This is a genomic window from Lysobacter capsici (genome assembly GCF_018732085.1).
Taxonomy (GTDB): domain Bacteria; phylum Pseudomonadota; class Gammaproteobacteria; order Xanthomonadales; family Xanthomonadaceae; genus Lysobacter; species Lysobacter capsici_A.
Genome location: NZ_CP076103.1, coordinates 5,106,964 through 5,162,264, shown reverse-complemented (window position 1 = coordinate 5,162,264; position 55,301 = coordinate 5,106,964). Strand labels below are relative to the sequence as shown.

The following is a 55,301-nucleotide window of genomic DNA, read 5'->3' as shown; positions in this document are numbered from 1 at the left end:
TCCGCCTGGACGTGAGCGTCAGCATGAGCATGGACCTGCGGCAGATGGTCGAAGCCGACGAACTCGACCTCGCGGTGATCATCGCCTTGCCGGGTAGCGGCGCCGGCACCGTGCTGCGACGCACGCGCTGGGTCTGGGTCGCGGCCGATTACTTCGACGTCCCCGCCAACACCTCGTTGCCGTTTGCCTTCTTCCCGCCGCCGTGCATCAACCGGCAAGTCGGCATCTCGGCCTTGGATGGCACCGCGGTCGAATGGCATGTCGTGTTCACCTCGCCGAGCCAGCAGGGCCTGCACGCGGCGATCCTCGCTGGCCTTGCGATCACGGTGATGGCCGAGGACGACGTCGAACCGGGCATGCGCATCGTCGACGGCGAATACGGCCTGCCGACCTTGCCCGACGCCGAGTTCGTATTGATCTGGAACTCGCTGGAAGCCGCACCGGCCGTATGCGAATTCGGCAAACTGATCCGCGACCTGCCGGCGACCGCGCCGAACCCTGCGCCGAATCCGATGCGCATGCGCGGCGTTTGATTCGTCGCAACGCTCATCTCGCAACGCCCGCGTCCATTCCCCAACCCCGTGCTGTTCTCCCCTTTGAAAAAAAGGGGGGGATTTGCTTTTCGTTTCAGACCAAACGCAAAAGCAAATCCCCCGCGCCAGCCACTACAACCCAACCTCACGCATCGCAGGGCGCAGCCCCCTTTTTCAAAGTGGGCGAATCGACTCGCACGCTCACACCTACAAGCCGACGCACGACCACACCCCGTGCTTTTCCCCCCTTTGAAAAAGGGGGCAGGGGGGATTTGCTCTTAGCCCGTCCCCCCACACCCGCCCCATCCACAAACAAACCCCCACCCCCCTCATCCCTCAGCCAAAGCCCGATAGACCCTTCACCCCCACCTAGCTACCATCGGCCGACCTACCGAGGGCCTCCCCAATGAAGTTGCCAATCGCCACGCCCCTGGCGGTGCTCTGCGCCGCCGTCCTGTCGCTGCCGGCCCACGCCGCCAAGCCCGCCAAAGCCCCGAAGGCGCCCAAAGCCCCGACCTTCGACACCAAGCGCCTGTCCGACGAGGTCAAGACCCTGTCCTCCGACGAGTTCGAAGGCCGCGGCCCGGCCACCGCCGGCGAGACCAAGACCATCGACTACGTGGTCGCCCAGATGAAGGCGGCCGGCATCCAGCCCGGCGGCGACCTCAAGGACGGCAAGCGCCTGTGGACCCAGGCCGTGCCGCTGCTGCGCACCGAAATCGCCGGCACCCCGACCCTGTCGGTGTCGGTCAAGAAGAAGGCCCGCGCCCTCACCCAGGGCAACGAGATCGCCGTGCGCGCCGCGCTCGACGGTTCCAAGAGCGTCAGCTTCAAGAACGCCCCGCTGGTGTTCGCCGGCTACGGCGTCGCCGCGCCCGAGCGCCAGTGGGACGACTTCAAGGGCGTCGACCTGAAAGGCAAGATCGCGATCGTGCTGATCAACGACCCCGACTTCGAAACCGGCAACGGCGACTTCGGCGGCAAGGCCATGACCTACTACGGCCGCTGGACCTACAAGTTCGAAGAAGCCGCCCGCCGCGGCGCGCTCGGCCTGCTGATCGTCCACGAAACCGAACCGGCGTCCTACGGCTGGGCCACGGTCAAGAACTCCAACACCAACACCATGTTCGACGTGGTGCGCGACAAGCCCAGCGCCACCCACCCGACCATGGAAGGCTGGATCCAGCGCGACCTCGCCGTCAGCCTGTTCAAGAGCGCCGGCCTGGACTTCGAAAAACTCAAGAAGCAGGCGCAGACCCGCGAGTTCAAGCCGGTCGTGCTCAAGAACGTGACCCTGTCGGCCAACTACGCCGTCGACAGCCAGGTCATCACCTCGCAGAACATCGTCGGGCGCATCGACGGCAGCAAGAAGCCCGACGAAACCGTCATCTACAGCGCGCACTGGGATCACCTGGGCGTCGGCCAGCCCGATGCGAAGGGCGACAAGATCTACAACGGCGCCGTCGACAACGCCACCGGCACCGCCGCGCTGATCGAAATCGGCCGCGCCTTCGCCAAGGGCAAAAAGCCCCTGCGTTCGGTCGTGCTGCTCAACGTCACCGCCGAGGAAAAGGGCCTGCTGGGCTCGGAGTACTACTCCGCGCGACCGCTGTACCCGCTGGCCAAGACCGTCGCCGTCATCAACATGGACGCCCTCGACCCGACCGGCCCCTCGCGCGACTTCACCACCTCCGGCAGCGCCAAGCAGGACCTGCTGACCGACCTGATCAGCACCGCCCAGCGCTGGAACCTGAGCTACGTCGACGACCCGAAGCCCGAAGCCGGCCACTTCTTCCGCTCCGATCACTTCCCCTTCGCCAAGCGCGGCGTCCCGGCGATCTCGTTCGGCTCGGGCGAAGACAAGGTCGACGGCGGCATCGCGGCCGGCAAGGCCGAGAGCGAAGCCTACAACCGCGACCGCTACCACCAGCCCGCCGACCAGTGGGAGCCCACCTGGACCTTCGCCGGCATGGCCCGCGACATGCAGATCCTCTACACCCTGGGCAACGAACTGGCCAACTCCAACAAGTGGCCGAACTGGAGCGAAGACTCCGAGTTCCGCGCCGCGCGCGACGAGACGGCGGATCAGCGTCCGAGCAAGTAAACCTGCAACCGCGCCGGGCCCACCCCGGCGCTGAAAACCAACGGCCGCGTCGGAGCGCACATCGCTCCCCGCGGTCGTTTCGTTTCTGACAGCAGGTCGCCTGTTCCATCCAAGGCGCATCACCCGCCCCCCAATCGCGACGCCAGCCTCGTCCACCCCCTGTAGGAGCGGCGCAAGCCGCGACCGCGCAACCTCACCTTCCGCGACCATTCCAATCAAGATTGGTAAACCCAATCCCGTCGAATAAAGTCGATGCCTAGCTTCCCCCGCCGGCCCATTCCACCGAACACCTAAGCCGCCGCGAAACATTCGATCCCTCGCTCCGACCGCACCCAAGAGCAACCCCCATGACCGACCCCTCCGACCACAACCCCGCAGGCCCCCGGTCTTTCGCATTGCGCGGCGAAGGCGCGGATAAGGATTTCAACGAGGACGTAGTCGACGCCATGCGCGCCGCGGCAAGAGCCGGTGAAAACGTGGCTGCAATCGTCGCGCGGGCCTACGCGGTCGAGCCGGACTTACGCGGCAGCAAAATCTGGTTGATGCGCTATTTCCGACTGTCGTTCGGCCTCGCGATCCACACAGTCATGCGCCTGGAAGGCGCGCACTGCGTAGACGGCGGCCCGATCAGCGACGATCAGCTCGACGAGATACTGCTAGCCAAGATTCGCGAGGCCCTGCCGCACATCCCGCCGGATTGATCATTGCGATCACGTCGGCAGATTGCGCGTCCCGTCCAGCCCCGTTCCCGACTGTAGGAGCGGCGCAAGCCGCGACCGCGAACCATCGGCCCCGTCGCTTCCTGTTCTACCGACTACAGTCCGCACAACCACGTAAAACCCTACCCACTGATTCCGTGCGAAGCCCCTCATGCGCGCTGCGACATACACGTTCTACTTCGACCGCGAACCCGTGGGCTATTTCGATCGCGTGCCGGACGCCCCCGGACCCTACCCATACGAAGCCTTCCGCGGACCAGGGCACTACCACCTGCACCTCGCCCTGGAGTCCGACGGCACAGCCCATTGCCTGGGCCGCATCAACCCACACCAGTGAATCGAGTTCGACATAGTGGGCAAATCGGACGACGGCGAACTGCTGCTAGCAAACATCACAGCGATACCACTGCCGCAAGCCGAATAAAGCCACGCAAGCCGCAGCCTCATTCAAAGCCAAACCCCTCACCTCCGGGTTTGCAGCCCACCACGACGATCCCACCGATCGGACCGACCCATGAGCCACGAAGCCCTGCTGCTGACCTACCTGCGCGAGCAATGGCCATTGCTGGACCAGCTTCGCCTGGGCGTATGGGTGGCCCTGCACGAGCCCCTGACCGAAGACGACGACCAGGCGATCACGCCCGTGCGCAAGGCATGGCTGCTCGACCACCGCCAGGCGCATCCGTGCAGCGCGGTGTCGTACAAGATTTTCAGCGAAGCGCAGACCAACCCGGGTGCGGGCGGACGCTTCGAACGCGGATCGGCGCGACTGGCGCCGTATCCCACCGAGGGGCACTACTACCTGGATTACCAGGCCGGCCCCTTGTTCGGCGAAGCTTGGCGCGTGCGCATCGACGAAGGCCACGTCGTGCGCGTGCGTGGCCTATGGAAGTCCTGACGCCGACGCCACCGCCGCGCCCCGGCCCGGCTCCGCGAGCACACTGAGACCCAGCCCACGCGATCAGGTCGGCAGGTTATGCCCGATCCGCCACAACACCCCGCTCGGATCGAACAGCGTGAAATCGCGCATCGCCCAGGGCTGATCCTCGGGCTCGCTGATCGCCACGCCGAAGGTGTCGGCGATCTTCTGCTCGTCCAGATGCCGCCACCAATCGTCCGCGTTCTCGACCAGCAGATGCATCTGGAAATTCTGCGCGTGCTCGGGGACGTAGAACTTCTGCAACAGGAAGCTGCAATTACCGTGGTGGACGTAGGCGAGGGTGTCGTCGGACCAGGGGATGGTGAAGCCTAAAGCCTGGTAGAAGCGCTTCGACAAATCGAAATTGCGCGCCGGAACAAAGGCTTTGGCTTCGATGGATTGCAAATTAAGTTCAGTCATAAACGATTCGGAGAGAGGGCGTTGTGCGATTATTGTGAGGCGTTAGGGGGCGGAGCGTAGTATCTATAACTTTACTTCAGTCGGCAGGGGGGCGGATGGAACTGAACGGTTGCGCTAAAATATTTTATACAGGCGGCGGGCTGGCCTGGGCGTTTGCTGGTCTTGATGGAGTCTTGAAGGGATATGTAAATTCTGATGTGATGAGAGGGCTGGTCATAGTGGGTATTTTCTCATTGCTGATTGCATTGTCGCTTTCAATAGCGAACTTTGTGATGAAGCGGGGTACGTTTGAGGGGTCCTATAAAGCTCGGCATGTCAAAAGACGAGAGCTGAATGAGGTGCTGGATTTTTCAGCAAGCTTTGTTCCGCAAGTTCCACCTCTAGATAGATTGTTAGCGATACACGATGCGAGTAAATGTTGCATATGGTTTGTTGAGAGGGTGTCTGGTTTGCATGGCGAAAACACTTCAAGACGTGTTGGTTTTTTTTCAATTATTAGCTTAACCGAAGGCGCTGTTTCTCTATTGTCTGGCAATAATATTAATGGCCTTAGGCTAGATCGTTCGCATATTGCTGGCCCGCGTCGAAAGGTTGCGGGTCTGTATATAGGAGGTATGGGGGCGCGCGGGTTTAGAGCCCGAGGATGGCTTGTGCAGCACATTCAGGCGCGTATATCTCAATTCTTTGATGATGGCGGTCCAGTCGTTTTTACGAGGCCCGTTACTCAGGATGGTCTCCGTCTCGCAGAGAAACTAGGCTTCGTGCCAGTCCTGGCGAGCGAACCTGGGATTGGCGCCGTTTATCGTCTGGATGGCGAATAAATTTAGGGGGCGGGCTAGTTTTCGATTTTATCTGATGCATCAGCGATTTTTGTTGGATTGGAGTGGCCATGATTCCACTAAATGGGCGCTGACTTATCTCGATGACTCATGCACTTGGGTGGACTTGGTAACTCAAGTGTGATTCGGCTAACCCGAAATGGGTTATTTTGACTTGGGCTTTAATCTTCTTGGGTGCCTACAGTCCTCAACAAGCCCGAGTACCTGCGCCTACGCCAGTTGTTGGTAGAGGCCCGTGAACGCGCTGGTCTGACTCAGACCCAGGTAGCCGAGAAGCTGCACCGCGCACAATCGTTCGTCTCCAAGTACGAACTGGGCGAGCGCCGATTGGATGTCATCGACTTCATGCACGTGTGCGCCTGTCTCGATGTTGATCCGGGCGATGTTATCCGGCAGGTCGCTAAGTCCCGCAATTAACCATCTGTATGCTCGCGCCGCGCCTTTATTGTGGATCGCGGGCTTTTCTTTGCATTGCATACCCCAAAACGGGTTGAAATTACCCCAAAACGGGATATAAAGGCGTTGATGATCTTTGCATCGGTCATCACGAATAGCCGCAGCAATGTTCGGAAGGAGTCGCGCATGCCAGTCCCTACATCACAAGCATCTCTTGCTACCTCGCTTCAGCGTCACGAAGCCGTCTTAGGCGAAGCCAATCTAGCGATGGCTCGAAACTGGGCCGACTGTCTCGGTGTCCCATTGGCCTACCTCTACGCCGACAACGCCGACCTGGCCGAAGTGATCCTCGCCTTCGGACTGCTGTCCGAACCAGAGCAACGTCGCCTCGCGGTAGAGCTGAAGGCGCGCGTCAGCCCACAGGCCGCGCGTACCCGCCCAGTCCGCAAGGCGCGGACGACGCAGCGCACGCGCTGAGCCGGGTCTTGCCGCGCGGTTGCCGGAGTGAAGCCGCTGACGCCGGCACGGTGAAGAGCGACTCCAGATGTTGAGAGGGTTTCGTCCGGCCCGACATGCACCATCGATATGTATTTTTTCCATTCCGTAATCCAAAAAAGCCTCATCGATAGGCCGGCGAGTGATTCCGGAATCCGAAAAAGCTCCATGCGAATAGCGGATAGCTGCTTCGGAATCCGAAATGGCTGCATGCGAGCAGCAAATCGGTACTCCCGAGTGCGAAAGCGTCATTCGCGAGTCCGAAATCGAGACTGCGGAGTCCGAAATAGCTTCACGCGAGTCCCGGATCGGGACTGCGGAGTACGAAAACGTCCTTCGCGAGCAGCAGATTTGGACTACGCAGTCCGAAAGAGCTTCACGAGAACACCGAATCGGTATTCCGGAATGCCAAATTGGCTTTCGCGAATGTCTCGCCCGTTCTACGGAATCCGAAATAGCTTCATGCGACCACCTCGCTGGCCTTCCCGAAGGCCGGTCGGGCCTTCGCAACCGCATCGCCCCTGTTCGCAAGTGCTGCCCGGGGTCTGCGATGCAGCCTCATGGCGCAACTGAACGCTGCCGGGCGCGTCGCGCGCAGCCCCTTGGTACGCGGTGGGTGCAAGTAACAGGCAAAAGCGCGGGCGCTGGCAGGCCGAAAAGTGCGTGACGCTGGAGCCGCCGGCCGCGTAAGGTTGTCCACGCGTAACAGGAGAAAACGCATGGTCTGTCGACAGGGACGTTCGCCGCGATCCAAGCCAGTCGCGCGCCGGAGAGGGCTTCGATTAGCCAGCGCGCTCGCCGCGCTGTGTCTGTTGGGCAGTGCCGGCAGTGCGATGGGCCGTTCTGCATCGGAGGAGGGGGCGCCTGCAAACGCGTCATCGCCGATCGTCACCGAACCGGTGGGGCAATCGGTGGCCTGCCCCTCCGCCGACTTCAAGGAGTTTTTGAAGGCATTCGCCAACCGTGGCGCTGTGCAGTCGGCCTATTCGCTATGGCCGTACAAGGCCAAGTTTCCCTATTACTGGGAGCACGACACTCAGCCGGGCGATCCAAAATTCCCGCGTTGGCAGGTCGAGGAGCGCGGCGACGTACCGAGCATCCAGTATCGCTACGATGCCGCGCGCGACGTGTATGTGTACGACACGCAAGTGCTGGCGGCATCCGAGCGCTGGACGAAGCCACGCGATACCCAGCATAAGCGTCCGCCCCCGCCGCTCGCGGGGTTCAAGATCAAGCGTGTGTCTGCGACCCGATACGACGTCGTGATCGATGGGGGCGTGACCGACAGTTTCGAGAAGAAATCCGACTGCTGGTACTTCGCGCAGCATTGGGAGTCCGAGCCGCTGGCGGTTTGCAAATGGCCGGATGAGTGCCGCAAGTTGCGCGAATACGAAGGCCCGTCCAACTGACGTTGCCCGGTTTGTGGTGAGTGGGCGAAACCAGGTTGCGGGTCTGGTGGCGGGTCGGCTTCCTGTCGAGGCAAGCGCGAGAGAGAACGTACAGCCGCGCCCCGTACGTGATGACAGTACGTTGCCGCCCTGTTCCGATCCTTCGCTGCGTCAACGTCGCCACGTCATTACGGCGGTTACTGCACGGCTGCTACTGCTTGTAAATTTCAATCACCCGAAGGCATTCCTCGCCGCCGTATTCGCCGGTCAGGTCGATGCGAACCTCGGCGCTATCGAACCGATAGTCCACATGCCCCGTGACGATGTCGCTGCCGGCCGTGGCGAGCATGCGCTTGGCGCCGATCCACTCGGCCGCGCGTGCGACGGGCAGACAAGGCTTGGCTGCGAGGTCTACTCGCACATCGCGGGCGTCAGGATTGGTCACGGTTTGGACAATGACCGCGCCGTCATCGAGCGAAACCGGAGCCTTGCTGTTGACGAACGGGGACAGTGGCGTGCCTGAGGCAACGCCGTAGCGCGCTTGCAGTGCGGAAGTCACTTGATCGACACCCGCGGCGCCGCGTTGTGCGGGTACTCGAATCAGGCTTTGGGTGTCGAGCGCATCGGATGCGGATTTGGTTTTATGGGTGTTGCAGCTCACCAAAAATACAGCCAACGCGGAAATGCGAAACATGGAGTTGCGCATTGGGTGCCCTGGTCTGCTTTTCATGGTCGATCCCTCGATAACTGGCGCTAGGATAAGACGCGTCATTGCAGGTAAGTATCGCGGAGGATCGAGTCATGGATGAGAGAGGTGAGCACTGGCGCTGTGAGCGAGATGCCGATTGCCCACGAGGTAATGCCGGGTTCGGCGCTGTGAGCGGGAGCGGGAGGCGGGGAGCCACAACGATGCGTTGTGCAGCGCGATCGGCAGGCATCGGCCGTGGTGATGCGGAGGTTTTCTCGCGCTTGTTTACTGGCGAGGCAAAGCTTATTGCGAGAGGCGCTTGTAGATGGCGATGGAACGAACGCAAGCCGGGCCTTGGCGCTGCGCCTCCATTTCGATGTCGATCTGCGCGCTTTGGAAGAAATAGCTCGAATGGCCGGTGGTCATGTCATCGCCATCCACCTCGTAGCCCTTCTTCGCGCCGATCATTGCCGCAATGCGATGGGCATCCAAGCAGGGACGTTCCGCAATCCCCAGGAATACGTCCCTCGCCACGTCGTCGCTGCCGTTGATGTTGGTGACTGCCTGAGTGATGACCGTGCCGTCGGCCAGGGTAATGGGCGTCGCAGTATTGGTGAGCGGAGACAGTTCGACGTTCGAGCGTTCGCCATAGCGTGCCTGCAGGGCGCGAACCACTTGATCGAGGCCCGCGTGCCCGTTTTCGGCGGGCAATCGCACCAGCTGTTCTATCGACAAGCTTGATGCAGAAGGCGTCGTGCCGATCGATGGTGCGCTGGTGCAGCCGGCAATCACGGTCGCGAAGGCAAGCCAGCCAAAGGTCAATCGGATTGAGGTGATGTAGAGCTTGGTCGCCATGTTCCGGTCCTTCGGTGCTCGACAGGTCAAACGCAGTATAGAAGCCAAGATCGTTGATGGATCAGTTGGGGGGGGTATGACCGATGAAGAACGCAAGCGACACGAGGAAAATACACAGTTTCTGGCTCGCAATGCTGAGTTCCTCGATCTGCCCCAGGAGTTTCAGTCGCTGGTTTTGAAGTCCTCCCATGCCAGTGCCGATTTCAAGGAATTCTTCTCCAATGGCGGGCGGTTGGTGGCAGATCCTTCCGAGCCTTTAGCCGCCTATCGATCGGAACCGCATCGCGAAATTCTCGTCAACAAGAGTCAGTACGAGTTTGCGAAGACCCCTCAGGGGGCGCATCTCGTGGCGGGATTGTTTTCGCGCATGGCCCACGAGGTGGGTCACGACAAGGATCGTCATGCGGTTTTTCCCGTGAACGCAAGTGCCGACGACTACGTTCAATTTCGCAGCGAGAAGGAAGCTCGGGCGATCTTCAACGCATTTCCCATCTTTGCCGATCTGAGTAAAAGCGAGCCGTCGTTCAGGCCCAGGTGGAGCGATCTTGGCTACAGCACGCTGGGCTTGGACTGGCCACAGTTATATGACGGCTGGAAGGATGGAAGCCTGGACGATGCATCGGTGATCAAGGCGATGGCCAAGGTCGTCGTCGATCAACCGTACACGCGTGCCGATGGCCTGGAGGATCAAAATCAGGATGGTCGCCTGACCCAGCGCGATCTCTATCTTCGCGATTACCAACGCCTGCTGCGACCTTCGCCGTCGCAAACGGATGCTTCCGTTGATCCATCCGATCCGGCCGACCGGGCTTTGATTCGCCAACTGCATGACAAGTTGCCCGGCGCGTTGGCGGGCCAGAATTCGATGCCTGCCGGGCAGGCGCTGGACTGCATTGCGGCCAATCTGGCGGTGCAATGTCGGCTGGCGGGTATTCGGCACCCCGATCACGTCGTGCTGGGTAGTCCAATATCGGACGGCCGGCGCAATCTGTTTGCCGTCGAGGGCGGATTGTCCGACCCCGCGCACCTGCGGGCGCACGTACCCGCTGATCCGGCCATGCAGGCGCCAGTGCGCGAATCTGTGCAGCAGTTGGACGCGCTTAGCAAGGAGCGGGCCCAGGAACAGGCGCAGAGCCAATCGCAGGCGCCAGTTCAGCAGCAAAGCGGTTCACCCGTTATCAAGCTATAGAGACTTACGGGTCGCGCCTCACCACGTCCTTCCCCGCCCGCAACGCATCCATCACTTCATCCCAGCACCCAAACTCGTCCCTCAGCACCGGCTTCAACTGTTCGGGCACCGGATAACCGTCCAGGTCGTCGTCGTACTCCCAGTCCTCCCACGCGGCCGCGCGGGTGTCGAAGGTGTACGGGGCGTTGATGGTGGCCGCGTTGAAGAAGTGGTCGTCCCAGATCAGCAGCGGCGCGGTCGCGGTGCCGTCGATGTAGAGCTCGCCGTGGTTGGTATGGCCGAGCACGGTGTCGGTCACGTCGGCGTCGCCGCGGATGCGGATGAACGCGCCGCCGGCGATCAGGCTGCGCGCGCGCAGGTGCTCGCGTACCAGCAGGACCGGGCCGGCCCAGTGGCTGATGATCGCGCCGCCGACGTGCAGGCTGCCTTCGATGGCAACGCCGTCGATGGCTTCGTCGGGCGGGCAGCCGGCGGCGTCGCGCCAGTCGTGCCGCGGCGGGTTGGCCTTGCCGTCGGGGCGGTCCCATTCCAGTTGCAGGTCGCCGTCGACGCGCAGGTCGCCGGGGACGACGAGGATGCGCCAGTGGGCGGGCAGGTAGTCGGGGACGCGGTAGGCGTCGGCGAGTTCGGACAGGGCGACGATGCGGGGCGGGTTCGGCGTTGGGGCCATGGGGACTGTTCGACGGACGGTCGTGTTCGGGCTTGCGATCTTAACGGTGCTTACGCATATTCTTGTGACCCAGGTCGCACAAGGTTGGGGCTCATGGACAGGGCAGGCGAAGGCGAGAGCCTCCAGGCGCGGGCATCGTCGCGGCGCGGCGAGCGGCCCAATGCAGTGCGGGTGTCGGCCATCGCCGGCGCGTTGGCCTTGCATGCATGGTTGCTGCTGGCGGTGACCTTGCCGGTCAATCCATTCGAGCGGTCGGCTTACGTGCCGGCCGGCGATCCGTTGGTCATCCAGATTCCGTACCCCGAGATACCCGATCCGCCCGGTTGTGGTGGCCTGCGCTTTCCCGCTCGGCCGCCGAACCTGACGGCCATCGCGCAGCATGTGCGCGTGTCGATCGATCCCACGCCGACGCTGCCGTTGTCGGTGCCGAGCCTGCTGGACACCTTGCGACTGCCGCCGGTGCATTACCGCGCCAGTGTCGATAGGCCGCTGCAGGCCGTCGCTTCGCCCGCGCCGGTGTATCCGCGTAAGGCGTTGCGGGCCGGACTCAGCGGCTCGGTCGAGATCGAAGTCGTCGTCGGCATCGACGGCGTGCCGTTGTCGGCGAGGATCGCGCGCAGCAGTGGCCACCACGCGCTCGACGAGGCGGCGTTGGCCGCGGTGCTGAGCGGCTGGCGTTTCCAGCCGCGGATGCGCGATGGCGAGGCGGTGGAGGCGGTCGCGCGGGTGCCGATCGATTTCGTGTTGCCCGGACGCGTCGCGCGCGGTTGAACCATCGGGCATGATGCCGCGTCGGCGAGGGAGCGCGGTTTGCGTTCGCCTCGCCGAACAACGATCGAAAACCAAAAACACTCCAGGAGGGATGTGTGATTACACGTAGTTTGTTGTCGGCGCTGTTGCTGTCTTCGTTCGTGGCCATGCCTGCATTTGCGCAGGGTGCAGCCGAGCCGTCTGCGTCGCCGCCGGCCGCCGCGTCGGCACAGGCGACCGTGCCCAAGCTGCACATCGTCTGGGATTGCGGCGAGTGCGAGCACAACGACAAGGTGCCGCCGCTGATCGAGCAGGCCTATGCGGAAGAGGCGCAGAAGCATTCGGTCACGGTGTCCGAAACCGAGATCGCCGAAGTGGCGATCACCGATATCCGCCAGCGTCCGCCCGGCGTGCGGGTGATGTTCGGGGTGATGGCGGGGCGCGATCGTCTGGCGCTGCGCATCCGTTATCGCGATCGAGACCACGAGGTCAAGGACACCTCGTCCAACATCATCCAGGGGCTCAACAGCCTGTCGGCGTCGGTCGGCCGCAAGGCCTATGCGCAGTTGTCGGCGGCGCCTGCGCCGTAACGTCCTGGCCGCGCCGGGACGCCGCGAATCTGTGGTTGCAGTCGCACAATCGCGTCGTCCCCTGCCGGGCCACGATTGACGCACCGGCCACGGCGGGCGTATTGCTGACCGGCAGGCCGCCGCGGGCGCGCGTCACCGCCGCCTTGCGCCGGCGCTGCGGGGAGTTATCGCACGCATCAACACTTACGAGGGACTGTATGAAGAAGTTGATCGGAACGACCATCGTCAAGAACGCCGTCACCCTGGCCATCGCCGCGCAGCAGCAGGTCAGCCAGAACCAGGCGCCGGCACCGACGCCGGAAGAGAAGGCGATCCTGGATCTGCTCGCCAAGTAAGCGGCGGGGTACGACCGAAGCGGCACGGCTCCGGCCGGGCCGCTTCGTTTTTTGAAACCATGAGGCAAGGAGTGCGGGCATGATTCCGTTGGAACGCGAGCGATCGCTGGCGCAGGCGCAGCAGGTGATCGAAGCATTTCTCGCGCGCCAAGGGTGGAGCGCGCATATCGACAGCACCGACACGGGCCTGCAAGGCGCGGTGTGCGTGCTGCACGACGCCGATGGCGAGGCCATCGGCAGCGGCTTCGGCAAGGGCGAGCGCGAAGCAGCGCGGGTCGGCGCGCTGTACGAAGCGGTCGAGCATGTGTATGCGAATGCCAGCGCGCCGCAGGAGCGCGCCGAGTTGCGCTTGGCCTCGTCGGTGTTCCACGATTCGTCTTATGTCGGGATGCCGTTTCACGCCGAGTTCGGGCGGCAGGGCAAGCGCAGGCGCAGGCGCCAGCGCAAGCTGAGTTGTCTGTGGTATCGCTCGTTCTTCCACGACGATTACGAGCTCGCGGTGCCGGCCTTCCTGTGTCGGCCGAACGCGCTGGCGGATTTGTTGCCGGGCGACAATTTCGATTACAGCAGCGTGATCCGCTACGGTTCCAACAGCGGCACGGCGATCGGCGCGAGCCTGGAAGAGGCCGCGGTGCATGCGCTCGGCGAGTTGGTCGAGCGCGATTCGTGGTCCTTGTTTCTGGTCGCGCATTACTTGGGCGACCCCGCGAGCTTCGGCGCCTGGATCGACCCAGCCTCGATGCCCGAAGCGGTCGCGGCCGTGCATGCGGCGGCGAGCGCGCAGCTCGGGCGCGAGGTGCTGCTGATCGATGCGACCAGCGATCTGGGCGTGCCGGCCTTCATCGCCACCACCGATCGCATGGTCGAGGGCGAAGTCGTGTATCCCGGTGGGTACGGCGCGTCTTTGTACGCCGAGCATGCGGCGATCCGCGCGCTGACCGAACTGGTGCAGACCGTGGTGGTGGGACAGCGCCTGACCAGCGTCGGCGACTACAGCCGGCAGGTGCTGCTGGCCTTGTCCGAGTATCCCAAGCTGCGCGCCTGCGCGTACTTTCAGGTGGATCGCGAGCGAATGCGGCATGCGGCCTGGTCGCATCCGCAACGCGAACGCCAGCCGCCGGAGGCGTTGTTGCGCGAGTTGGTCGATACCTTGGAGATGGGAGGCGTCCCCGTGTATCACCGGGTCCATCATCGCGAAGGCGATGCGTTCTGCGTGGTCAGCTGCGTGGCGTTGGAGCTCGAACGGTTTCTTTTGGTCACCACCGGCATGGTGATGGCGCCGGGGCGGCGCGGGATGGCGTTGCTGGAGGGGACGCTGATGGGGCGGAAGCGGCAGAATTACGTGGCGTGATCCCCGGGCCGGCCCGCGGGCGTTCGTCATGCCGATCACCCCGCGCCTGCGCCTGGACCGTTGGGTCTTGATGTCTGGAATCGGCCGAATGCGCGGCGCGGGCGCCTTGATTGACTGAAAGGAACTGCTCATGAAAGCCATCGTCGTGGCGACGATCTCGACGCTCGCTTTGCTTTTTGCAGCGTGCTCCCAGTTCGCCAACGCGCGGGCCGCCGGCATGGACGGCGAGCGGCGGCAACCGATGCCGCACGACACCAGGACACCGGCCGACCCGGCGCGGATTCAGGCATTGGCGAGCGACCGGTTTCCGGACACGTTCGGCGGCTTGTACATCGAACAGCGGCCGCGTTATCGGGTGGTCGTCAATTTCAGTCGCGACGCGCAGGCGAGCTTGCGTCAGTTGACGGATGACGCAAGCTTCGAGGCTGTCGCCGTGACCCATTCGCTGCGTGACCTGGAGCGGATCGGCGAGACCGTCAACCAGGTAGTGCGGGCGAAGGGGCTGGACTGCACGCTGTCCGTCGATCCGAAGCGGCCGAGTCTGAAGGTCTGGTTACGTGATCCAGACGTGGCGCCGGCTCGGGCGGCGTTGGACGAAGCGGGGCTGGCGCGGCCGTTCGTGGTCGTGGTGGCTTACGAGCGCGTGGAGCCGACGGGTGTTGGGCGGCGTTGAGCGCGGTGGTCGGTTCGCTTCGACAGGCACCGATGGCGGGGCGGGTGCGAGGCCTGGGCGGAGTCAAACGTTCGCCCGGTGGACGCATGAGGAGCCGTCGGGTATTGCGCGGTATCTGTATTTGAGTCTTGGCACCGGTAGATGAGGCCGGCCACGGCGATCTGTTTCGGCCATATGCCGCGACCGCGCGATTACGGCAATGCCGCAACCGGCGTCGTTGTTGCAGTGGCGCGGTCGCGGCTTGCGCCGCTCCTACAGGGAGGTGGCGTTGCATTGGCTGACGTTCGATTTTTGCCGTTCGACGGTGCGAGGTTGTGGCCGTAACGGAAGGCGAGGGGGATGTTGCGACCGGCGCGGTGGTCGTAGTGGCGCGGTCGCGGCTTGCGCCGCTCCTACAGGGAGGTGGCGTTGCATTGGCTGACGTTCTATTTTTATCGTTCGACGGTGCGACGCTGTGGTCGTAAAGGAAGGTGAGGGGATGTTGCGACCGGTGCGGTGGTCGTAGTGGCGCGGTCGCGGCTTGCGCCGCTCCTACAGGGAGGTGGCGTTGCATTGGCTGACGTTCGATTTTTGTCGTTCGACGGTGCGAGGCTGTGGCCGTAACGGAAGGCGAGGGGATGTTGCGACCGGCGCGGTGGTCGTAGTGGCGCGGTCGCGGCTTGCGCCGCTCCTACAGGGCGGCCATGTGGCTTCTGCCCCAATCCACGCAGTTCATCCAGCGCTGCGAAGTCATCAACTCGCCTTAGCAACAGCACACCCGGAGGGCGACGCGCATGGATGCGCGTCGCGCGCCACCGGGACATGGATGTCCCGTGTGGCGCGTGCCCGCGTCCGCTCCGCACTTGCGGGCCCTTGATTCAAGAAAAAGCGTTTTTCTTTGGTTACCTTTCTTTTGTCGCTTTAGACAAAAGAAAGTAACTCGGCCGCTTGCGGACGAAAGCTGTTGATCCTGCCTCTGGCCTCTGGCTTCAAAGCTTCAAAGCTTCAAAGCCTCAAAGCTTCACTAAGCCAGATCACAAAACAAACGCACCCACACCGCCGAAAACCTCAGTGCGCATGCGCCTGACCACGATGCTTCAGATAGTTCGCGGCAAACGGATCAAGCTCCATATCGCCCAGATCCGCGTAATCCGTCTCGCGATAGTCCGAAGTCGCCGTAAACGCACCCTCGGCGCCGACCCGCTCGAGCTTGCGCAACCGCAACTCGTAAGCCCCAGCCTCACCCGACTTGCCCTTGTGCGCGCCAGTACGGTAGTACGAAGGCAGGCCGTCGCCCTCGATCCACTCCAGCGCGATCGCCTGACCCTCGGCGCTTTCGCCGCGATACCGCAAAGCAACGCCGCCAAAGGCCTTTACCTCGCCATGACGTTGCAGCCGCATGCGCAGCTCGGGATTGATCGGGCTGGCCAACTGCTCCCACTGCGGCATCTCGCCGATGGTGCGCAGATCGCCGGGCGACCACGACACGCTGCGCTGCTCCTTCGCGAACAACTCCAAACGGGCGATCCCGTCGGGCGTCTTGCGCCAGACCTCGACCGGTTCACCCTGCATGCGGTACTCGATACGATCGGCGGAGCGCACCAACACCAAGCTGCGTTCGCCGTGGGCGTCGCGCACTTGGTACTCCGCGAGCAGGGCCGGCGTGGATGCCGCGTTGGCAGCGGTTGGCGTCGATGCGGCTTTCGCGGCGACTGAGGTGTTGCTGCCGCGATGGCCAGCGATCGCGCCAGCCATCGGCGCCTCGGACCGCACCGCATCGCCAGCCCACACCGGACCGGCGAACGCGAGCGAACCGGCGACGTACAGCGTCGCCGTACCCATAAAAACCCAGGCGCGCATTACAGCGAAGCCGACTGCTTCGCCATGCCCGCGCGCAGGTCGTCTTCCATCAGCGGCGCGGGAATCGCCGAGCGGGTGCGGCCCTGGCCGCACTGGCCGAGCAAGGTGCACAGGAAGATGCTGGTGTTGCGCTGCGACTGCCCCATCACGTGGAAGATCGTGTTCTGCTCGACCACGCCCTGGAACGCGTGGGCGCCGGGGCCGCGGGCGTAGATGGCGACGTCTTCGGCGGCGTGGGTTTCATCGCCCAGCGGCACGGTGGCTTCCTGCAGGTAATCCGGGTGCGCGGTGTCGATCGCGGTCAGGTCCGGGCGTGCGTTCGGGCCGCGGTAGCCGGGGCCGTTGACGTAGCCGAGCGTCGTATACGGCTTGCCGTTCTTGTCCAGCGCGAGCTGGCCGTTGGTGACGACCTTGCCGAGGATGTCGTTGCCGCGATCGGGGTAGCCGGCGACGGTGAAGGTGTGGCTGTGGTCGGCGGTGACGATGATCAGGGTGTCGCGCTCGGAGGTTTTCTCCAGCGCCTTGCGCACCGCGTCCGACAGCGCGATGGCGTCGGTCAGCGCGCGGCTGGCGTTGCCGGCGTGGTGGGCGTGATCGACGCGGCCGCCTTCGACCATCAGGAAGTAACCCTTGCGGCTGCTGTTTTCCAGCACGTCGATGGCCTTGGCGGTCATGTCGGCCAGGCTGGGTTCCTTGCCGGCGTCGTTGGGACGGTCCTGTTCGTATTCCATGTGCGAGCGCTCGAACAGGCCGAGCAGGTGGCGGGTGCGGCGCGGGTCGATCGCATCGAACTGGGCCTTGTTCCACACGTACGACGAACCCGGGCGCGCGGCCCATTCGGTCGGCAGGTTGCGGCCGTCCTTGCGGCGGCCGGCGGCGCCGGCGTCTTCGGGATCGCTCACGGTGTTGGGCAGGAAGTAGCTGCGGCCGCCGCCGAGCGCGACTTCCAGGCCGTCGCCGTAGGGGAATTCGATCAGCTGGCGGGCGATGTCCTTGCAGCCGTTGGCCTTGGCTTCGGCGGACAGTTCCGCGTCGCTTTCCCAGTCGCGGTTCGGCGTGTGCGAGTAGGTCGCGGCCGGGGTGGCGTGGGTGATGCGCGCGGTGCTGACGATGCCGGTGGCCAGGCCGAGCGCTTCGGACAGTTCCAGCATGCTCACCACGCCCTGGCCGCGCGCGGAGGCGCAGTCGCCGTACTTGGCTTTCTGGGTGACGCTGAGCACGCCCTGGTTGGTCTTGATGCCGGTGACCATCGCGGTCATGGTCGGCGCCGAGTCCGGGGTCTGGCCGTCGACCGAGTAGGTCTTGGACAGGCTCACGTACGGCAGGCGTTCGAACGACAGCGAATTCTCTTCGCCGCTGCCGCCCTTGAGCTGGCCTTCGCGGATGCGCGCGGCGGCGATGGTGGAAATGCCCATGCCGTCGCCGACGAACAGGATGACGTTCCTGGCCTTGCCCGGGGTCGGGCGCAGGTTGGCGCCGTCGCGCGCGGTCTGCGCGCCTTCCTCGAACCAGCGCTGCGCGCTCTCGGCGCGCGGCGGCGCTTTGCGTGCGACCTGCTTGGGCGCGGCGAAGGCGTCGGTGGCCAGCAGGGGCAGGGCGACGAGCGCGGTGAGGACGGCCGCGCCGAGGACGGTGGCGGCGAAAGAATGCGGAATCTGGCGCATGCGAGGCTCGGGTAAATCGGGGGAGGCTGCACTGTGCCGAGCGTGCGTTGCATGCAAATGACGCGAGGGCCCGGATCGGCCGAAAAAGAGGCGCAGTTCGCGTTTGCGGCGTTCGCCGATGGGCGGTGCCGCTGTTCAGCTTGTTGCGTCGCTGATGGTTTCGCCGCAGTGGGTACGCTGTCGCTATTATCGGCAGGTTCCGGCAGGAACACTGGCGCATCGCCAGACAAGGCTTGGAAGCCCCGCGGTCGCCGACGGCACGGCGGGACGACACGGCCGTCCATGGGTTCGAATCGGGAGGTTGCGTGAAACTTGTTCACAGTCTGAGTGCGTTGGCGTTGTGCGTCGTCATGGCGGCATGCAATTCCGGTAATGCGGCATCCGAAGCGGCCGCGGCCACCGCCGCGCCGGCGCCCGCCGCCACCGCGCCGGCCGAGGCCGCGCCTGCACCCGCGTCCGATGCGAATGCGCAAGCCGCCGCGATGCCGGCCGCCGCGCCGAGCGCTGCGCCTGCGGCCGCGGACTCGGCGACGATCGTCAAGAACACGCAAGCGGCGCTGAGCAAGGGCATGGCCTACGGCGACTTCCGCAAGGCCGTGCTGGCGCAGGGCTGGCAGCCGTTGGTCGATCCGAAGTGCAAGGCCAACGTGGTCGGCGGCAAGTACGAAAAAATCTGCGCGGCCGATCCGGGCCTGTGCCAGATCTGCGAGGACCTGCCCGAACTCAATTCGTGCAGCGGCGACGCCCATTGCCTGGTGCAGTTCACCCATGCCGGCGTGACCGGCGTGCTGCAGGCCACCGGTTACGGCGAGGCGCAGTACTGGAAGGACAGCGGCAAGGATTCGGGTTTCAAGGTCACCGGCTGGGAACTGGCCGCGAAGGCCGACTGATCGCCGCCGATCGCGGGCCGTCGCCGGCCGCAAACAGCGTTAACAGGAAGCATCGGGGTGCATGCGCGTGAGCGGCAAAGAGGACGCCGCCGCGCATGCACCGATTCATACGACAGGAAAGGGAGATTCTCATGAGCAACAATCCATTGCTGGAACTGATGTACCGCGGCGAGTCCGGCGCGGCCGGCTACAACGCGTACAACCGCGGCACCTACACCGATGACGCCGGCAAGGAGCGCATCCGCGGTCCCAACGGCCCGATCGATTTTTCGCAGATGACGCTGGGCCAGGTCATGGACCGTCAGGCGTTGCCCAACGGCAACGACGATCGCGTGTTCGCGGTCGGCAAGTACCAGATCATTCCGCAGACGATGCGCGGCGCGGTGGCCGAGATGGGCCTGGACCGCAATCAGCCGTTCACTCCCGGCCTGCAGGACAAGGTGTTCTCCGAATACCTGATCGTCGACAAACGCCCCGAAGTCGCCGACTACATCACCGGCAAGCCCGGCGCGACCCTGGCCGAGGCGCAGCACGGCTTGTCCAAGGAATGGGCGAGCTTCGGCGATCCGAACAAGAACGGCGCCAGCCACTACGGCGGCGCGAACCACGCGAGCATCAGCCTGCAGCAGTCGGCCGACGCGCTCAACCAGATGCGCACCGAGTACAAGGCCAACATCGACAAGGGCCTGTCGCCGGCCGATGCATGGAAGGCGACCACCGGCGACGATCCCAACCGCACCTTGCCCGCGTCGATCACCAGCCCGGGTTCCTCGCAGCGCGCGCCGCGCGACGCGATGGCCGACGGCGTGCTCAAGCCCGACGAGCGCGGCCCGGCGGTGACTTCGTTGCAGGAGCAGTTGAACAAGGCCGGTTTCCGCGATGCGCAGGGCAATGAGCTCAAGCCCGACGGTCACTATGGCAAGCACACCAAGGAAGCGGTCGAAGCCTTCCAGCGCGCCAACAATCTGGAAGTCGACGGCAAGGCCGGTCCCAAGACCCTGGAGGCGCTGAAGAACGCGCAACCGGCCGGTCCGCAGACCGAGAAGCCGGCCGAGAAGCCCGGCGAGGTGCAGCTGTCCAATCCGGCGCATCCGGACAACGCGATGTACAAGCAGGCCGTCGCCGGCCTGGAGAAGCTCGGCCCGCAGGCCGGGTTCAAGGACCACGCCGCGCTTGAGCGCGCGGCCGGCACGCTGACTTACGAGGCGCGAGTCAGCGGCATGACCAAGATCGACCACGTCGTGCCCAACACCAGCGGCACCGGCCTGTTCGCGGTGCAGGGCGAACTGCGCGATCCGAGCAGCCAGCGCGTGGTGGTGGACAAGACGCAGGCCAGCAGCCAGAGCATCGAGCAGTCGACCCAGCAGCTCAAGCAGGACGTGCCGACGCAGAACCAGACGCAGGAACCGGCGCCGGAGCGTCAACAGCCCAAGACGATGATGGCGTAAGCCCATCGCGATCGCGGTCCGCCCCTGCGCGGGGCGGACCGTTGTGGCATCGTCCGCGCTGCACTCGCACGCCTTTGACGACGATGACCGCGCAGATTTCCGACAAGTTGCATAACGATTGCGCCGCGGTCGATCTGACCGGGCTGTCGTTGTATCGCATCGTCGCCGATGCGCCGCACAAGCCGCATCGCTGGGAAGGCGGACGCCACGAGCTTGCGGCCCAGGCCACGCCCGATCCAGGCATCCGGTGCTCGGCCTTGTGGAGCGGTTATCTGTCGGTTTATCGCCTGGCCGCCGATGGCGGGCTGACTTTGGAAGCGTTCGAGTATCCCTTCCATCGCGGTCGCCGCCCCGAGCGGGTGGGCGAACGTTTGCGCGGCGATTTCTGGTTGGCGCTGAGGCGATCGTTCTTCGATTTCACTGTCTACGTACCGTTTCGCGACGGCCGGGTGGTGGTCGATCGCGCGCAGTGGCGGGTCGAAACCGACGACGGCGGATTCGCCAGCGGCAGCGAGTTTCCGCCTGGGTACGAACAGCCGAGGAAGCCCGGTCTCCTGGAAAAGCTGCGCCGCGAGCACCTGGCCAAAGCGACCGCGACATTGATCGTCTGCGCCGATGCCTCGTTGCCGCTCGCCGATTACACCTTGTACGTCGATCGCAATCACGCGGGGCGCAGTATCGATCGCGGGGTGGCGGGGCTTGGCGACAACAGCGTGCATATCCGCTTGTCGCCCGGTTCGCATGTCGTGACCTTGCGTGAGGGCAAGGTGCATAAGCCCGATCGCTTGGCCTCCAACACGTTGCAGATCGAATTCGTCGAACACCAGCGGGTAACCGTCCGCGCGACTTTGATCGACGCGACCTTGAACCTGCAAGTACAGACTTCGACCTGAGCTCGCGCCCGCTCGGCCCGCGGCGCGCCGCGAGGAAATCTCGGCGCTTGTGCGAACGCGCGCGATTGCCGTCGCATTTCCGATGACACGCCCGCCGCGTCGTCCATGCGCTCGCCCCGCGTGTCCCGATTCGTTCCCGGATTGTTCCTGGCTCGCGGGCGCGGCGATGGCTAAGGTAAGTCCGGTAAGACGTGCATCCCGGTCAGCGCCGTGCGCACCGGGCCGTCGATCCGGGCAAGGCCACGCCGCGACCGTCGCTGTCCTCCCTGTGGGCGGTGACGGTTCGCGGCGCGGTTTCTCTCGGTCGCGTTCGGCCGCGCGGCGGCAATCACTGCGCGGTCGATGCCTCGTGCACTTCCAGCCGCAGGTGCTCGAAGCCTTCCTCGGTGCCGTGGATTCGCTCCTCCGGTCGCTGGTGGCCGTCGATAAACGCGAACTGCTCGATGCGGCCACGCATCGTCCTCGACCAACGCGGTCTGTTCGATCGGACCTTGGGCGTCGGCGCGACCCATGGCGCGACATCGTCGGCGCCGAGTTGCGGTCGAGGCAGTGCAACCACGTCATCTGCCTGGAACTGCGCAACCCAGAGCACTGGATCGGCAAGCTGTCGCCGACCCAGCGCAAGCTGGTGGCGCCTAATCAGCGCATGGGATACTGCGCGCTCAACCTCAATCTGTCGGGCGTGGCGGCCGATTCGCATCTGGCGCTGGAATTCATTGTCAAGATCGCGGCGCTGCACGCGCCCGATGGCGATCGAGTGACCGCCACACGTCCGGCCCGGCGCGCCGTCGCTTTTCGAAAGGATTCGTTCATGCACGTGGTCTTGCTCGAAGACCTGCTCGCAGTAGTCAGCGCCCGCATCGGCGTGGCGGTCTACGACTTCGATTTCGAGCTGTATTTCCGCTGCCGCCATCCGACCTTCTTCGACGAAGGCACACCGTGTGTGTTGCGGGTCGGCGCGGTCGAGGACTATCAAGCGCAGTACCAGGTCCTGCGCGACTGGGGGCTGCGGCCGGTCAACACGCCCGAGCAGCACGAACGCGCCAGCGAACTGGCGATGTGGTATCCGCTGCTGACCGACATGACCCCGCGCACGCGGATTTTCGAATCGCTGCCCGACGCGGCGCAGATCGAGCAAGCGTTCGATTGGCCGATCTTCCTCAAGGGCTCGCGTCAGACCAGCAAGCACAACGCCAAGCTGTCGGTGATCGGCGATCGCGAACATTACGCTTGGGCCAGCGAACACTATCGCCGCGACCCGGTCCTGCACTGGCAGCGGCCGGTGGTGCGCGAGTTCGTGCCGTTGCAGGCGGTGGCCGGTGGCATCGCCGGCAAGGTGCCGGCCTCGATGGAGTTCCGCAGTTTCTGGTGGCACGGCGCGTGCGTGGGTTGGGGCCGTTATTGGTATCAGGCGGCCCAGTACGCCTGCGACGATATCGACGACGGCCTGGCGCTGGCCGCCGAAGCCGCGCGCAGGCTGCAGGTGCCGTTCCTGGTGGTTGATATCGCCAAGACCGCCGACGGGCGCTGGATCGTGATCGAGTGCAACGACGCGCAGGAATCGGGCTATGCCGCGGCCGCGCCGCGCGCGATCTGGTCGGCGATCATCGAATCCCTGCAAGGGGGCGCGGCATGATCCGCCGCCTGCGCATCGCGGTGGGCTGCATCGTCGCTGTCTGCCTGGGCGGCTGCGGCGCGTTCGATTCGCGGGTGGAGTGGGTGTCCGGCTCTTACGAGGTGCTGTGGATCGACGAACCGGCCGATTCGCATCTGGCTTATCGCCTGACGACGACCGCCAGCGCGCCGGTCGTGAATGCCTGCGTGTCCGCGGTCGCCGAGAACGCGGACTACATCGCGGTCCGGCAGCGCCTGCGTGTTGCGGGCGCCGACGAGCGTTTCGTGATCCTGCCCAAGCAACGTTACCGGCCCATGGCCGATACGGCTTCGATTGTCATCGGGCCGTTGTCTGCCGCACAGTACGCGCAGGTGTCGTCGCGGTTGGCATTGCCGGCGCTGACGTCGGTGGGCGTGCCGGACATCTGCAACGGCGCGTCGCGTTTGTCCGGCGGCCCTTGGCCAACCGACCCGCGATCTACCGATTTCAAAAGACTTGGTTCAAACGACCAGATTCCAAACGATTCGACCCGCGACCGCGTGAACGCATCCCATCCGACCCTGACCCGACCGCATCCGCCATGACCGACACCACCCGCGCGCACCACATGAAGGCCAAGTACATGCTGGCGAGCAGCGCATTGCAGGACCCGGTGTGGTTCGTCAACACCTTCGCCGCCGACAGCGGCGAGGAAGCCTTGCGCAAGTATTGGCGCTTGCTCGGCGAGGACCTGCCGGACGAGGATCGGGTCGAGGGCGAAGGCTTGCAGGTCGATCGCGTCCGCCTGGGCGCCGATGGGCCGAAGCTGCTCGTGCTGACCTTGCCGGCGCCGCAAAGGCGCAACGAAGCCTATTACCTGGCCGCGGCCTTGCTGCCGGGAAAGTTGCGGTTCTTCTGCCTGGAATCCTCGCTGTCGGCGATCGACGGTTCGGCCACGACCGTGCTCGCCGAACTCGCGCCCGAGGGCCGCTACAACTGGGGTCCGGGCAGCGTCGCGCAGGTTCGCGATTTCGTCGAGTCGCTCGGCGCGCTGCTGAGCGATGCGGACGCGCGGCCGTTGTCCTTCGTCGAGATGCAGCTCGCCTGAGCGGCGAGGGGTGACGATGCGGTCGCGCTGTCGGCGGCACGCCGGTATCGCCGACGTGCCGCCATACAGCGTGCTGCCGATCAGCGCGCCGCGTTCGCTCAGTACGGCACCAGCTTCCATTGCTGCTGGGTGCTGCCGTTGCAATCCCACTGCTGCACCGGCACCAGCGTGCCGGTCGGGCTGCCGGCCAGGTGCAGGCATTTGCCGCTCGCGCGGTTGACCAGCTTGTAGACGTCGCTGCCGACGTAGCCGGTGCCCGGCATCAATTGCCACTGCTGCGATGTCGCCGCGCCGGCGGTCTGCTGACTGACCGAACTGCCGTTGGCGGTGCCGGTCAGCACGTCCAGGCGCTTGCCCGATTCCAGGCGGGTCAGATGGATGAAGCCGGTCGAGTTCGGTCCGGACGCCGCGATCGGCGGCAGCGGCGTCGACGCCCAGCCGATCGGCGCGGCGCTGTTCGCGCAGTCGCTCATCTGGGCCAGGGTGCCGGTCGCCGCGCCGCCCATGATTTCCAGGCAGCGCGTCGAATTCAGCGGCATCAGCCGATAGCCGACCGCGGTGTTGGGGTTCGCGTTGGCGGACAGGCCTTGCTGCGCGTAACGCCAATAGCCGTACGACACCGGCGGCATCGGCCAGTAGTACGCGGTGGCCTGCGAATCGGCGGTGCGGGTGACCGGCCACTGGGTCAGGGTGATGATCTGGTCGCCGGCATTGACCGCGGCGTTGATGCCGGCGGCGGTGCTGGCGTCGTTGAGGTAGGCCTCGCCGATCATCAGCGGCGGATCGCGGAAGCGCGGCGCCATGTTCGCGCGGTAGCTGCGCAGCGCGGCCAGCACGTCGGCGGTGGTCTGGCCGCTGCCGGCGATGTCGCTGGAATAGATATGCACCGAGTAGGCGTCCGGATGGTACTTGCCGTACAACTGGGTGATCAGGCCGAAACGGTTGGCCACGTCCCAGGTGTTGCCCACGATGATCGAAAATCCGATCGTGTCGCCGGTGCCGTAGGCGTCGACGTAGCGCTCCCACAAGGTCTTGAGATAAGCGGTTTCGCAGGCCAGCGTCGTCGCGTTCGACGGCGGGCTGGCTTCATTGGCCAGGTCCATCACGTAGGGCACGTTGACCGCGCGCGCGATGTCGCGCAGTTCGCGTAGGACCTGGAAATTCTCTTCGCGCGCGGTGATCACCAGCGGGTCGTTCGGCGTCGCGCATTGCGAGGTGATCTGGTTCGGCCCGAACTGGCCGGACGCGAGTTCGAAGTGGGTGAAGCCGATGTCGCGCGCGAGTTCGAGGAAACTCTTCAGGTTGTCCTGGCATTTGCGGTCGAGGTAGTAGGTGCCGCGCGCATCGCTGCGCTGGCGCGAGCCGCAGGCCCAGCCCAGGTCGTCCACGTTGAAATCGTGGCTGTGCGGGATGTGCAGGCGCAGGCTGCGCTGGCCCTGCGCGTGCATTTCAGTCAGCTGCCTGCGCAGGATGTCGCCCACGCCGCGATCGTTGAAGCGGGCGTACGGCGTGTAGCGTTCCCAGGCGCCGTGGACGGCATTGGCCGGGTACTCGACGTTGTAGTAGACGAAGTTGCTGCCGCCCGGCTGCGCCAGCACCTGGCCGAGCTTGGCGTAGACGCGGCTGTGGGCCTTGACCACGCCGCCCACGCGCATCTCGAAGATCAATCCCGGCCAGGCGTTGGTGTAGGCCCAGCCACCGGAGCCGTTGGCGGGCTGGCCACCGGCCCACAGCTGTTCGCTGCCGGTGTAGGGGTGCTTGACGTACAGATCGACCAGCGGGCTGGTCGATTGCCAGCTGATGGTGGTGGTGCAGGTGGTCTGTCCGGGCTGCAGCACGCACGGCGTGGCCTGGATCGAATCGGCGCGCGCGTGGCCGGGCGCCAGCAGCGCGGCGGCGATCAAGGCGCCGATGGCGCAGATCCTGGTGGCATGTCCTGTCGCGTTGGTCACAAGTCCTCCTGATGCGGCGATGAAGGTGGGCGCGATCGGGGACGCGTGGTTTCACCGCTTCAGCGACGCTGCGCTCCGATGCGCGCGCTCCGCCGAGGACTGGCGATGGCATCGTCGTCAATTCGTGCGGTGCCTTGATGAACTCGCAAAAGCGCGCGGCAACGGCTCATCGCCTCGCCGTGATCGGCGAGGGGCGGCGCGGTAACGGGAAGTGCGTCGCGGATTGCGCGGTGCGCGCCGGTCCGTTGCGGTTCAGCGGGCGGCGGTCTGAGCCAACGCGCGCGAGCCGGCCAGGATGATCCGGATCATCGTGCTCATTTCTTCGATCAGTTCCGGGTCGCGCGCGCGCGGCATGTCCATCGCGCTGGCGCCCATCGCGAACACCAGGCGGGTGATCGAACGCGCGACCACGGCCGGTTCGTACAGCGGCATCTGGTCCTGCGCGGCCAGCCGGATCAGGTCGACGCGCAGTTCTTCCTCGAAGAACGACAGTTCGCGATCGACCGCACGCTTGAACGCGTCCGAGCCGACCGTGCCTTCGCGCAACAACACGTGCAGCAGTTTGTCGTCCGCGCGTAACTGTTCCATGAAAGCCTCCAGCGAGCTGCGCACGATGCTGCGCCGGGTCGCGGCGCGATGGCGCGCCTCGCCGACGATCTTGCGCAGCGACTGCCCGGCCAGGTCGATCAGCGCGACGGCGAGTTCGTCGGTGTCGCGGAACTGGCGGTAGAAGCTGTTGGGTGCGATGCCGGCCTCGCGCGCCACCTCGCGCAGGCTCAGGCTCGACACGCTGCGGTGCGGGCCGATCAGCTTGAGCGCGGCGGCGATCAGGTCTTCGCGCGAGATCGTCGCTTTGCGGCCCGGGTGGATGTCGACGTCGATGTCGGTGATGCGTTGGCTCACGAGTGGCTGGCGCTAAGTCGGGCAGCGCACATCATACTCCCGTCCCCATATTAATATACGGTTGTGCACACATCTGTGCGGATATGTGTATAGTGCCCCCATGAACGCTGCCCTCCATCCCGCCGGCCACCGTCCGCGCAGCCGCCTGCGACGCCTGATCGCGCCGCTGGTCGTTCCGCAAGTCTTTGATTTCTGGGCCTCGCGCCTGCATCCGACCTGGAGCTGGGAGCGTCCGCTCGCCCGCATCGTCGGCCGCAGCGAGGCGTCGGCCGACGCGGTGACCCTGCTGCTGGCGCCGAACCGCAACTGGGCCGGCCGCCGTCACGAGCCCGCCCGCGCCGGTCAACACCTGATGATCGGCGCCCGTATCGACGGCGCGCTGGTGTCGCGCAGCTACAGCCTGTCCGAGGCAGGGCGCGCCGACGGCCGCATCGCGATCACGGTCAAGGCGATCGAGGGCGGCAAGCTCAGCCGGCATCTGCACCGCGACGCGCGCGTGGGCGATGTGCTCGAACTCGGCCCGGCGTTCGGCGAGATGACCTTGCCCGCGCGCGTTGACGGCTCCTGGCTGTTCGTCGCCGCCGGCAGCGGCATCACCCCGTTGATGGCGATGACCCGGCAACTCGCCGCGCAGGGCATGCCGGTGCCGCTGACCCTGCTGTACTGGGCGCGTCGCCGCGAAGAACTGTGTTTCGTCGAGGAATTGCGCGCGACCGCCGCGGCGCATGCGAATTTCCGCGTGCGCTTCGTGCTGACCCGGCAAGAGCCGCAGGCTGCCGACGAAGACGCTGGCCGCATCGATGCCTCGCTGCTGGATGCGCATGTCGACGATCTCGCCGCGCGTCAGGTCTATGCCTGCGGCCCCGGCGGTTTCGTCGCCAGCGCGCGCGGCCTGATCGAAGCGCGCGCGCGGGCGTTCGCGGCCGAGGCGTTCACGCCGCCGCCGCGCGCGGTCGAAGACACCGGCACGGTCGCGGTCACCCTGGCGCGCAGCGGCCGCACCCTGGAACTGGCGCGCGGAGAATCGTTGCTCACCGCGCTGGAAGCGCAGGGCCTGAAGTTGAATTCCGGCTGCCGCATGGGCCTGTGCAACACCTGCTCCTGCGGCAAATCCTCGGGCGCCACCCGTCATCTGCATACCGGCGACGTGCATGCCGAACCGGTGTCTTCGCTGCGTCTGTGCGTGAACAGCGCGACCAGCGACCTCGTCCTCGACCTGTGATCCGCCCATGACCGCATCCAAACGCAATCGCGCGCTGACCCCGACCGAACTCGACCGCTTCGGCGCCGAACTCGACGCGCTGCGCGCGCGCACCGTCGCCCAGATCGGCCGGGTCGACGCCGACTACATCCGCCGCGTGGTCGCGGTGGTGCGCTACACCGGTTTGCTCGGTCGCTTGCTGCTGATGGTCGGCGCGATCGGCGGTGCGTTCGTGTCCTGGCTGTTCTGGCCCGGCGTGATCCTCGGCACCGCGCTGCTGGCGCTGTCGAAGATCCTGGAGAACATGGAAGTCGGCCACAACGTCATGCACGGCCAGTACGACTGGATGCGCGACCCGCATCTGGACGGCAAGACCTACGAATGGGACATCGTCGCCACCGGCGACAACTGGCGCAAAACCCACAACTACATGCACCACACCTGGACCAACGTGCGCGGCATGGACGACGACATCGGCTACGGCCTGCTGCGTCTGTTCCCGGAGCAGCGCTGGCGTCCGTTCTATCTGCTGCAGCCGTTCATCGCGGTGGTGTTCGCGCTGCTGTTCGAATGGGGCGTGGCGATCCAGGAACTGCGCATCGGCCGCTGGCTCACCGGCAAGACCAAGCACCGCGCGATGTGGCGCAAGTTCGTGCCGGTCGGGCGCAAGATGGGCAAGCAGATGCTCAAGGACTATGTGCTGTTTCCGGCGCTGGCCGGCCCGTTCTTCCTGCCGGTGCTGCTCGGCAACGTGGTCGCCAACGTGATCCGCAACCTGTGGACGTACACGGTGATTTTCTGCGGCCACTTCACCGCCGATGCGGAAGTGTTCCCGAAGGAATCGGTGCGCAACGAATCGCGCGGGCATTGGTATCTGCGCCAGCTGCGCGGTTCGGCGAATCTCAGCGGCGGCAAGTGGATGGACCTGATGACCGGCAACCTGAGCCATCAGATCGAGCATCACTTCTACCCCGATCTGCCGGCGCGCCGTTATGCGGCCTTGGCGGTGGAGGTGCGCGAGATCTGCGGGCGTTACGGCCAGCATTACGACACCGGTTCGCTGCCCAGGCAGTTCGGCCAGGTGATGTGGCGGATCGTGCGTCATGCGTGGCCGAGCCGGCCGCGCGCGCGGCGGCCGTTGGTGCGGGCTGAGGTGGTTGAAGCGCAGGGTTGATGGCGCGAGCGGTTGTTGGGTTGCAACGTTAACGGCAACAGCAACAGCTCAAACCCCCCGCGTCCGCTGCGCGGACGCCGCCCCCTTTTTCTAAAGTGGGCAACGGCAAAAGCCGCTTCGGTTTGAGTGATCGCGTTCTTCGACGCGCACGCATCCACATTCGACGCGCACGAATCCACCCGTTGGATTCCCCCCTTTGAAAAAGGGGGGCTAGGGGGGATTTGCTCTTGCTCCGCCGATCAATCGTTTCCTCGAACAACCCCCAAGCGCCGCGCATCAAGCCACCCGCTTGAACCCCAACGCCTCCTCCAACCCGATCTCGCCTGCGAACCCACCGCCGCTGACCGCCGGCGTCTGCTGCTCGATCGCATGGGCGAAGATCACCGCCGGATCGGCCTCCAGCTTGTCGTACAGACGCTGCAGGTTTGGATAGTCGCGGCGATCGACCACGGCGTGGTACTTGGTCCAGCGTGCGATGCCGATGAAGTAGGCGTCGGCCAAGGTGCGATGCTCGCCGAGCAGCCACGGCTTGTCGCCCAGCATGCGTTCGAGTTGCGCATGCGCGCGTTCGACCCGGGCGCGACCGTAGGCGGTCAACGCGGCCTTCTCGTGCTCGTCGCTCTCGTGTTCGAGCAGATGCCACAGCGAAGCGAACGCGCTGAAGAAGGTGGTGTTGAGGAAGGCGAGCATGCGGTTGAGTTCGTCGAACTCGCGCGTGCCCTGGGCGAAGGCGATGCCGCTGGCGATCGCGTTGGCGCCGATGTGATTGAGGATGGCCAGGCTTTCGGCCAGCACTTCGCCGCGTGCGGTCAGCAAGGCCGGGGTTTCGCCGACCGGATTGATCGCGAGGTAAGCCGGGGCGTGGATCATCTGCGGCATCTCGACCCGCACCAGCCGGTAGGGCAGGCCGGACCATTCCAGCGCGACGATGGAGCCGAACGAGCAGCCGGACGGGACGCCGTAGTAGAGGATCGGGGGCATGGGGATTCCTTGAGTGATGGGGTTGAAAGGAGCAGCGGCCGAACGAGACGACGCTCGCTGGCAGGCTCGCTGCCCGTGCCGATCACGGTAGGTGTGTGGACTTCCCCCGAGTAGTCGGCAGAAAGTGGACGCAAAGTCTTCCTGTGTGTACTTTGCGCCGATGCTCAACCTCAACGACTTGGTCCTGTTCGCCGCCGCGGTCGAGCACGGCGGCTTCGCCGCGGCCTCGCGCCGCCTGGGCGTGCCCAAGTCCACGTTGAGCAAACGCGTGGCCGCGCTCGAGGACGATCTGGGCGTGCGCCTGATCCATCGCACCTCGCGCAGCTTCACCCTCACCGACACCGGCCGCGATTTCTACGAGCACGCGCGCGCCGCGCTGATCGAAACCGAAGCGGCCGAGAACAGCGTGCGCCGCCGTGTCGCCGAGCCCAGCGGCAAGGTCCGGATCAGCTGCGGCGTGCCGACCGCGCAGGACCATCTGGCCGAGCATCTGCCGGTATTGGCGCGCAAGTACCCGCGCATGCACGTGCAGGTCGATGTCAGCGATCGCCGGGTCGATCTGGTCCAGGAGGGCTACGACATCGCGGTGCGCAGCCATTTCGCGCCGCTGCCGGATTCGGGATTGATCCAGCGCCAGGCTTCGGTCGAAGACATCGTGCTGGTGGCCGCGCCGATGTATCTGGCCGAACACGGTCTGCCGACCGGGCCGCTGGAATTGAGCGAACACGATGCCTTGTTGACCGGCCTGGCCGGCGGCGAAGCGTGGACGCTGACCAGCGCCGACGGCGCGCAGATGCAGGTCGAGCCGCGGGCGCGCATGACCGCGAACGAAGGCCGGGTGCTGCGCGCGAGCGCCGTCGCCGGCCTGGGCATCACCGTGCTGCCCGAGCGCATGTGCCGCGCCGAACTCGGCAGCGGCCAACTGCTGCGCGTGTTGCCCGAATGGACCGCCGGCCGCGTGACCACGACGCTGCTGGTGCCGCATCGGCGCGGGCAGTTGCCGAGCGTGCGCGCGACGGTGGAGTTCCTGCTCGATTGTTTCGCGCGCCCGTGAGCGAAGGCATCGAGCGCGTTTCAATTCCGTTCGAATGCTTCAGTCGGTGTCTTCGATCGCGCCCTCGGTAACGATCAACAACACCGTGCTGGTGGCGTCCAGGCCATGCAGCTCGCGCCGCGCGCGATCGTCGGCCGCGTGCAGCAAACCGGCCACGCCAGCCGCGCCGGACGGCGTGCTGCGCGGTCCGCCGCATTCCGACAGCTCGCGCGGCGCACGCCGCAGGGTCGGCTCGTCGACAGTCAGCGCCTGCGCGCGATGCCACAGCAATAAAGCCAGCGCCGAGGCCGAGGCGAGGCCGCACGACAGCATCTGCGCCGAGGTGTCCAATTCACCGTCGATCTGCGCGGGTTTGCCACGCGCCAATGCGCGCGCCACGCAGGCCGCGGCTTCGGGTTCGACCACGATCAACCGCCCCGGCGCCTGCGCATGTGCATGCAAACCATCGGCGAGCGCGGCGGCCAGTCCGCCGACGCCGGCCTGCACGAACAGATGGCTGACGCTGGTTGCCGCGCACGCGCGCAACTGCGGTGCCAGTTCGCGCGCGATCAGGCCGTAACCGGCCATTACGTCGATCACCGCCGGATCGGTGGCATCGTCGCTGGTGTCGGCGATCAACAAGCCATCGCCGCGCGCCGCCACATCGCGCGCGGCGAGGACTGCGTCGTCGTAACTGCCGGCCACCGCCACCACCTCGCCGCCGAGCGCGCGGATGCGCGCCGCGCGCACCGACCCGACCGCTTCGGGCAGGAACACCGTGACCGCCACGCCCGCGTGCCGCGCCGCCGCGGTCACCGCCAGGCCGTGATTGCCGTCGCTCGCGCAGACCAGGCGCAGCGCGACGGGCCATGCGCGGCAACGGCGGCGCAGTTCGTCCAGCGACTGCGCGCCGGTGATCCGCGCCAACCCGCGCAAGCCGGCGACCATGTCGCCGAGCGCCTTGAAATTGCCCAGCGGCCGTTCGTTCTCGGCCTTGACCAGCACGCGCGCGACGCCGGCGCGGCGCGCGAGCGCGGGCAGTTCGATCAATCGGGTCGGTCGGTAATCCGGCCACAGCCGGGTCGGGTCGCTCAGCCAGTGTTCGCTCATGCCGCCAGTGTGGCGGGCGGCGTGCGCGCGTCGGCGGCGAAATCGACGGCTGCGCGCGGAATTTCGGCGCGTTCGCCCCAGTCATCGCGCCTGCGATCGCGGCCGGCACGCGTACGCGCGCGGCCGGGCGCGCGGCTCAGTCGTCCTCGTCGAGCGGCACCGGAATGGTCAGCCCGCGCTTGACCAGGCTCAGTGCGACATTGGTGGTGAAGCGGCGGATGTTCGGGTTCTCGCCGACCATGCGGATCATCAGCGCGTCGAAGTCCTCGGTGTCCGGCGCGGTCACCACCAGCACGAAATCGGCCTCGCCGGTGACGTAGAACACCTGCTGCACCTGATCGTGCGCGGCCAGCCAGCGGCGCAGTTGCGCAAGCAACTCCGGACGCTCGCGCTCGACCTGCAGCGAGACGACGAAGAAGGTCGGCTTGCCGACCTGTTTGGGATCGACCACCGCGGTTTCGCGCACGATCACCCCGGCTTCGCGCATGCGCCGCAGCCGGCGCTGGATCGCCGAGGGCGACAGCGCGACCTGCTCGGCGAGGCGGTCGGCGGTCTGGCCGGCGTCGTCCTGCACGAGGTTGAGCAGTTGACGGTCGAATCGGTCGAGTTTCATGGCCGCATCTTAGAGCGCGAACGCGCCGAAAAACCGCGCGGGCGGGTATCGGTTCGCGGCAAAAGCGCGCGCCCACGCCGTTAGCCTTTTCGCCTCATCGAGAGGTCATTGCATGGATTTCCCCGCGCTTTGCCAACATATCGACCGCGCCTGGCAGGACGACATCCTGCCGGCGCTGTGCGATTACATCGCCATCGCCTGCCAATCGCCGGCATTCGATCCCGATTGGGCCGACAACGGCCATATGGATCGCGCGGTCGCGTTGATGACGCAGTGGGCGCGCGAACAGCTCGCCGACCTGCCCGGCGCCACGGTCGAGGTGCTGCGCCTGCCCGGACGCACGCCGTTGCTGTTCATCGACGTACCCGGCGAAGCCGGCCCGCCGAGCCTGATCTACGGCCACCTCGACAAACAGCCGCCGATGCCGGGCTGGGCGGCGGGTCGCGCGGCGTGGACGCCGGTGCTGGAAGGCGAGCGCTTGTACGGACGCGGCGGCGCCGACGACGGCTACGCGATGTTCGCCGCGATCGCCGCGCTGCGCGCCTTGCGCGATCAGGGCTTGGCGCATCCGCGCTGCATGATCGTGATCGAGGCCAGCGAGGAATCGGGCAGCATCGACTTGCCGGCGTACATCGAACAACTGGCGCCGCGGCTCGGTGTGCCGCGTTTGATCGTCGCGCTCGACGCCGGTTGCGGCAATTACGATCAGTTGTGGACCACGACCTCGCTGCGCGGTCAGGTCGCCGGAACCCTGAGCGTGCGGGTGCTCGACGAAGGCGTGCATTCGGGCGATGCGTCGGGGATCGTGCCGTCGAGTTTCCGCATCGCCCGGCAGTTGCTGTCGCGGCTGGAAGATCCGCTCAGCGGCGAAGTCATCGCTGACTTCCAGGTCGAGATTCCCGCCGCGCGGCGCGAACAGGCCTGGCTCGCCGCGAATGCCTTGGGCGAAGGGCTGGCGCGCGGCTTTCCGTTTCATGCCGACACCCGCCCGGTGGTCGAAGCGCCCGGCGAACTCGCGCTCAACCGCGCCTGGCGCGCGCAACTGGCGATCACCGGTATCGATGGATTGCCGTCGGTGGCTGATGCGGCGGCGGTGATGCAGCCGCACACCGCGCTCAAGCTGAGCCTGCGCTTGCCGCCGACGCTGGACCCACGGGACGCATCGCAACGTTTGAAGGCGCTGCTCGAAGCCGATCCGCCGTATCGCAGCCAGGTAGGATTTACGATCGATTCGGTCAGCGAAGGCTGGCATGCGCCGCCGGTGGCGCCGTGGCTGGCGGACAGCCTGCAACGCGCCTCGCGCGACGCGTTCGGCCGCGACGGCGCCCTGATCGGCGGAGGCGGCGGCATTCCGTTTCTGGGCATGCTCGGCGAGCGCTTTCCGCGGGCGCAGTTCGTGGTCACCGGCGTGCTGGGGCCGCAATCCAATGCGCACGGGCCGAACGAGTTCCTGCATCTGCCGACCGCGCGTCGGGTCACCGCGGCGCTGGCGCGGCTGTTGCACGATGCGCGCGGCGATGCCGAGCCGCGATGACTTCGTGTTTTGATCCTTATCTGCTTTGAGGAACCCGCACCATGCAACTGCTCTATCAAACCCACTCGCCGTATGCGCGCAAGGCGCTGGTGTTCGCGCACGAGGCCGGCTTGGCCGACCGGATCGAGGTGGTGCATCACGAAACCAGCCCGACCCTGCGCAACGACGCGGTGTACGCGCAGAACCCGTTGGGCAAGGTGCCGGTGCTGATCCGTCCCGGCCAACCTGCCTTGTTCGACTCCGACATTATCTGCGCCTACCTGGACACCCTGCACGAGCGCGCGCCGCTGATTCCGCGCGACGGCGAAGCGCGCTGGCAGGCTTTGCGCCTGCAGGCGATCGCGCAGGGCCTGGCCGATGCCGGGATCAAGGTGCGCTGGGAAACTGTGCGCCGCCCAGAGGCTTTGCGTTACGAAGCCTTGCGCGAGGCGTATACGCTCAAGCTGATCGAGAGCTACGACTGGCTAGAACGCGAACTCGACACCGACTCGCCGCTGCACGTAGGCCATATTTCCATCGCCACCGCGCTGAGCTGGCTGGCGTTCCGCGAGCTGCCGGGTTTCCGCGAGGGACGGCCGAAACTCAGCGGCTGGTTCGATGCGTTCGAACGGCGCGACTCGATGCGGGCCACGCCGTTGTCGGGGGAGACCCACGATTGAGTCGCGCGCTTCACCGCTGAAACGCGCGCACCTCGACCGGTGCGCGACAGGCGATCGCTTTCCCCATTCGAACGGCCGCAACGGCATCGACCGTATCCGGCGCCACCATCGATTCACGCCGCGCCCCGTGCGCCGTTTGCCCAGTGAGGGAGGGCGTCGAGCGACGGTGCGAGCGTGCCTGGGCCGATCCTTCGTGCCTTCCCCTTTGCCAACGACCGCGCCAGTCGGCGCCCGATTGCGAGGTGGGAATGAACAAGATATTCGGCGGCTTGATCTCGGTGATCCTGCTCGGCATTTACCTGCACCTGACCGTGATCGCGGTGCTGGTGGCGCGCTGCGCCGACCGGCCGGGCTGCACCGATTACACGATCGCGTATTTCAACGACGGCATGGCCCAGGCCTTGTCGGTGATCGGCGGACTGGTGTCGGCGCTGGTGATCGCCGAACTGGCCCTGGCCAAACCCGGCCAGGCGCCGGGGCTGCGCGTACTGGCCAACGACGCGTCGACGGCCGCGGTGCGCACGGTGACGGTGATCGCGTTGTCGTTCGTGCTGGTGTGGATCGGCACCGGGCTGACCGCGTTCCTGGTCGGCCTGTACCACCCCGACGCGATGCCGGTACTGACCACGCACGGGCAGGCGTGGCTGGGACTGGCGGTGTCGGCGGCGTATGCGTACTTCGGCTTGTCGCCGTTGGAACGCTGACGCCGCGCCGCTCGCGCGATTGCGACGGATGAATCACACGGTTGGCTGGAGCCGGCCGCCCGCTTCAGTCGTGGCCGTCGGCCAGCACGGTCGAGCTGGCCGTCGCTGCCGGCATCGGCGCGGGATCGGTGTGGGCCAGTGCGCGCTCGGGCGGTCCGAACAACTGCCCGAACATTCCGCGCAGGCCGCGTGCGCGCCAGGCATCGCCGAACATCGCGATCCATTCGTGGAAGGTCAGCTTGATCGGATTGTGGCTGCGGATCTGGCCGATGATGCCGTACTCGCACGGCACCGCTTCGTCTTCCTCGACATAGGTGCCGAACCATTTGTCCCACACGATCAGCACGCCGGCGTAGTTGCGGTCGATGTACTTCGCGTTGCGCGCGTGATGCACGCGGTGGTGCGACGGGGTGTTGAACACCTTCTCCAGCCAGCCGAGTTTGCCGACCGCCTGGGTGTGCACGAAGAACTGGAACGCCAGATTGATCGCGACCACCGCGACGATGTGCTTGGGTTCGAAGCCGATCCAGGCCAGCGGCAGCCAGAACAGCCACATGCCGGAAATCGGGTAGGTCAGGCTCTGCCGGAACGCGGTCGACAGGTTGAGCCGCTCGGAAGAATGGTGGGTGACGTGCGAGGCCCACATCCAGCGGATGCGATGGCTGGCGCGGTGGAACCAGTAGTAGAAGAAATCCTGCGCCAGGAACAGGCCGGCGATGGTCCAGGCCGAGGCCGGCAGTTCGAACAACCGATGCGCGTAGACCGCGTAGTACAGGCCGATCACGATCAGCCAGGCCACCGCGTCGCTGGCCTGGTGCATCAACGCCAGCGCCGCATTCGACAAGGTGTCGCGCAGGCTGTATTGCTCAGGCCGGCGCTTGCGCCAGTACCAGGCTTCCAGCGCGATCAGCAGCAGAAATATCGGCGCCAGCGCCAGCAGGATCCACTCTTCCATCAACGACGCTCCTCGCGCCACGCGGTTTCCAGGGTTTGCGCCATGCGGTCCAAGCAGCGCCGCATCGCCGCGCGCATGCAGCCTTGCAGCAGCGGCGCAGCCAGCGGCCAGGCCAGGGGCGAGGTGAGTTCGAATACGTAGGTCCACACCACGCGGGTGGTGCGCGCGGCTTGCGCATCGCCGGAGTCGGCAGCGGCGTCGAAGCGCCAATCGGCCTGTCCTTCGCGCGCCAGCCACGACAGCGGCGCACGGAATCCGTCGAGTACGTACGCGTGACGATGCGGCGGTTGCAGCACGGTGATGCGTTCGCGCAGCTTGGACCCGTCGCGGTTTTCCAGCGCGCGCAAACTGCCGAGCGCGGGCGGCGACAGCGGGGTGATGCGCTTGAGTCCGGGAATCGGGCCGTAGCCTTCGAACAGGGCCGGGAAGCGTTCGTGGTCCAGCGCCAGCGCGAATACCGCCTCGGGCGCGGCGGCGATGCTGCGTTCGGCGGTGAGGGTCAGGTGCATCGGTGGAGTCTAGGAGGGTGGTTCGGGGCTGTCCACACGCGGGCGTATGTTTTGTGGGGCTTGGCCGTTATGGGCGATTTGGGTTGCGATGGGGATATGCCATGCCCGATGTTCCTGCGTTACACGAAACGACCGTTCGCTCTATCCAGGGCCTTCGGGTAGGTCGTGCGGGGAATGGGATTTCTGCACGATCCGGCGGACTTTAGGTCGCCTGTCGAGATCAAATGTTTCGGGCACGCGCCACATCGGACATCGATGTTCCGGTGGCGCGCGACGCGCATCCCTGCGCGTGGCCCTCCGGGTGTGCGATTGCCAACGCGAGTGACAAGCCTCGCAGTGCTGAAGATCGGCGTGACCTCAAACTCAAGCGAAAACCGCATGGCCTAGCTGTAGGAGCGGCGCAAGCCGCGACCACGGCATTACAAAGACGACGCCGGTTTCGAACTTGCCGCAATGGCGTGACTAAGGCTCGTGATAAAAGGAAATCTCGCCGGGAGCCGCTCCAATAGCGTCTTGCTCGCCGACCGAGCCCGAAGGCGGCGACCTCACTGCAGGTCGTGCAGCAGTTTTCGGGTATGGCCCGCCATATCCAGATCAATCACGCAATGATCTCCTTCGCGCGAGTACACCGTGCCGTGACTGATCCATTTGGGCGACTCGCCGTTCTGCAGAGGAATCAGCATCGGGCAACCTTTGATCGTGACCACGCGTAGCCGTCTTTCAGGACGTTCGGTGGATGCCGGCTGCAACAGCAGCCAGTCGCCCGATCGCCGCCAGGTGCCGTGCGTGATCATGTCGTTGGGACAAATGTCGCACCACGACCGATGAACATAGCGGCCCGAATCAAGCAAGCGCAGGTCTCCGCCGGCCAACATCCCGACCGACCAGTTTTGTCCCGGCTGCATGTAGGGGCTGGCGTGCAGGACGAAAACCGGGGCGGCGATGAAAACCGCCAGAATCAAGGCCAATGCGGAGAACGTGATCGCCTTGGGTGCGAACATCGGCCTGCTCCTGAGTGATCCGGGTCATTGGGGCCGTGCGGGTATTGGATGGAACGATAGCGCATCGGCCGTGGTTGCCGCTATCGGCGCGACCGGTGCCGCCCCGTGGTCCAAGCGCGCCAACCATTCGAGCCACGGCGCCGCCGTCTGCGCCGTGACACCTTGCGTAAACCAATAACGTGCGGGACCCGCCGCTTCGATGAAACATGCACGCGCTTGCGCCAGAACGATAAGTACGCGATCAACCGGGGCGCAGTACACGATCAACGAAACACCGAGCATTGGGCAACTCGCGGCCTGGGCCGGCGTCCTCGTCAATTCACCTGGCAGTCGAACCTCAGCGTCGCGCTCTGCCCCGCGCCGAGCGTGCCGAGCGCGATGCCCGCAGTCAGGTCGGCGACGGTGAAGCCGCCGGGCGGAACGCCGTCGCCGCTGATCGTTACCGCATTGCCGGGCGGACAGGTCAGCCCGGCGACGGGCGTATCGCGCACGACCGAACCGATGGCTTCGCCGGGCCCGCGATTGGTCACGACCAGGGTGTAGGTGGTGGAGGCGCCGGATGCCACGGTGTCGTTGGCCTGATCGGCGGGACCGGCGCCGAACGTGTTGGTCTTGGTGATCGACAGATCCACCAGCACCGGGGTGTTGGTGTAGGTGCAGGTGGTCGGCGCGGCACTGGCGGTGATCGTCAGCGTCCGGCCGGTCGCGCCGCTCGCCAACGGGCTGCCGCCGGCGCAGTCCAGCGTGGTGGTGTAGCTGGCGGCCGTCGCGCCGCCCGCGAAGGTTTCCGCCGGTAGCGTCAGCACGTCGCCCGCGAATACGGTCACGGCCGCGCCGGTGGTGTTGGTCGGGGCGGTCGCGCTGAAGGTCGGGTTGGTGGTGGCGCCGGTCGCGGTCGCGCTGGCGGTATGGCCATTGGGGCTATTGGCGCCCCAGGCTTTGGCCAGGCTGATCGGCTGCGACCGGCGGGTGTTGGTGTAGGTGCATACCGCCGCGTTGCCGCTGGTGATGGTCAGTGTGTTGGCGGCCTGCCCGTTGGTCGAGGACAGCGTATGGCCGCCGGTGCAGGCCAGTGCGGTGGTGTAGTTGCCCAGAACCGGTCCGGCTTCCGCGGGCAGATTGACGACATCGCCGATGCGCACGCTTACCGGCGCGCCGCTGTTGGCCGCGGTCGGCGCGGTGGCGGCGAACGACGCGGTGTTGTTGTTGCCGCCGGTGGTGGCGCCGATCGTGACCGTATCGCCGGACTTGCTGTTGCCGGCCCAGGCCTTCGCCAGTTGCAGCGTGGCCAGGCGCGTATTGGTGTAGGTGCACACGATGTTGGTATCGGTTGCGGCGATCGCGATGCCGTCGTTGGGATTGGTATCCGCCGCTCCGGTGCAGGCGAGGGCGGGGGCGTAGCTGCCGGCGTTGGCGACGGCCAGGGTCTCGGCCAGGACGATGGTCTCGCCCGCGAATACGTTGACCGGCGTGGGATCGGTTTCGAGTTCGCCCGCGGCGTCGGCATTGCTGTTGAGCGTGTCGATCACGCTGCCGGCGCGCGAGGCGGTGATCGCGGCGCTGTCGCCGATGGTCGCGCCGGTCCATTGCTTGCGCAGGGTCAGGGTCTGCGAGGTCAAGGTGACCGGGTAGTCCTCGACTTCGCCGCTGATCGCCAGTCCGACCGGAGTGGCCACGTCGGCGGCGGCCGAGGCGATGCGAAAGCGCGCATAGCTGGCGCCCGGGCTCAGCCCGGCGACCGCCGGCATCGTCCAGCTCACGGCGGCGGTGGCGCCGTTGCAGGTGGCCGAGGCGGATGTTTCGCCGGCGTCGGTGAAATCGCCGTCGCGGTTGAAATCGATGAAGCCGCGCACGAACGCGCCGTTGCCGGCGCAGGGCACGGACAGGTTGTGGCTGGCGCCCGGCGACAGCGCGATGTTCGCCAGCGCGGCGAAGGCGTCTTCGTCGTCGGTGGGGGTGGGGGTGGCGAAATTGTTGTCGTCGCCGTTCGCCGCGGCGCCGGCCACGCTGACGTTCTCGATGTCGACGCGCGCGCCCAGCCGCACCGCCGGCTGGTTCAGCGTCGCCAGGGTCATGGTGGTGTAGGTGGTGTTGCCGTTGGGCAGATTGCCGCCGTTCCAGGTGAAGTTGGGCAAGTGTTGAGGCTCGCCGTAACTCAGCGGCGCGTCGCTGCGGTCGGCGACGAACACCATGACGCCCAGGGCCATGGCCGAGCGCCCGCCGCCGCGCAGGGTCAGGGTCGCGCTGGTGGCGCCTTCCATGAAGGCGACGGCCATCGGACCGGCCGTGCATAGCGGGGTGCTGCCGTTGAGGGTCAGCGTCGCGCCGGTGATGTTGGCAGTGGCGTTGGTCGTGCAGCCGGGCGTGCGAAAACGGTCGATGATGCGCCAGCTGGTCGCGGTCGGTGCATTGGCGGAAATCGATTCGTTCTGGCCAGCGCCGCCGGTCAGGGACTGCTCGCCATCGGCGACCACCAGTCCCTCGAGCGGGAACGGATTGCCGCCCAGCGTGGCCCCGCACGCGAACGTGGCCGTGGCCGTTGCGTTCTGGCCGAAATTCAGCAGGCCGTTGTACAAGGTATTGGCCGTGCCGACGCCGCCGATGTTGTACAGATCGTCGAGTCCGTCGCCCTGCCACAAACCGGAGCGGTAGGTGCGGAACTCGTTGTTGTCCACCCCCGACAGCGTGCAGGTCACCACCAGCGACTGCCCCGCCACGGCATAGGTCTGCTGGCTGGTGATGGTCTGGTTGGCGGTGCCGTTGCCGATTTCCGCGCAGCTGTCCTGGTCGGTGGGGCAGGTGCCGTTTCCCCAGCGAAACCAGATGATGTTGTTGCGATAGGTGCCCGAGCCCTGGGTCGCGAACTGCGCCTGCGCGGGCGGCGGCAACGCCAGCCACAGCAGCGCCAGCGCCACAGCCCACGGCCGCAACCCGGTCGAACGCAGCACACGACGGACTGCGTTTCGTCGCGACCGACGGGTCGTTGCGGCGGTGGTGCTGGTCATCTGTCCTCCAAGACTGCTGCTTCGCCATGGGCGATCGAAAGTGAGTGCCCCGGGTTTCGGGGCGGTTGGTTCAAGTCGGGCCGGCTCTCCGACTCATTGCGTGTCCATGCCGAGGCGATGGGCGCCGTATCAATGCACGCCTAGTTCGTGATCCGTTCGTTTACCCGATCGTCCTTGCTGTCGTGCGTGCCGCCGCATCGGCGAACGCTGTATCGCGCTAGCGCCGGGAAAGTCGACGCGCACGGAAACCGCGCGCACGACACGACGTCCATGCGTGGGCAGCGGCATGCAAGGACTTGCTTTCATGCATTTGCGCAGCCCCAGGTGTACGGGCCGCTCTGAGCGAACATCGATCCCCCCGGGCGATGATTGAGCATGCTCATGCTAGCGTCCTCGCCAGCACACTGCATTCCCCAAAATCAGCGCTAAAAAAGTGCCTTAATGCACTTTCAGTGCGAGATCCATCGCTGCACCAACGGCGGCACGGTCTCCACCGCGGTGCCTTGCAGGAAGCGGTAGTGACGCGGCACGTCCTGCACCTCCGGCGAGACGAATACGCGCTCGGCGGACGGCGGCGCGCAATTGACCAAGCCCGCGGCCGGATACACCGTCAGCGAGGTACCGATCGCGAGCACCTTGGCGGCGGTCGCGAAATGCGCTTCGGCTTCGTCCATATGGCGCACGGCTTCGCCGAACCAGACCACGTCCGGGCGCAACTGGCTGCCGCGCTCGCACAGGTCGCCGATCTCGATGGTCGGGCCCTTGAGCGTGTAGATGCGCGGCGGCGTGAGCCCGGTGCTGCGCGACTTGAGTATTTCGCCATGGACGTGCAGCACGTTCGAGGACCCGGCGCGTTCGTGCAGGTCGTCGATGTTCTGGGTGATCACCACGACATCGAAGCGCTCTTCCAGCCGGGCGATGGCTTCGTGCGCGGCGTTCGGGCGCGCGGCCAGCACGCCGCGGCGGCGTTCGTTGTAGAAACGCAGCACGGTGGCCGGATCGCGCTGCCAGCCCTGCGGCGAGGCCACGTCTTCCAGGCGATGCTCGTGCCACAGCCCGCCCATGTCGCGGAAGGTCTTCAGGCCGCTTTCGGCGCTGACGCCGGCACCGGTGAATACGACGATTTTGTCTTTCATGGCGGAAGCTCGATATCGGGAAGCCGGCGGCGCGACAGCGGATCGTTTTCGCCGAAGACGACAGGGGCGATGCTCGTCGCGGCGGCGATCTCGCGCAGCGGCGACGGCAGCGCCCGCAGTCGGATCGGAGCGAGCGGCGCGGCGAGCAATTCGCAGGCGCAACCGCCATTGTCCGCGACGATGTCACTCCAATCGTAGGCGAACAGGCCGCGCTGCGCGCAGCTTATCCAATCGTCGAGGTTGCCGGCGTGCGGAATCGGCCGGGAAGCGCCGCGGGCCGGCAAGGCATCCACGCCGGCGCCGGCTCCTTGCGCAGCGAGCCGCGCCGAGCGCGGAACCGGGCCGGTTCCGGCGCTGGTGAACACGGCGACCGGGCCGATCGCGTCGCAGGCCCGCCATCGTCGGTCGGTGTAGCGATCGTCATCGCCGTGGTTCATGAGCCGGTCGAGCGATTGCGGATTTCAACCATGACGCCATCGGCGGCATCTGTTGAGGGCGGGTTGCGGCGGGCGCGGGTTTGAGCCGTGAAGCCTGCCGATCGCGATCGCGTGGTTATCATCGGCCTGCAAACAACCGGAGAACAGTGGAATGATCGTTCATGCGCTGGTGCTGGGCCTCGGGCTCGCGTCGCTGTCGGCCACCGCGGTGGCGGCCCCGGCGGCGGTGCCGGCAGGCAGCTTCGTGATCACCGACGTCACCGTGATCCCGCTCGATACCGACGAAGTGCTGCGCGATCGCACGGTGCTGATCCGCGACGGCAAGATCGCGCGGATATCGGCGCCGGGCGCGCGCACGCGGGTCGAAGGCGCGCGGGTCGTCGACGGGCGCGGCAAGTTCCTGGTTCCCGGTTTCGTCGACGCACACGTCCACATCGCCACCGAAGGCGCGATCGGCGACAGCAAGGACCCGGCGATCGCCGCGCTCGACCTGGGCCGCGATCATGCCTACGACCGGCAGGTGATGCTGTCGTTCCTCAAGGCCGGCGTCACCGGCGCGGCCAACCTCGGCGGCAGCGCGGGCAGCGACGAGGATCTGCTGTGGCTGCGCGGGCAGATCGACGAAGGCCGCATCGACGGCCCGCGGCTGTATGTCGGCAAGCGCATCAACGGGCCGCGCGCGGCGGTCGCGATCAAGCCCGAATCGGCGGTGCCGGCGTCCAGACCCGAAGCGCCGTATACCGCCGCCGACGGCATCGCCGCGGTGCGCCGCGCGCGCGAGCGCGGCTACGACTTCATCAAGCCGTATCAATTCCTCAATCGCGAGACCTATCGGGCGGTGATCGAGGAATCGCGGCGCCAGGGCTTCATCACCACCGGCCATCTGCCCGAGCTGGGATGCGCGAGCTGCGCCGATCGTGTGTTCGCGTTCGCCCATCCCATGACCAATATCGCCCACAGCGAGGAACTGGCGCGGTTCGCCCGTATCGGCAGCGATCTGTCGCCCAAGGACATCGAGGCGCTGGCCCAGGCCGTCACCGACAGCGGCATGTCGGTGACGCCGACCCTGGTCACGCTGAAGACCATCGTCGAGATGTACGTGCAGCGCACGGTGCCGCCGGTGCCGGGCGATTGGCTCAGGCTGGTGGACCCGGTGACCCGCCAGGACTGGATGCCGCCGGCCAATCGCTACCTGAGCCAGGCGTTCCGCGATCAGGAAGGCGCCGACAGGTTCTCGGCCGGCTACGACTTCGCCCGCGTGTTGACGCGCGAGTTGTACAAGCGCGGCGTGCCGTTGACCGTCGGCACCGACGCGGCCTTGCCCGGGCTCGCGTTTGGCGTGTCGGTGCAGCAGGAAATGATCGAACTGCGCGAGATCGGATTGAGCCCGCTCGACGTGCTGCGCGCGGCTTCAATCAACGCGCATCGCTTGTTCGACCCTGACGCCGGCAGCGGCGCGGTGCGCGAAGGCGAGCGCGCGAACCTGGTCTTGCTCGACGCCGATCCGCTGGCCGATATCCAGAACGTTTCGAAAGTCTCCGGGGTGTTCGCACAGGGGCGGTGGTTGCCGATGGCCGAAATCGATCGCCGTCTGGGCGAGGGGCTGGCGTTCGAGCGCGGCCTGAGCGAGCGGATCGAGCGGATCAAGGGCGCGCCGCACCCGGCGCATTAAACGCGGGTCAGTTGGCGAACGCGCTCAATGCCTGGTGGATATCGCAGGCGTAGACGCGATCGTCGCGGTGCAGGTACACGGTGTCGCCGCGCCCGCGGACGAGTTCGGCCTGCAGCGGTTCGCCGTGCTCGTCGACCAGATCGAACATCGCCACGACCGACGCGCCAGGGCCGTCGTCCAGACGCAGCAGGGTGTAGGTGTGGCGCGCATCGTAGCCGCCGGCGAAGAGCGCATGGCTGCGATACACGGCGAACGCATGCGCGCCGTACACCGGTACGTTCCAGTGGCGAACGATGCGATGGTCGCGCAATTGCACCAGCGGGAAGTCGGTGTAGTAGCAGGTCCACGCTTCGTTGTGGCTGGCGAGATTGAGGGCATAGCAATCGGCGATGACATCCAGCGGCGCTTGAGGCTGGTAGCGATACACCGGCGTGCCTTGGCGGTCGAAGGCGACCAGGCCGGGCCAGGACAAGGGATGGTCGGTGGAGATGCCTTCGTCGAAATAGGCGGTCCAGATTTCGCCACGCGCGGTCGTCTGCACGTGCTCGATGGCATCGCCCAGCGCGATTTCGCGCAGCAATCGGCCGCTGCGCGAGTAGACGCGGCCATTGAGATCGCTGTCGCCGCCGTGCCGGGTGGAACGCGCGCACACCAGCAGCAAGTCCTCACCCAGCGGTTGCAGGGCGTGGACGTTGTACGGTTCGTTGTCGATGGACAGGTCCAGCAGCTGCGCGCCATCGAGCCAGGCCTGCGCGCGGTAGTGCTGCGGCGTGGCGGGGCGGACCTTGGCGAAACTCGCGCCCTTGTCCTCGCGCCGATAATCCAGCGGCTTGAGCGCATGCAGCAGATACACCGCGCGGTCGGGGCCGATATCGAAGGCGACCAGCTTGCCCTCGCCCGGTTCGAGAGTGAGGATCGGCCACAGTTGCAGGGTCTTCATGACGGGCTTGCGCTCGATTCCATGCTGAGCCGGGATGGTAGCGTGGTTTTATCGACTACGAAGCGGGCGAAACGCTCGTATACCCAAGTCGAATCAATGACGGTTATCAGCGGCCTGGGTCGGTTTCGACCATCCCCGCGGCATGAGGGTCGAAACCGGGCGGAAAGCGAGTGTGTTGGTCGTACTTCGCGCCCTGAAGTCGGCATCGATGCAATTGCGCACCGCTCAAATCGCTACCCTGCAATTTGGTTGCGCCGCCGAGTGCATCCAGGCCCAGATTCGCATCGCGCAGATTGCAGTCGACCAGAGCCGAACATTTCAAGTTGGCGCCGCGTAGATCGGCATTTTCGAAATTGCAGCCGGACAGATCGCTGTCGCTAAGGATCGCCCAGTACAGACTCGAACGCGCGAAGCTGCGGCCGCGCAGTACGGTAGTGCCCATCGCGATCAGGCCACTGAAGTCGCCGTCTTCGCAATCGATCGAGTCGGCCGGAAGGTAGTACGCGCCCAAGTGGTGTCCATCTTCATCCGTGAAAGCAATGCGTCGCTTGTCGGTCGCCATGCGTGACCTGTCTGTATACGTCGGGACGAAGCTTAGCGCCTGCCGGGTGCCTGTCGATCAACCGCCTCCGTGTTGCGCGCGTTCGGCCAGGCGCGTGCCGGGTGAACGGCGGCGCTCGCGCCGTATCCGCAACCCTTGCCACACCATCAACCCCAGGTACGCCACGAACACGCCGCCGATCAACTGCGCCAGTCGCGGGCGGTCCGGGCCGCTGCCCCAGCCTTTGTCGTACAGGTCGACGCCGGCGCGGGTGGTGAACATGCTCATGAACACTCCGGGAGGGGGCGAACGTGGGGAGCGGTCGCAGCGAGATGACTGGTCGCGCGGTGCCGTCCTGGCGGAATCGCGGGAGCGGGTGGGCGCGGGACATCAGCTGCGGACATCGCGCATGGATGCCGGCGCCATCAGCGAAGCCCACGTAGAACCCGCGCGGCGCAGGACAGCGCGATGCCCGATGAGTGATGCGCGTCGCGTTTGTCGGTGCACGACGGTGCGCATCGCGCGCCGCCGCGCGTGGCTGCGGTCGCCCGCGCGCAGCGATGCGGGTAAGGTGCAATCCCGGGTTTTCGTTTCCTCAGGCGGTCGCAGGCATGAGCTTCACCCGCGATGCTGTATTTCCGATCGCCCCGCCCGGCGCCGAGCCGATCGCGACCGAACGTCTGCTGCTGGTGCCGGCCACGCTCGCGCTGGCCCGCGCCGAGCTCGAAGACCGCGCCGAGTTCGCGGCCTTGCTCAATGCGCATGTTCCCGAAGCATGGCCGCCACAGACCGTGGCCGACGCGCTGCCGCTGTTCGCGCTGTGGCTGCAGGCCGCGCCGAGCTGCGGCGGCTGGTTCAGTTGGTATGCGCTGGCGCGGCAAGAGGACGGCGCGGCATCGGTGCTGGTCGCCAGCGGCGGTTTCGTCGGCCCGCCGCTCGACGGCGAGGTCGCGGTCGGTTACGCGGTATTGCCGCAGTTCGAAGGCCGCGGCTACGCGTCGGAAATGGCCGGCGCGCTGGTCGAGTGGGCGCTCGCGCAGCCGCGGGTGGAGCGGGTGATCGCCGAGACCGAATGGGCCAACCCGGCCTCGGTGCGGGTGCTGAGCAAGTTGGGCTTCGTGCGCAGCGGGACCGCGCGAGCGGCCGAGGGCCTGCGCTTCGAACGCAGCCGCGATGCGGCCGGCTGAGGCGTCGCGTTCGGCGTATTCACGATAGCGCACGCAGGTCGCGCGACCTGGCCGGCATCTGGGCCGATAATCGATCCAATCACCGAACCGCGGGCGATGCCATGAACTATCACGCGTTGCTGATCGATCTCGATGGCGTGCTGCGCCGCTGGCCCGAACGCGACGCGGCGATCGAGGCCGCGCACGACCTGCCGCGCGGCAGCCTGCGCGCGACCGCGTTCGCGCCGGAGCTGTTGGCGCAGGCGGTGACCGGGCGCATCAGCGACGCGCAATGGCGCGAACAGGTCGCGGCGCGTCTGCGCGCATCGCATCCTCACGCCTCGGTGGACGGCGCGGTGCGGCAGTGGTCGCTGTCGTGCGGCGAAGTCGATGCGGCCGTGCTGGCCTTGCTCGAGGCCTGCCGGCCGGGCTTGCGCCGTATCCTGGTCAGCAACGCGACATCGCGCTTGCCGCGCGACCTGGAGGTGCTGGGTCTGTCGCGGCATTTCGATGCGATCGTCAATTCCAGCCAGGTCGGCGCGGCCAAGCCGAGCGCGGCGCTGTTCCAGGTCGCGTTCGATCGTGCCGACGCGGCGCCGCAGCGCCTGCTGTTCGTCGACGACGACGCGTACAACGTGGCCGCGGCGGCGGCGCTCGGGGTCAATGCGCATCATTACCGCGATGTCGCGTCGATGCGGCAATGGCTGGACGAAACCGGCGCGCTGGAGGGATAGGTCGCGCCAGGCGGGTGCCTCGCCCGGGCGGCGCCGCGGGCGCAACGTTCGCGGCCGTCGCGCGGACTGAGCTCGAGTTCGCGGCGGAAATGTCAAAGTGGCGTTGGACGATGAGGCGATGTCGGCTTCGGATCCGCGCATCGGCAGGCCATGGGCGCCGGCGAGCGTGAGTCGGCCGCTCTCGGCGTCCGCGGGCGCGCTACACTATGTCCGTGGCCGCACCGGACCCGCATTCTGCGATCGGTCCCGCCACGCTCCCCTTTCCGATTGTCGCCGCGCGGCCCGAGCCGCGTGGCGTCGACGGCTGGGCGCGGGCCCCTGCACGACCAGGAGAACGACATGAGCACCGATCACCGCCTGCTGATCCGCGCCGCGGCCTTCGCCGCCGAGCGTCACCGCCACCAGCGCCGCCTCGACCAGGCCGCCTCGCCCTACATCAACCACCCCATCGCCCTGGCCGACGTGCTGGCCAACGAAGGCGGCGTCGACGATACCGTCGCGCTGTGCGCGGCCTTGCTGCACGACACGATCGAAGACACCGACACCCGCGCGGACGAACTCGAAGCGATGTTCGGCGCCCGCATCGCCGCGGTCGTGCTGGAGGTCAGCGACGACAAGACCTTGCCCAAGGCCGAACGCAAGCGTCTGCAGATCGAACACGCCGCGCATGCTTCGCGCGAAGCGCAGTTGGTCAAGCTCGCCGACAAGATCTGCAATCTGCGCGATCTGCTCGCCGCGCCGCCGCGGGGTTGGTCGCGCCAGCGCAAGCAGGACTACTTCGACTGGTCGGCGCGGGTGATCGACGGCGTGCGCGGGGTTCACCCAGGGTTGGAGGCGCTGTTCGACTCGGTGTATGCGCGCGCGGTGGAACTGGTCGACCACGAAGCGGCCTGAGCGAGGAAGCCCCGCGCGCATCGTGCCGGCGCCGCGGCCCACGCGGATGTAGTTCGGCCGCGAGCGCTGATCGGATCGCCTGGAGGCTGGCGCACGCAGCGCTCGCGGCTAGACTGAGCGTTCCCCACTGCCCGTGCCCGCCATGTCCGTCATCTCCGCGTCCGCCGACCCGTCTTCGTTGCAACTGTCTCCCATCGTCGCCGGCGCCTGGCGCATGGCCGAGTGGGGGTTCGATGTCGGCCAGCGCCTGCAATGGATCAACGAGGCGCTGGCGCTGGGCATCGACAGTTTCGACCATGCCGATATCTACGGCGATTACCGGGTCGAGTCGTTGTTCGGCGAAGCCCTCGCGGCGCAGCCGGGCTTGCGCGATCGCATCCGCATCGTCAGCAAATGCGGGATCAAGCTGACCTCGGCGCAGCGGCCCGCGCATCGGATCAAGTCGTACCACACTTCCGCCGAGCACGTGCGGACCTCGGTTGAGAACTCGTTGCGCGCGCTGCGCACCGACCGGCTCGATCTGTTGTTGATCCATCGTCCCGATCTGTTGATGGACGCCGATGCCTTGGCGCTGACCTTCGAGCAACTCAAGGCGGCCGGCAAGGTGCTGCATGTGGGCGTATCGAATCACACGCCGTCGCAGCTGCAGTTGTTGAACGCGCGGCATCGGTTGGCCACGCATCAGATCGAACTGTCGCCGCTGCACCTGCCGCCGCTCGACGATGGCACCCTCGATCAATGCCAGTTGCTGGGCATGCGGCCGATGATCTGGTCGCCGCTCGGCGGCGGGCGGTTGTTCGCGGCCGATGACGCGCATGCTTCGCGTGTGCGCGAATGCCTGGCCGCGATCGGCCAGCGCCATGGCGGGGCGTCGGTGGCGACGATGGCTTATGCGTGGCTGTTGCGGCATCCGTCGCGGCCGTGGCCTGTCACCGGCAGTGGGCGTGTGCAGGGGTTGCGCGAGGCGGTGGCGGCGTTGTCGATACGGCTTGGGGCGGAGGAGTGGTATGAGGTTTGGCAGGTGGGGGCGGGGCGGGAGGTGGCTTGAGGGCTGAGGATGGGGAATCGGAACGGTGGCTGCGATTCGCCCGGATCCGGTGCGCGCTCGTTTTTCCGGAGATTTGAGTCCCTCGGACCGTGCTTGAACAGGCCGCTGACCATCTTGGCCGTTCTCATGAGTGAGCCTGTTGATCCTGCCTCCGTCTTCTAGGCTTAGAAACTCTAGAGCCTTTGAGGTTAGAGGCAAGATCAATAGCTTCCGCCCGCAAGCGGGCGGGTTACTTTCTTTTGTCTAAAGCAACAAAAGAAAGGTAACCAAAGAAAAATGCTTTTTTTTGTGAATCAAGTGCCCGCGCGTGCGGTGCTTCCGCGGGCATGCGCCACACGGGACATCCTGTCCCGGTGGCGCACGGCGCACAACCATGTGCGCCGCCCTTCGGGCGTGCTTTTGCTAACGCGAGTTACAGGCTTCGCAGCGCTGGGGGATGAACTTGGCAACGTGGGCTTGGATTGAGATAGCGATCTGGATTCGGCTGCAGCGCTGATCGAGGTGGGGTATTGATGTAGGGCTATGTATCGGCCGGGTTGGGGTGCTCGCCACGCTGGAGCGCGGGGCTAACGTCCGCGGGGCGATGCCGTTACTTGATTTCGACCACCGGCTCGAAGCCGCCGAAGATCATCCGCTTGCCGTCGAACGGCATCGGCGGGGTGTCGGGGTTGGACGGGTCCATGCGGGGGTCTTCCATCATTTTCTTCATGCCGGCGTCGCGGGTGGCCTTGTCGGGCCATTCGATCCAGGAGAACACCACCACTTCGTCGCTGGTGGCCTGCACGGCCTTGCGGAAGTCGGTCAGCTTGCCGTCCGGCACGTCGTCGCCCCAGGCTTCGATGACGCGCAGCGCGCCGAGTTCGATGAAGATCGGATCGAACTGGCGGGCATGGTCGATGAATTTCTGCTTGTTGGCCGCGGGTACGGCGATGACGAAACCGTCGATGTAGGACATGCGAATCTCCTTGTGCGAACAGGGGAACGAATCGGGCAGCGGCGCGCGACGGCGCCGGTGAACTGCCTGCCTCACTGGAACGACGAACCGGCGGCGCGAGGATCGACATCGCAGCCGGAATTATTTTCGTCCGTTCAGGAACGCCGCAGCGTCGCTCGATCCCGGCCGCTGCACCGGCCCGATGCCCCGGCCGCTCGCACCGCGAACTCCCGTCAGGGCTTGAGCATGCAGCGTTGGTAGCGCTGGTTGACGCGATCGGCGAACCAGGCGGTGGTCAGCTTGCGGGTGATCTTGGGGCTTTCCAGGGCGATGCCGGGCACCAGCGCGCGCGGCAGCGGCCCGCGCGTTTCGGCCAGCGCGAACACGCGCGTGTACAGATCGGTGTCGCCGAAGTCGAGCTGGTCGCCGTGGGCGAGTGCGCGCCGGATCGCCGCGTCGTCCAAGTCCAGCCGCGCGCCCAGCGCGCGCACCGCGAGCTCGGTCTGGCCCGGCGTTTTCATCGAAGCGCCGGGCGTCAGCAGGTCGCCGTCGAGCGCCAAAGCGATCCCGGACGCCTTGCTCACGGCGTTCTGGAAGGCCGCGTTGCGGCTGGCGTACCAGCCGGCGTTGTAGTCGGCGAAACGGTGCAGCTTGCGGGTGTAGGGCGTGGCGTAGCCGAGCAGGTGGGCGATGCCGAAATACAGGCCGCCGCGGCGGGTGAACACTTCCTCGCGGATCGAACCGGTCACGCGATACGGATAGTCGCGCGCGTTCGCCTTGGCGAAGTCGATGCTCACCTGCATCGCACCGCCGGTCTGCACCGGGTTCATGCCCGCGAACAGGCGGCTGCCCAGCGGCACGCGGCCGATGATGTCCTCGTAGAGTTCGCTCAGTTCGCGTTCGCTGCGCACCGATTCCAGACGCTGGGCGTAACTGCGTCCATCGGGGGATTTGATCTGCAGCGCGGCGGTCACCATGAACCTGGGCACGTGCTTCGCCGCCGCGCGCCGGTCGATCTCCTCGCGCGCGATCCGCGCCAGCCCGTCCACGGCGGGATCGGCGCGGTAGCCGGACTCCTGCTCGATCACCGCCAGTACCGCGCACAGGTTTTCGCTCGACGGGTCGATCCGCTGCGCGGCGAGCGCGGCCTGGATGTCGGTCGCCCAGCCTTCGCGGTCGGCGGTCGCGGCCGGCATCTTGCGCACGAGTTCCGCGCGCACGTCGGCGGGCTGGCGCCCTTGCTGGCTGGGCTGGCTCGCGCAGCCGGCAACCAGCGCGGCGAACAGCGCGAACATTGCGAAGCGCGGGCGTTGCGAGGTCGGACCGGCAGCGGCGGGCAGAGGTCGGGGCACGGGGTTCGCTGGCCGGGGAGGGAACGGATGCAGGATACGGGCCGCTTCGCGGCGCGGCCAGCGCTGGCGCGAGGGTGTTCAGCCGCGTGCGCGTGGGGAGCGCAGCGGCTCGACGAGCTCGCGTCGGTTACAGCTCGCCGACCGCTTTTTGCACGTCCTCGGGAAAATCCTCCATTCCCATCACCTGGCGAATCTCGATGGTTTCGTTTTCCGAAGCCGGACAACGCCTGGCCCATTCGATCGCTTCCTCGCGCGAGGCGACCTCGAGCATCCAGTAACCGCCGAGCACTTCCTTGGCTTCCGGGAACGGTCCGTCGACGACCCGCGGCGGCTGGCCCTTGGGAAAACTGATCCGCGCGCCCATCGACGGCGGATGCAGGCCGTCGAGCGCGATCAGCACGCCGGCTTGCTGCAGCGAGTGGTTGTAGGCCGTCATCGTCTCGATCTGTTCGGCGCTGGGCAGGGTGCCGGGCGCGGCCGATTCGTAGCCTTGGGGGATCATCAACATCATGAAGCGCATGGACGTGTCTCCGGTGGTGCAGCGGGTGGATAGTCGCGGCCTGCGGTCGGCGCTGGGCCATGCTGCATTGCCGCGTTCTTGCAAGGACGACGAACCGGCCGCGCCCGGATCGACAGGCCCGGCGAGGTTTTTTTCGCGAGCGCAGCCGGTCCGGGCCGCGCAGCTGAATCTGGTCTGTCTCGGTCGCGCGATCGTGCGAGCGGACATGACAATTCGCTGTTTACCATCGCGCCTTCATCGACCGAAGGCGAGGGCGGGCATGAGCGATTCCGGGACGAAGCGCGGGCGCGTGTCGCCGCCGTGGTGGGCGTTGCTGTCGTTGGCGGCCATGCCGGCGCTCGCGGCCCCGCCGGCGACGCCCAGGCCCGACCCGGCGCTGGACGTCTATGCCGCGCCCGCGCAGCGGGTCGACATCGGCAAGGGCCGCCATCTCAATCTGCGTTGCAGCGGTCAGGGCGAACCGACCGTGATCCTGGAAGCGGGGTTCGCCGCCGATTCGCTGGCCTGGGCCAGATCGCAACCGGCGGTGGCCGAACACAACCGCGGTATAATAGACGCCTTACCCGACCGGGCGAGCCCCCCGGCATGGGACCCGAGCGCAGGAACCGCCGGCCCACCCCGCTGGCATGGGGGTCTAGGATCGAGCGGGGGGGCTGCATCGCCTGCATGCCTTGAAAACGATGGGCGGCCCGATATCCGACACGTAAAGACTGATGGCCTGGCCGGGGCATTTAACTCCTACGGGCCAGCCTGGGGTGGGTGCGGGTCGCTTCGATACGCTGTATCCGAAATCGGTGTCGGCGCTGATCCTGATCGACCCGCCGGCGCAGAACGTCGGCGAATTCTCGCCGGCCTACGCCAAGACCGAGGCCGAGATCGGGCCGAAGATGCTGGCGATGTACCGCGCCTGCGAACAAGGCGCGAAGGACGGCAAGCTCGCCGCGCGACTACCGCCCCCCGGCCCGGCATTGCGCAACTGCCCTTGCGCTGCGCGGCGCGAAAAATCCGAGAACTTAACAGCGACGGGCTTTGGAACCGGGCGCGGGCCCATTGTCGCGGGGGGCTGGACCGCGCTCCAGGCCTCCCCGGCCCCCCCGTTTCTGGGAAAAGCTCATATGATCCCCTCCGCCTCGCAGCAACGCGCCGCGCTGTACGCCGGCGCGGTGGCCAAGAGCGAACGCCACGACGGCAAGCCGCTGATCGTGCTCAGCGCCGACCCGTCCCCCTACCCAGGGGCGTTCCACCCCCGCGCCCCGCCCCGGACGATCATCTCAAGGCGCTTTGACCGCGGCGGCGCGAGCAGACCCAACCCTTGGCCCCCCCGCCATGATGGAGCGAAGCTCGCGGCCCCAAACGGGCAAGCGGGTGGTGATCGAGAACAGCAAGCCACCGATGGGTTTTTCCCAACGGAAAACCAGCCCCTGCCCCGCCGGCGGCCGGACCGCGATTCGCGGTTGTTCGAGGCGGAATGCAGATGGCCGCAAAGCGGGGGCAGGGGATTCAGGCCTTCGCGGCCGGGGGGTCGCCCCACCCTTGTAGGCGGATCGAGGCGGTCGCGCTGTTTCGTTTGTTCCGCGGGGCCCCGATTTTCACCCAATTGCTGCCCGGCCGGCCGGGGGGCCCCCCCGCGGCCCCGACCGGTGGGGGGCGCTTTGCGGGGCGTGGCGCGCTGGCGGAAACCCGGCCCGATTTAGTCCCCCCCCCCCGGTTCAAAGCGTGTCCCCCCATTCCAAGGGCCAGGTTAAGGGTGGGGGGACCATGCGGGCCGAAAAGGGGTTTTTTTTGTGGTCCCACCGACCGTGGGAAACACGTGGCGGGGCGTTTTTACCCGCCGAGTACTGTGGCCGGCATCCGGGGGGGGGCCGGCGTGGGGCGTCGGGAAACCCACCCCCCCGGGCATGATGGGTGGGGTGTTTCTTCACTTTTCTTACCTTGGTGGGTTTGGCCGTGGGAGCGCGCCCCCCTGGCACCTGGGTGGATATTCGCGGCGGTTGGTTTGGGCGCTGTTTCCAACGGGCTTTTTTTTACCGTTGGCGCATTGTCGCGATCGTGGTCATAGGCGGCGGGGGATCGGCCGGCCGGCTCGGGGGCCCCCGATTTGCGGCTTTTTTTTTTTGTTTTGGGGGGTCCCCCCCGACCGGCCGTGTTTTTTATTTCCGGATTTACCCAGGCAACCCTGCCCTGCTCGGGGGTTGTGTTGTTTTTAATCAAAGATCCGGCCGTGGATTGCGGGGGCGCTGTTC

At 66.2% G+C, this 55,301-nt stretch carries 55 protein-coding genes (1 of these 55 running past the window's edge); 31 read left to right on the top strand and 24 right to left on the bottom strand.

Features of this window, described 5'->3' with window-relative positions:
- From KME82_RS21560 to KME82_RS21545, 4 genes are all read left to right on the top strand, one after another.
- Positions 1–533, top strand: the 3' portion of a protein-coding gene (locus KME82_RS21560) for a LysR family transcriptional regulator (RefSeq protein WP_215495825.1). 358 nt of this gene lie to the left of the window's left edge; only the last 533 of its 891 coding nucleotides appear in the window; its start codon lies beyond the left edge, outside the window; its stop codon occupies positions 531–533.
- Between the two features lie 406 nt (positions 534–939).
- On the top strand, positions 940–2,637 hold the full coding sequence (locus KME82_RS21555) for a M28 family metallopeptidase (protein ID WP_215495824.1): 1,698 nt from the start codon (positions 940–942) through the stop codon (positions 2,635–2,637).
- Between the two features lie 347 nt (positions 2,638–2,984).
- Positions 2,985–3,338, top strand: coding sequence for a hypothetical protein (locus KME82_RS21550; protein ID WP_215495823.1), 354 nt, complete (start codon positions 2,985–2,987; stop codon positions 3,336–3,338).
- 532 nt (positions 3,339–3,870) lie between these two features.
- Positions 3,871–4,254 (top strand): hypothetical protein, encoded by a 384-nt coding sequence (locus tag KME82_RS21545; protein ID WP_215495822.1) that lies wholly within the window; start codon positions 3,871–3,873, stop codon positions 4,252–4,254.
- A 63-nt stretch (positions 4,255–4,317) separates the two neighbouring features.
- On the opposite strand, the gene KME82_RS21540 is transcribed toward KME82_RS21545, so the two are convergent.
- Positions 4,318–4,695: a VOC family protein gene (locus tag KME82_RS21540; protein ID WP_215495821.1), complete on the bottom strand. Its 378-nt coding sequence runs from the start codon at positions 4,693–4,695 to the stop codon at positions 4,318–4,320.
- A 95-nt stretch (positions 4,696–4,790) separates the two neighbouring features.
- On the opposite strand from KME82_RS21540, the gene KME82_RS21535 reads away from it, so the two are divergent.
- From KME82_RS21535 to KME82_RS21520, 4 genes are all read left to right on the top strand, one after another.
- The gene (locus KME82_RS21535) at positions 4,791–5,516 is read left to right on the top strand and encodes a hypothetical protein (RefSeq protein WP_215495820.1); all 726 of its coding nucleotides are present in this window, start codon (positions 4,791–4,793) and stop codon (positions 5,514–5,516) included.
- Between the two features lie 192 nt (positions 5,517–5,708).
- Positions 5,709–5,951: a helix-turn-helix domain-containing protein gene (locus tag KME82_RS21530; protein ID WP_215495819.1), complete on the top strand. Its 243-nt coding sequence runs from the start codon at positions 5,709–5,711 to the stop codon at positions 5,949–5,951.
- A gap of 282 nt (positions 5,952–6,233) precedes the next feature.
- Positions 6,234–6,407 carry a hypothetical protein gene (locus KME82_RS21525; protein WP_215495818.1) on the top strand — a complete coding sequence of 58 codons (174 nt, stop codon included), beginning with the start codon at positions 6,234–6,236 and terminating at the stop codon, positions 6,405–6,407.
- A gap of 851 nt (positions 6,408–7,258) precedes the next feature.
- Positions 7,259–7,834 (top strand): hypothetical protein, encoded by a 576-nt coding sequence (locus tag KME82_RS21520; RefSeq protein WP_215495817.1) that lies wholly within the window; start codon positions 7,259–7,261, stop codon positions 7,832–7,834.
- 190 nt (positions 7,835–8,024) lie between these two features.
- Here the strand turns inward: KME82_RS21520 and KME82_RS21515 are convergent, their stop codons facing one another.
- Positions 8,025–8,507 carry a hypothetical protein gene (locus tag KME82_RS21515; protein WP_215495816.1) on the bottom strand — a complete coding sequence of 161 codons (483 nt, stop codon included), beginning with the start codon at positions 8,505–8,507 and terminating at the stop codon, positions 8,025–8,027.
- A gap of 297 nt (positions 8,508–8,804) precedes the next feature.
- Positions 8,805–9,356, bottom strand: coding sequence for a hypothetical protein (locus KME82_RS21510; RefSeq protein WP_215495815.1), 552 nt, complete (start codon positions 9,354–9,356; stop codon positions 8,805–8,807).
- A gap of 76 nt (positions 9,357–9,432) precedes the next feature.
- Between KME82_RS21510 and KME82_RS21505 the strand changes: the two genes are divergently transcribed.
- Positions 9,433–10,545, top strand: a complete 1,113-nt coding sequence (locus tag KME82_RS21505; protein ID WP_215495814.1) for an XVIPCD domain-containing protein — start codon at positions 9,433–9,435, stop codon at positions 10,543–10,545.
- 4 nt (positions 10,546–10,549) lie between these two features.
- On the opposite strand, the gene KME82_RS21500 is transcribed toward KME82_RS21505, so the two are convergent.
- Complete coding sequence (locus tag KME82_RS21500) at positions 10,550–11,215, bottom strand: hypothetical protein (protein ID WP_215495813.1); 666 nt, start codon at positions 11,213–11,215, stop codon at positions 10,550–10,552.
- 93 nt (positions 11,216–11,308) lie between these two features.
- On the opposite strand from KME82_RS21500, the gene KME82_RS21495 reads away from it, so the two are divergent.
- The 5 genes from KME82_RS21495 to KME82_RS21475 all read left to right on the top strand — a co-directional run bounded on the left by KME82_RS21495 (position 11,309) and on the right by KME82_RS21475 (position 14,914).
- The gene (locus tag KME82_RS21495; RefSeq protein WP_215495812.1) at positions 11,309–11,986 is read left to right on the top strand and encodes an energy transducer TonB; all 678 of its coding nucleotides are present in this window, start codon (positions 11,309–11,311) and stop codon (positions 11,984–11,986) included.
- A 95-nt stretch (positions 11,987–12,081) separates the two neighbouring features.
- Positions 12,082–12,555, top strand: coding sequence for a hypothetical protein (locus KME82_RS21490; RefSeq protein WP_215495811.1), 474 nt, complete (start codon positions 12,082–12,084; stop codon positions 12,553–12,555).
- A gap of 197 nt (positions 12,556–12,752) precedes the next feature.
- Positions 12,753–12,890 (top strand): hypothetical protein, encoded by a 138-nt coding sequence (locus KME82_RS21485; protein ID WP_215495810.1) that lies wholly within the window; start codon positions 12,753–12,755, stop codon positions 12,888–12,890.
- Positions 12,891–12,969: 79 nt separating this feature from the next.
- Positions 12,970–14,241 carry a YcaO-like family protein gene (locus tag KME82_RS21480; RefSeq protein WP_215495809.1) on the top strand — a complete coding sequence of 424 codons (1,272 nt, stop codon included), beginning with the start codon at positions 12,970–12,972 and terminating at the stop codon, positions 14,239–14,241.
- A 130-nt stretch (positions 14,242–14,371) separates the two neighbouring features.
- A complete protein-coding gene (locus KME82_RS21475) occupies positions 14,372–14,914 on the top strand; it encodes a hypothetical protein (RefSeq protein WP_215495808.1) in 543 nt (180 codons plus the stop codon).
- A 1,047-nt stretch (positions 14,915–15,961) separates the two neighbouring features.
- Here the strand turns inward: KME82_RS21475 and KME82_RS21470 are convergent.
- Positions 15,962–16,753 carry a hypothetical protein gene (locus tag KME82_RS21470; protein WP_215495807.1) on the bottom strand — a complete coding sequence of 264 codons (792 nt, stop codon included), beginning with the start codon at positions 16,751–16,753 and terminating at the stop codon, positions 15,962–15,964.
- Entirely contained in the window at positions 16,753–18,417 is a 1,665-nt protein-coding gene (locus tag KME82_RS21465) for an alkaline phosphatase (protein ID WP_215495806.1), read from the bottom strand. Before KME82_RS21465 ends, KME82_RS21470 begins: the two co-directional genes overlap by 1 nt.
- Before the next feature lie 305 nt (positions 18,418–18,722).
- On the opposite strand from KME82_RS21465, the gene KME82_RS21460 reads away from it, so the two are divergent.
- The 3 genes from KME82_RS21460 to KME82_RS21450 all read left to right on the top strand — a co-directional run bounded on the left by KME82_RS21460 (position 18,723) and on the right by KME82_RS21450 (position 21,648).
- Positions 18,723–19,307, top strand: a complete 585-nt coding sequence (locus tag KME82_RS21460; protein ID WP_215495805.1) for a hypothetical protein — start codon at positions 18,723–18,725, stop codon at positions 19,305–19,307.
- Between the two features lie 131 nt (positions 19,308–19,438).
- Positions 19,439–20,755, top strand: coding sequence for a peptidoglycan-binding domain-containing protein (locus KME82_RS21455; RefSeq protein WP_215495804.1), 1,317 nt, complete (start codon positions 19,439–19,441; stop codon positions 20,753–20,755).
- Positions 20,756–20,838: 83 nt separating this feature from the next.
- Positions 20,839–21,648, top strand: coding sequence for a hypothetical protein (locus KME82_RS21450; protein ID WP_215495803.1), 810 nt, complete (start codon positions 20,839–20,841; stop codon positions 21,646–21,648).
- Positions 21,649–21,976: 328 nt separating this feature from the next.
- Here the strand turns inward: KME82_RS21450 and KME82_RS21445 are convergent, their stop codons facing one another.
- A complete protein-coding gene (locus tag KME82_RS21445) occupies positions 21,977–22,465 on the bottom strand; it encodes a hypothetical protein (RefSeq protein ID WP_215495802.1) in 489 nt (162 codons plus the stop codon).
- On the opposite strand from KME82_RS21445, the gene KME82_RS21440 reads away from it, so the two are divergent.
- From KME82_RS21440 to KME82_RS21430, 3 genes are read left to right on the top strand one after another with little or no spacing between them, the layout of a single operon-like run.
- Positions 22,460–23,284 carry an ATP-grasp domain-containing protein gene (locus KME82_RS21440; protein WP_215495801.1) on the top strand — a complete coding sequence of 275 codons (825 nt, stop codon included), beginning with the start codon at positions 22,460–22,462 and terminating at the stop codon, positions 23,282–23,284. The genes KME82_RS21445 and KME82_RS21440 overlap by 6 nt on opposite strands.
- The gene (locus KME82_RS21435) at positions 23,281–23,847 is read left to right on the top strand and encodes a hypothetical protein (protein ID WP_215495800.1); all 567 of its coding nucleotides are present in this window, start codon (positions 23,281–23,283) and stop codon (positions 23,845–23,847) included. Before KME82_RS21440 ends, KME82_RS21435 begins: the two co-directional genes overlap by 4 nt.
- A complete protein-coding gene (locus KME82_RS21430) occupies positions 23,844–24,350 on the top strand; it encodes a hypothetical protein (RefSeq protein WP_215495799.1) in 507 nt (168 codons plus the stop codon). The genes KME82_RS21435 and KME82_RS21430 overlap by 4 nt, the downstream gene beginning before the upstream one ends.
- Positions 24,351–24,448: 98 nt before the next feature.
- Here KME82_RS21430 and KME82_RS21425 read toward each other — a convergent pair whose 3' ends face one another.
- Positions 24,449–26,302, bottom strand: coding sequence for an RICIN domain-containing protein (locus KME82_RS21425; protein ID WP_215495798.1), 1,854 nt, complete (start codon positions 26,300–26,302; stop codon positions 24,449–24,451).
- Positions 26,303–26,554: 252 nt separating this feature from the next.
- On the bottom strand, positions 26,555–27,193 hold the full coding sequence (gene fabR, locus KME82_RS21420) for an HTH-type transcriptional repressor FabR (RefSeq protein ID WP_215499165.1): 639 nt from the start codon (positions 27,191–27,193) through the stop codon (positions 26,555–26,557).
- Positions 27,194–27,305: 112 nt separating this feature from the next.
- On the opposite strand from fabR, the gene KME82_RS21415 reads away from it, so the two are divergent.
- Positions 27,306–28,427, top strand: coding sequence for a ferredoxin reductase (locus tag KME82_RS21415; RefSeq protein ID WP_215495797.1), 1,122 nt, complete (start codon positions 27,306–27,308; stop codon positions 28,425–28,427).
- 7 nt (positions 28,428–28,434) lie between these two features.
- A complete protein-coding gene (locus KME82_RS21410; RefSeq protein ID WP_215495796.1) occupies positions 28,435–29,580 on the top strand; it encodes a fatty acid desaturase family protein in 1,146 nt (381 codons plus the stop codon).
- A 276-nt stretch (positions 29,581–29,856) separates the two neighbouring features.
- Here KME82_RS21410 and KME82_RS21405 read toward each other — a convergent pair whose 3' ends face one another.
- Entirely contained in the window at positions 29,857–30,561 is a 705-nt protein-coding gene (locus KME82_RS21405; protein ID WP_215495795.1) for a glutathione S-transferase family protein, read from the bottom strand.
- A gap of 145 nt (positions 30,562–30,706) precedes the next feature.
- Between KME82_RS21405 and KME82_RS21400 the strand changes: the two genes are divergently transcribed.
- Positions 30,707–31,615: a LysR substrate-binding domain-containing protein gene (locus tag KME82_RS21400; RefSeq protein WP_215495794.1), complete on the top strand. Its 909-nt coding sequence runs from the start codon at positions 30,707–30,709 to the stop codon at positions 31,613–31,615.
- A 39-nt stretch (positions 31,616–31,654) separates the two neighbouring features.
- On the opposite strand, the gene KME82_RS21395 is transcribed toward KME82_RS21400, so the two are convergent.
- Positions 31,655–32,704, bottom strand: a complete 1,050-nt coding sequence (locus KME82_RS21395) for a pyridoxal-phosphate dependent enzyme (protein WP_215495793.1) — start codon at positions 32,702–32,704, stop codon at positions 31,655–31,657.
- Between the two features lie 136 nt (positions 32,705–32,840).
- Positions 32,841–33,317 (bottom strand): Lrp/AsnC family transcriptional regulator, encoded by a 477-nt coding sequence (locus KME82_RS21390; protein ID WP_215495792.1) that lies wholly within the window; start codon positions 33,315–33,317, stop codon positions 32,841–32,843.
- Between the two features lie 112 nt (positions 33,318–33,429).
- Here KME82_RS21390 and KME82_RS21385 point away from each other — a divergent pair, with 112 nt between their 5' ends.
- The 3 genes from KME82_RS21385 to KME82_RS21375 all read left to right on the top strand — a co-directional run bounded on the left by KME82_RS21385 (position 33,430) and on the right by KME82_RS21375 (position 36,214).
- On the top strand, positions 33,430–34,851 hold the full coding sequence (locus KME82_RS21385) for a M20/M25/M40 family metallo-hydrolase (protein ID WP_215495791.1): 1,422 nt from the start codon (positions 33,430–33,432) through the stop codon (positions 34,849–34,851).
- Between the two features lie 41 nt (positions 34,852–34,892).
- On the top strand, positions 34,893–35,510 hold the full coding sequence (locus KME82_RS21380; protein ID WP_215495790.1) for a glutathione S-transferase family protein: 618 nt from the start codon (positions 34,893–34,895) through the stop codon (positions 35,508–35,510).
- A 248-nt stretch (positions 35,511–35,758) separates the two neighbouring features.
- Complete coding sequence (locus KME82_RS21375; RefSeq protein ID WP_215495789.1) at positions 35,759–36,214, top strand: hypothetical protein; 456 nt, start codon at positions 35,759–35,761, stop codon at positions 36,212–36,214.
- Between the two features lie 64 nt (positions 36,215–36,278).
- Here the strand turns inward: KME82_RS21375 and KME82_RS21370 are convergent, their stop codons facing one another.
- The 6 genes from KME82_RS21370 to KME82_RS21345 form a co-directional block, all read right to left on the bottom strand.
- The gene (locus KME82_RS21370; protein WP_215495788.1) at positions 36,279–37,169 is read right to left on the bottom strand and encodes a sterol desaturase family protein; all 891 of its coding nucleotides are present in this window, start codon (positions 37,167–37,169) and stop codon (positions 36,279–36,281) included.
- Entirely contained in the window at positions 37,169–37,678 is a 510-nt protein-coding gene (locus KME82_RS21365) for an SRPBCC family protein (RefSeq protein ID WP_215495787.1), read from the bottom strand. The genes KME82_RS21370 and KME82_RS21365 overlap by 1 nt, the downstream gene beginning before the upstream one ends.
- Positions 37,679–38,223: 545 nt before the next feature.
- Complete coding sequence (locus KME82_RS21360) at positions 38,224–38,679, bottom strand: hypothetical protein (protein ID WP_215495786.1); 456 nt, start codon at positions 38,677–38,679, stop codon at positions 38,224–38,226.
- A 314-nt stretch (positions 38,680–38,993) separates the two neighbouring features.
- A complete protein-coding gene (locus KME82_RS21355) occupies positions 38,994–41,684 on the bottom strand; it encodes a CshA/CshB family fibrillar adhesin-related protein (RefSeq protein WP_215495785.1) in 2,691 nt (896 codons plus the stop codon).
- Between the two features lie 449 nt (positions 41,685–42,133).
- Positions 42,134–42,820 carry a Sir2 family NAD-dependent protein deacetylase gene (locus tag KME82_RS21350; RefSeq protein WP_215495784.1) on the bottom strand — a complete coding sequence of 229 codons (687 nt, stop codon included), beginning with the start codon at positions 42,818–42,820 and terminating at the stop codon, positions 42,134–42,136.
- Positions 42,817–43,185, bottom strand: a complete 369-nt coding sequence (locus tag KME82_RS21345; protein WP_215495783.1) for a hypothetical protein — start codon at positions 43,183–43,185, stop codon at positions 42,817–42,819. Before KME82_RS21345 ends, KME82_RS21350 begins: the two co-directional genes overlap by 4 nt.
- A 223-nt stretch (positions 43,186–43,408) precedes the next feature.
- Here KME82_RS21345 and KME82_RS21340 point away from each other — a divergent pair, with 223 nt between their 5' ends.
- Positions 43,409–44,929, top strand: coding sequence for an amidohydrolase family protein (locus tag KME82_RS21340; protein WP_215495782.1), 1,521 nt, complete (start codon positions 43,409–43,411; stop codon positions 44,927–44,929).
- Between the two features lie 7 nt (positions 44,930–44,936).
- Here the strand turns inward: KME82_RS21340 and KME82_RS21335 are convergent, their stop codons facing one another.
- The 3 genes from KME82_RS21335 to KME82_RS21325 all read right to left on the bottom strand — a co-directional run bounded on the left by KME82_RS21335 (position 44,937) and on the right by KME82_RS21325 (position 46,698).
- Complete coding sequence (locus tag KME82_RS21335) at positions 44,937–45,869, bottom strand: hypothetical protein (protein WP_215495781.1); 933 nt, start codon at positions 45,867–45,869, stop codon at positions 44,937–44,939.
- 106 nt (positions 45,870–45,975) lie between these two features.
- A complete protein-coding gene (locus tag KME82_RS21330; RefSeq protein WP_215495780.1) occupies positions 45,976–46,431 on the bottom strand; it encodes a pentapeptide repeat-containing protein in 456 nt (151 codons plus the stop codon).
- A 57-nt stretch (positions 46,432–46,488) separates the two neighbouring features.
- On the bottom strand, positions 46,489–46,698 hold the full coding sequence (locus tag KME82_RS21325; protein ID WP_215495779.1) for a hypothetical protein: 210 nt from the start codon (positions 46,696–46,698) through the stop codon (positions 46,489–46,491).
- A gap of 323 nt (positions 46,699–47,021) precedes the next feature.
- Here KME82_RS21325 and KME82_RS21320 point away from each other — a divergent pair, with 323 nt between their 5' ends.
- From KME82_RS21320 to KME82_RS21305, 4 genes are all read left to right on the top strand, one after another.
- Positions 47,022–47,597, top strand: coding sequence for a GNAT family N-acetyltransferase (locus tag KME82_RS21320; RefSeq protein ID WP_215495778.1), 576 nt, complete (start codon positions 47,022–47,024; stop codon positions 47,595–47,597).
- Between the two features lie 101 nt (positions 47,598–47,698).
- Positions 47,699–48,310 (top strand): HAD-IA family hydrolase, encoded by a 612-nt coding sequence (locus KME82_RS21315; RefSeq protein ID WP_215495777.1) that lies wholly within the window; start codon positions 47,699–47,701, stop codon positions 48,308–48,310.
- A gap of 339 nt (positions 48,311–48,649) precedes the next feature.
- Positions 48,650–49,204: an HD domain-containing protein gene (locus tag KME82_RS21310; RefSeq protein WP_215495776.1), complete on the top strand. Its 555-nt coding sequence runs from the start codon at positions 48,650–48,652 to the stop codon at positions 49,202–49,204.
- Positions 49,205–49,346: 142 nt separating this feature from the next.
- Positions 49,347–50,252, top strand: coding sequence for an aldo/keto reductase (locus KME82_RS21305; protein ID WP_215495775.1), 906 nt, complete (start codon positions 49,347–49,349; stop codon positions 50,250–50,252).
- Positions 50,253–50,841: 589 nt separating this feature from the next.
- On the opposite strand, the gene KME82_RS21300 is transcribed toward KME82_RS21305, so the two are convergent.
- From KME82_RS21300 to KME82_RS21290, 3 genes are all read right to left on the bottom strand, one after another.
- Positions 50,842–51,207, bottom strand: coding sequence for a DUF1428 domain-containing protein (locus tag KME82_RS21300; RefSeq protein ID WP_215495774.1), 366 nt, complete (start codon positions 51,205–51,207; stop codon positions 50,842–50,844).
- Between the two features lie 212 nt (positions 51,208–51,419).
- Entirely contained in the window at positions 51,420–52,481 is a 1,062-nt protein-coding gene (locus KME82_RS21295) for a DUF1615 domain-containing protein (protein WP_215495773.1), read from the bottom strand.
- Between the two features lie 184 nt (positions 52,482–52,665).
- Positions 52,666–53,058, bottom strand: coding sequence for a YciI family protein (locus tag KME82_RS21290; protein WP_215495772.1), 393 nt, complete (start codon positions 53,056–53,058; stop codon positions 52,666–52,668).
- Between the last annotated feature and the right edge of the window lie 2,243 nt (positions 53,059–55,301).

Excerpts from the sequence above, each read along its gene's own strand:
- KME82_RS21555 (WP_215495824.1), top strand. The coding sequence starts at position 940 with ATGAAGTTGCCAATCGCCACGCCCCTGGCGGTGCTCTGCGCCGCCGTC.
- KME82_RS21550 (WP_215495823.1), top strand. The coding sequence starts at position 2,985 with ATGACCGACCCCTCCGACCACAACCCCGCAGGCCCCCGGTCTTTCGCA.
- KME82_RS21545 (WP_215495822.1), top strand. The coding sequence starts at position 3,871 with ATGAGCCACGAAGCCCTGCTGCTGACCTACCTGCGCGAGCAATGGCCA.
- KME82_RS21540 (WP_215495821.1), bottom strand. The coding sequence starts at position 4,695 with ATGACTGAACTTAATTTGCAATCCATCGAAGCCAAAGCCTTTGTTCCG.
- KME82_RS21535 (WP_215495820.1), top strand. The coding sequence starts at position 4,791 with ATGGAACTGAACGGTTGCGCTAAAATATTTTATACAGGCGGCGGGCTG.
- KME82_RS21520 (WP_215495817.1), top strand. The coding sequence starts at position 7,259 with ATGGGCCGTTCTGCATCGGAGGAGGGGGCGCCTGCAAACGCGTCATCG.
- KME82_RS21515 (WP_215495816.1), bottom strand. The coding sequence starts at position 8,507 with ATGTTTCGCATTTCCGCGTTGGCTGTATTTTTGGTGAGCTGCAACACC.
- KME82_RS21510 (WP_215495815.1), bottom strand. The coding sequence starts at position 9,356 with ATGGCGACCAAGCTCTACATCACCTCAATCCGATTGACCTTTGGCTGG.
- KME82_RS21505 (WP_215495814.1), top strand. The coding sequence starts at position 9,433 with ATGACCGATGAAGAACGCAAGCGACACGAGGAAAATACACAGTTTCTG.
- KME82_RS21500 (WP_215495813.1), bottom strand. The coding sequence starts at position 11,215 with ATGGCCCCAACGCCGAACCCGCCCCGCATCGTCGCCCTGTCCGAACTC.
- KME82_RS21495 (WP_215495812.1), top strand. The coding sequence starts at position 11,309 with ATGGACAGGGCAGGCGAAGGCGAGAGCCTCCAGGCGCGGGCATCGTCG.
- KME82_RS21485 (WP_215495810.1), top strand. The coding sequence starts at position 12,753 with ATGAAGAAGTTGATCGGAACGACCATCGTCAAGAACGCCGTCACCCTG.
- KME82_RS21480 (WP_215495809.1), top strand. The coding sequence starts at position 12,970 with ATGATTCCGTTGGAACGCGAGCGATCGCTGGCGCAGGCGCAGCAGGTG.
- KME82_RS21475 (WP_215495808.1), top strand. The coding sequence starts at position 14,372 with ATGAAAGCCATCGTCGTGGCGACGATCTCGACGCTCGCTTTGCTTTTT.
- KME82_RS21470 (WP_215495807.1), bottom strand. The coding sequence starts at position 16,753 with ATGCGCGCCTGGGTTTTTATGGGTACGGCGACGCTGTACGTCGCCGGT.
- KME82_RS21465 (WP_215495806.1), bottom strand. The coding sequence starts at position 18,417 with ATGCGCCAGATTCCGCATTCTTTCGCCGCCACCGTCCTCGGCGCGGCC.
- KME82_RS21455 (WP_215495804.1), top strand. The coding sequence starts at position 19,439 with ATGAGCAACAATCCATTGCTGGAACTGATGTACCGCGGCGAGTCCGGC.
- KME82_RS21450 (WP_215495803.1), top strand. The coding sequence starts at position 20,839 with ATGACCGCGCAGATTTCCGACAAGTTGCATAACGATTGCGCCGCGGTC.
- KME82_RS21440 (WP_215495801.1), top strand. The coding sequence starts at position 22,460 with ATGCACGTGGTCTTGCTCGAAGACCTGCTCGCAGTAGTCAGCGCCCGC.
- KME82_RS21435 (WP_215495800.1), top strand. The coding sequence starts at position 23,281 with ATGATCCGCCGCCTGCGCATCGCGGTGGGCTGCATCGTCGCTGTCTGC.
- KME82_RS21430 (WP_215495799.1), top strand. The coding sequence starts at position 23,844 with ATGACCGACACCACCCGCGCGCACCACATGAAGGCCAAGTACATGCTG.
- KME82_RS21415 (WP_215495797.1), top strand. The coding sequence starts at position 27,306 with ATGAACGCTGCCCTCCATCCCGCCGGCCACCGTCCGCGCAGCCGCCTG.
- KME82_RS21410 (WP_215495796.1), top strand. The coding sequence starts at position 28,435 with ATGACCGCATCCAAACGCAATCGCGCGCTGACCCCGACCGAACTCGAC.
- KME82_RS21405 (WP_215495795.1), bottom strand. The coding sequence starts at position 30,561 with ATGCCCCCGATCCTCTACTACGGCGTCCCGTCCGGCTGCTCGTTCGGC.
- KME82_RS21395 (WP_215495793.1), bottom strand. The coding sequence starts at position 32,704 with ATGAGCGAACACTGGCTGAGCGACCCGACCCGGCTGTGGCCGGATTAC.
- KME82_RS21390 (WP_215495792.1), bottom strand. The coding sequence starts at position 33,317 with ATGAAACTCGACCGATTCGACCGTCAACTGCTCAACCTCGTGCAGGAC.
- KME82_RS21385 (WP_215495791.1), top strand. The coding sequence starts at position 33,430 with ATGGATTTCCCCGCGCTTTGCCAACATATCGACCGCGCCTGGCAGGAC.
- KME82_RS21380 (WP_215495790.1), top strand. The coding sequence starts at position 34,893 with ATGCAACTGCTCTATCAAACCCACTCGCCGTATGCGCGCAAGGCGCTG.
- KME82_RS21375 (WP_215495789.1), top strand. The coding sequence starts at position 35,759 with ATGAACAAGATATTCGGCGGCTTGATCTCGGTGATCCTGCTCGGCATT.
- KME82_RS21370 (WP_215495788.1), bottom strand. The coding sequence starts at position 37,169 with ATGGAAGAGTGGATCCTGCTGGCGCTGGCGCCGATATTTCTGCTGCTG.
- KME82_RS21365 (WP_215495787.1), bottom strand. The coding sequence starts at position 37,678 with ATGCACCTGACCCTCACCGCCGAACGCAGCATCGCCGCCGCGCCCGAG.
- KME82_RS21360 (WP_215495786.1), bottom strand. The coding sequence starts at position 38,679 with ATGTTCGCACCCAAGGCGATCACGTTCTCCGCATTGGCCTTGATTCTG.
- KME82_RS21355 (WP_215495785.1), bottom strand. The coding sequence starts at position 41,684 with ATGACCAGCACCACCGCCGCAACGACCCGTCGGTCGCGACGAAACGCA.
- KME82_RS21350 (WP_215495784.1), bottom strand. The coding sequence starts at position 42,820 with ATGAAAGACAAAATCGTCGTATTCACCGGTGCCGGCGTCAGCGCCGAA.
- KME82_RS21340 (WP_215495782.1), top strand. The coding sequence starts at position 43,409 with ATGATCGTTCATGCGCTGGTGCTGGGCCTCGGGCTCGCGTCGCTGTCG.
- KME82_RS21335 (WP_215495781.1), bottom strand. The coding sequence starts at position 45,869 with ATGAAGACCCTGCAACTGTGGCCGATCCTCACTCTCGAACCGGGCGAG.
- KME82_RS21330 (WP_215495780.1), bottom strand. The coding sequence starts at position 46,431 with ATGGCGACCGACAAGCGACGCATTGCTTTCACGGATGAAGATGGACAC.
- KME82_RS21325 (WP_215495779.1), bottom strand. The coding sequence starts at position 46,698 with ATGAGCATGTTCACCACCCGCGCCGGCGTCGACCTGTACGACAAAGGC.
- KME82_RS21320 (WP_215495778.1), top strand. The coding sequence starts at position 47,022 with ATGAGCTTCACCCGCGATGCTGTATTTCCGATCGCCCCGCCCGGCGCC.
- KME82_RS21315 (WP_215495777.1), top strand. The coding sequence starts at position 47,699 with ATGAACTATCACGCGTTGCTGATCGATCTCGATGGCGTGCTGCGCCGC.
- KME82_RS21310 (WP_215495776.1), top strand. The coding sequence starts at position 48,650 with ATGAGCACCGATCACCGCCTGCTGATCCGCGCCGCGGCCTTCGCCGCC.
- KME82_RS21305 (WP_215495775.1), top strand. The coding sequence starts at position 49,347 with ATGTCCGTCATCTCCGCGTCCGCCGACCCGTCTTCGTTGCAACTGTCT.
- KME82_RS21300 (WP_215495774.1), bottom strand. The coding sequence starts at position 51,207 with ATGTCCTACATCGACGGTTTCGTCATCGCCGTACCCGCGGCCAACAAG.
- KME82_RS21295 (WP_215495773.1), bottom strand. The coding sequence starts at position 52,481 with ATGTTCGCGCTGTTCGCCGCGCTGGTTGCCGGCTGCGCGAGCCAGCCC.
- KME82_RS21290 (WP_215495772.1), bottom strand. The coding sequence starts at position 53,058 with ATGCGCTTCATGATGTTGATGATCCCCCAAGGCTACGAATCGGCCGCG.